54 protein-coding genes and 1 pseudogene (1 of these 55 only partly in view) are annotated in these 56,514 nt (G+C 60.8%); 38 read left to right on the top strand and 17 right to left on the bottom strand.

Annotation, left to right across the window (positions count from 1 at the left end; translation table 11 throughout):
- Together AC630_RS13285 and AC630_RS13280 are read right to left on the bottom strand one after the other, a co-directional pair.
- Positions 1-950 carry the 5' end (the start) of an acyl-[ACP]--phospholipid O-acyltransferase gene (locus tag AC630_RS13285; RefSeq protein ID WP_074118971.1) on the bottom strand. The gene continues 2,455 nt to the left of window position 1, outside the view, so the window shows 950 of its 3,405 coding nt (coding positions 1-950); its start codon is at positions 948-950; its stop codon lies beyond the left edge, outside the window.
- Positions 951-1,301: 351 nt separating this feature from the next.
- Positions 1,302-1,568 carry a hypothetical protein gene (locus AC630_RS13280; RefSeq protein WP_074118970.1) on the bottom strand — a complete coding sequence of 89 codons (267 nt, stop codon included), beginning with the start codon at positions 1,566-1,568 and terminating at the stop codon, positions 1,302-1,304.
- Positions 1,569-1,620: 52 nt separating this feature from the next.
- Here AC630_RS13280 and AC630_RS13275 point away from each other — a divergent pair, with 52 nt between their 5' ends.
- Entirely contained in the window at positions 1,621-2,241 is a 621-nt protein-coding gene (locus AC630_RS13275; protein ID WP_083636244.1) for a TetR/AcrR family transcriptional regulator, read from the top strand.
- Positions 2,242-2,305: 64 nt separating this feature from the next.
- On the opposite strand, the gene pncB is transcribed toward AC630_RS13275, so the two are convergent.
- Positions 2,306-3,610 carry a nicotinate phosphoribosyltransferase gene (gene pncB / locus AC630_RS13270; protein WP_074118969.1) on the bottom strand — a complete coding sequence of 435 codons (1,305 nt, stop codon included), beginning with the start codon at positions 3,608-3,610 and terminating at the stop codon, positions 2,306-2,308.
- Between the two features lie 171 nt (positions 3,611-3,781).
- A complete protein-coding gene (locus tag AC630_RS13265) occupies positions 3,782-4,702 on the bottom strand; it encodes a LysR family transcriptional regulator (protein ID WP_074118968.1) in 921 nt (306 codons plus the stop codon).
- 103 nt (positions 4,703-4,805) lie between these two features.
- On the opposite strand from AC630_RS13265, the gene pcaH reads away from it, so the two are divergent.
- The 3 genes from pcaH (at position 4,806) to AC630_RS13250 (ending at position 6,757) form a co-directional block, all read left to right on the top strand.
- Positions 4,806-5,594: a protocatechuate 3,4-dioxygenase subunit beta gene (gene pcaH, locus AC630_RS13260; RefSeq protein ID WP_074118967.1), complete on the top strand. Its 789-nt coding sequence runs from the start codon at positions 4,806-4,808 to the stop codon at positions 5,592-5,594.
- A gap of 4 nt (positions 5,595-5,598) precedes the next feature.
- The gene (gene pcaG / locus AC630_RS13255; RefSeq protein WP_074118966.1) at positions 5,599-6,225 is read left to right on the top strand and encodes a protocatechuate 3,4-dioxygenase subunit alpha; all 627 of its coding nucleotides are present in this window, start codon (positions 5,599-5,601) and stop codon (positions 6,223-6,225) included.
- Positions 6,226-6,367: 142 nt separating this feature from the next.
- Positions 6,368-6,757, top strand: coding sequence for an SPW repeat protein (locus AC630_RS13250; RefSeq protein ID WP_074118965.1), 390 nt, complete (start codon positions 6,368-6,370; stop codon positions 6,755-6,757).
- A 28-nt stretch (positions 6,758-6,785) separates the two neighbouring features.
- On the opposite strand, the gene AC630_RS13245 is transcribed toward AC630_RS13250, so the two are convergent.
- Positions 6,786-7,691 carry a helix-turn-helix domain-containing protein gene (locus AC630_RS13245; protein WP_074118964.1) on the bottom strand — a complete coding sequence of 302 codons (906 nt, stop codon included), beginning with the start codon at positions 7,689-7,691 and terminating at the stop codon, positions 6,786-6,788.
- A gap of 50 nt (positions 7,692-7,741) precedes the next feature.
- Here AC630_RS13245 and pobA point away from each other — a divergent pair, with 50 nt between their 5' ends.
- Positions 7,742-8,914, top strand: a complete 1,173-nt coding sequence (gene pobA, locus AC630_RS13240; RefSeq protein WP_074118963.1) for a 4-hydroxybenzoate 3-monooxygenase — start codon at positions 7,742-7,744, stop codon at positions 8,912-8,914.
- A gap of 617 nt (positions 8,915-9,531) precedes the next feature.
- Here pobA and AC630_RS13235 read toward each other — a convergent pair.
- The 3 genes from AC630_RS13235 to AC630_RS13225 form a co-directional block, all read right to left on the bottom strand.
- Complete coding sequence (locus AC630_RS13235) at positions 9,532-11,682, bottom strand: adenylate/guanylate cyclase domain-containing protein (RefSeq protein WP_074118962.1); 2,151 nt, start codon at positions 11,680-11,682, stop codon at positions 9,532-9,534.
- 18 nt (positions 11,683-11,700) lie between these two features.
- On the bottom strand, positions 11,701-12,369 hold the full coding sequence (locus AC630_RS13230; protein WP_074118961.1) for a hypothetical protein: 669 nt from the start codon (positions 12,367-12,369) through the stop codon (positions 11,701-11,703).
- Positions 12,370-12,556: 187 nt separating this feature from the next.
- Positions 12,557-13,696, bottom strand: coding sequence for a response regulator (locus AC630_RS13225; RefSeq protein ID WP_074118960.1), 1,140 nt, complete (start codon positions 13,694-13,696; stop codon positions 12,557-12,559).
- Between the two features lie 283 nt (positions 13,697-13,979).
- On the opposite strand from AC630_RS13225, the gene AC630_RS13220 reads away from it, so the two are divergent.
- The 12 genes from AC630_RS13220 (at position 13,980) to AC630_RS13165 (ending at position 27,012) form a co-directional block, all read left to right on the top strand.
- Positions 13,980-14,303, top strand: coding sequence for an STAS domain-containing protein (locus AC630_RS13220; RefSeq protein WP_074118959.1), 324 nt, complete (start codon positions 13,980-13,982; stop codon positions 14,301-14,303).
- Entirely contained in the window at positions 14,303-14,668 is a 366-nt protein-coding gene (locus AC630_RS13215) for a response regulator (protein WP_027562191.1), read from the top strand. The genes AC630_RS13220 and AC630_RS13215 overlap by 1 nt, the downstream gene beginning before the upstream one ends.
- Entirely contained in the window at positions 14,665-16,785 is a 2,121-nt protein-coding gene (locus AC630_RS13210; RefSeq protein WP_074118958.1) for a chemotaxis protein CheA, read from the top strand. The genes AC630_RS13215 and AC630_RS13210 overlap by 4 nt, the downstream gene beginning before the upstream one ends.
- Positions 16,785-17,246, top strand: a complete 462-nt coding sequence (locus AC630_RS13205; protein WP_167561202.1) for a chemotaxis protein CheW — start codon at positions 16,785-16,787, stop codon at positions 17,244-17,246. The genes AC630_RS13210 and AC630_RS13205 overlap by 1 nt, the downstream gene beginning before the upstream one ends.
- 42 nt (positions 17,247-17,288) lie before the next feature.
- Positions 17,289-18,980 carry a methyl-accepting chemotaxis protein gene (locus AC630_RS13200; RefSeq protein ID WP_074118956.1) on the top strand — a complete coding sequence of 564 codons (1,692 nt, stop codon included), beginning with the start codon at positions 17,289-17,291 and terminating at the stop codon, positions 18,978-18,980.
- Between the two features lie 60 nt (positions 18,981-19,040).
- Positions 19,041-19,529 carry a chemotaxis protein CheW gene (locus AC630_RS13195; RefSeq protein ID WP_074118955.1) on the top strand — a complete coding sequence of 163 codons (489 nt, stop codon included), beginning with the start codon at positions 19,041-19,043 and terminating at the stop codon, positions 19,527-19,529.
- 65 nt (positions 19,530-19,594) lie between these two features.
- Positions 19,595-21,790, top strand: a complete 2,196-nt coding sequence (locus AC630_RS13190) for a HAMP domain-containing methyl-accepting chemotaxis protein (protein ID WP_074118954.1) — start codon at positions 19,595-19,597, stop codon at positions 21,788-21,790.
- Positions 21,791-21,926: 136 nt separating this feature from the next.
- Entirely contained in the window at positions 21,927-22,781 is an 855-nt protein-coding gene (locus AC630_RS13185) for a CheR family methyltransferase (protein WP_074118953.1), read from the top strand.
- Between the two features lie 15 nt (positions 22,782-22,796).
- Positions 22,797-23,888 carry a protein-glutamate methylesterase/protein-glutamine glutaminase gene (locus AC630_RS13180; protein WP_074118952.1) on the top strand — a complete coding sequence of 364 codons (1,092 nt, stop codon included), beginning with the start codon at positions 22,797-22,799 and terminating at the stop codon, positions 23,886-23,888.
- A gap of 5 nt (positions 23,889-23,893) precedes the next feature.
- Positions 23,894-25,621, top strand: a complete 1,728-nt coding sequence (locus tag AC630_RS13175; RefSeq protein WP_143198017.1) for a chemotaxis protein — start codon at positions 23,894-23,896, stop codon at positions 25,619-25,621.
- A 148-nt stretch (positions 25,622-25,769) separates the two neighbouring features.
- Positions 25,770-26,228 (top strand): hypothetical protein, encoded by a 459-nt coding sequence (locus AC630_RS13170; protein ID WP_074118951.1) that lies wholly within the window; start codon positions 25,770-25,772, stop codon positions 26,226-26,228.
- A 502-nt stretch (positions 26,229-26,730) separates the two neighbouring features.
- Positions 26,731-27,012 carry a hypothetical protein gene (locus AC630_RS13165; protein WP_074119023.1) on the top strand — a complete coding sequence of 94 codons (282 nt, stop codon included), beginning with the start codon at positions 26,731-26,733 and terminating at the stop codon, positions 27,010-27,012.
- 560 nt (positions 27,013-27,572) lie between these two features.
- On the opposite strand, the gene AC630_RS13160 is transcribed toward AC630_RS13165, so the two are convergent.
- Positions 27,573-27,938 (bottom strand): VanZ family protein, encoded by a 366-nt coding sequence (locus AC630_RS13160; protein ID WP_074118950.1) that lies wholly within the window; start codon positions 27,936-27,938, stop codon positions 27,573-27,575.
- Positions 27,939-28,720: 782 nt separating this feature from the next.
- Here AC630_RS13160 and AC630_RS13155 point away from each other — a divergent pair.
- On the top strand, positions 28,721-28,972 hold the full coding sequence (locus AC630_RS13155) for a hypothetical protein (RefSeq protein WP_074118949.1): 252 nt from the start codon (positions 28,721-28,723) through the stop codon (positions 28,970-28,972).
- 200 nt (positions 28,973-29,172) lie between these two features.
- On the top strand, positions 29,173-29,436 hold the full coding sequence (locus AC630_RS13150) for a hypothetical protein (RefSeq protein WP_245330368.1): 264 nt from the start codon (positions 29,173-29,175) through the stop codon (positions 29,434-29,436).
- Between the two features lie 654 nt (positions 29,437-30,090).
- Here the strand turns inward: AC630_RS13150 and AC630_RS45400 are convergent.
- The 4 genes from AC630_RS45400 to AC630_RS13130 form a co-directional block, all read right to left on the bottom strand.
- Positions 30,091-30,255: a hypothetical protein gene (locus AC630_RS45400; protein ID WP_167561201.1), complete on the bottom strand. Its 165-nt coding sequence runs from the start codon at positions 30,253-30,255 to the stop codon at positions 30,091-30,093.
- Between the two features lie 634 nt (positions 30,256-30,889).
- Positions 30,890-32,380, bottom strand: coding sequence for a glycosyl transferase family protein (locus tag AC630_RS13140; protein WP_074118947.1), 1,491 nt, complete (start codon positions 32,378-32,380; stop codon positions 30,890-30,892).
- Between the two features lie 3 nt (positions 32,381-32,383).
- The gene (wecB, locus tag AC630_RS13135) at positions 32,384-33,571 is read right to left on the bottom strand and encodes a non-hydrolyzing UDP-N-acetylglucosamine 2-epimerase (protein ID WP_074118946.1); all 1,188 of its coding nucleotides are present in this window, start codon (positions 33,569-33,571) and stop codon (positions 32,384-32,386) included.
- 254 nt (positions 33,572-33,825) lie between these two features.
- Complete coding sequence (locus AC630_RS13130; RefSeq protein WP_143198016.1) at positions 33,826-34,845, bottom strand: adenylate/guanylate cyclase domain-containing protein; 1,020 nt, start codon at positions 34,843-34,845, stop codon at positions 33,826-33,828.
- 606 nt (positions 34,846-35,451) lie between these two features.
- On the opposite strand from AC630_RS13130, the gene AC630_RS13125 reads away from it, so the two are divergent.
- The 4 genes from AC630_RS13125 to AC630_RS13105 all read left to right on the top strand — a co-directional run bounded on the left by AC630_RS13125 (position 35,452) and on the right by AC630_RS13105 (position 40,755).
- Positions 35,452-36,915: an undecaprenyl-phosphate glucose phosphotransferase gene (locus tag AC630_RS13125; RefSeq protein ID WP_083636243.1), complete on the top strand. Its 1,464-nt coding sequence runs from the start codon at positions 35,452-35,454 to the stop codon at positions 36,913-36,915.
- A 226-nt stretch (positions 36,916-37,141) separates the two neighbouring features.
- Positions 37,142-37,471, top strand: a complete 330-nt coding sequence (locus tag AC630_RS13120) for an H-NS histone family protein (protein ID WP_074118944.1) — start codon at positions 37,142-37,144, stop codon at positions 37,469-37,471.
- A gap of 849 nt (positions 37,472-38,320) precedes the next feature.
- Entirely contained in the window at positions 38,321-40,327 is a 2,007-nt protein-coding gene (gene gspD, locus AC630_RS13110; protein ID WP_167561200.1) for a type II secretion system secretin GspD, read from the top strand.
- 86 nt (positions 40,328-40,413) lie between these two features.
- Positions 40,414-40,755, top strand: a complete 342-nt coding sequence (locus AC630_RS13105; RefSeq protein WP_143198014.1) for a hypothetical protein — start codon at positions 40,414-40,416, stop codon at positions 40,753-40,755.
- 18 nt (positions 40,756-40,773) lie between these two features.
- Here AC630_RS13105 and AC630_RS13100 read toward each other — a convergent pair whose 3' ends face one another.
- Positions 40,774-41,676, bottom strand: a complete 903-nt coding sequence (locus AC630_RS13100; protein ID WP_167561199.1) for a helix-hairpin-helix domain-containing protein — start codon at positions 41,674-41,676, stop codon at positions 40,774-40,776.
- 146 nt (positions 41,677-41,822) lie between these two features.
- Between AC630_RS13100 and AC630_RS43765 the strand changes: the two genes are divergently transcribed.
- The 10 genes from AC630_RS43765 to AC630_RS42850 all read left to right on the top strand — a co-directional run bounded on the left by AC630_RS43765 (position 41,823) and on the right by AC630_RS42850 (position 49,441).
- The gene (locus tag AC630_RS43765) at positions 41,823-42,917 is read left to right on the top strand and encodes a GspE/PulE family protein (protein WP_167561198.1); all 1,095 of its coding nucleotides are present in this window, start codon (positions 41,823-41,825) and stop codon (positions 42,915-42,917) included.
- Positions 42,829-43,605: a GspE/PulE family protein gene (locus AC630_RS43760; protein ID WP_245330370.1), complete on the top strand. Its 777-nt coding sequence runs from the start codon at positions 42,829-42,831 to the stop codon at positions 43,603-43,605. Before AC630_RS43765 ends, AC630_RS43760 begins: the two co-directional genes overlap by 89 nt.
- 11 nt (positions 43,606-43,616) lie before the next feature.
- Positions 43,617-44,864, top strand: coding sequence for a type II secretion system F family protein (locus tag AC630_RS13090; protein ID WP_074118939.1), 1,248 nt, complete (start codon positions 43,617-43,619; stop codon positions 44,862-44,864).
- Positions 44,861-45,298 (top strand): GspH/FimT family pseudopilin, encoded by a 438-nt coding sequence (locus tag AC630_RS13085; RefSeq protein ID WP_074118938.1) that lies wholly within the window; start codon positions 44,861-44,863, stop codon positions 45,296-45,298. Before AC630_RS13090 ends, AC630_RS13085 begins: the two co-directional genes overlap by 4 nt.
- Positions 45,298-45,744 carry a type IV pilus modification PilV family protein gene (locus tag AC630_RS13080; RefSeq protein ID WP_083636242.1) on the top strand — a complete coding sequence of 149 codons (447 nt, stop codon included), beginning with the start codon at positions 45,298-45,300 and terminating at the stop codon, positions 45,742-45,744. Before AC630_RS13085 ends, AC630_RS13080 begins: the two co-directional genes overlap by 1 nt.
- On the top strand, positions 45,660-46,388 hold the full coding sequence (locus tag AC630_RS13075; RefSeq protein ID WP_283808420.1) for a type II secretion system protein GspJ: 729 nt from the start codon (positions 45,660-45,662) through the stop codon (positions 46,386-46,388). Before AC630_RS13080 ends, AC630_RS13075 begins: the two co-directional genes overlap by 85 nt.
- Positions 46,389-46,471: 83 nt before the next feature.
- Entirely contained in the window at positions 46,472-47,593 is a 1,122-nt protein-coding gene (locus AC630_RS13070; RefSeq protein ID WP_074118935.1) for a PilN domain-containing protein, read from the top strand.
- On the top strand, positions 47,590-48,192 hold the full coding sequence (gspM, locus tag AC630_RS13065; RefSeq protein WP_074118934.1) for a type II secretion system protein GspM: 603 nt from the start codon (positions 47,590-47,592) through the stop codon (positions 48,190-48,192). Before AC630_RS13070 ends, gspM begins: the two co-directional genes overlap by 4 nt.
- On the top strand, positions 48,189-48,815 hold the full coding sequence (locus AC630_RS43755) for a hypothetical protein (RefSeq protein ID WP_143198010.1): 627 nt from the start codon (positions 48,189-48,191) through the stop codon (positions 48,813-48,815). Before gspM ends, AC630_RS43755 begins: the two co-directional genes overlap by 4 nt.
- Positions 48,812-49,441 carry a prepilin peptidase gene (locus tag AC630_RS42850; RefSeq protein ID WP_167561194.1) on the top strand — a complete coding sequence of 210 codons (630 nt, stop codon included), beginning with the start codon at positions 48,812-48,814 and terminating at the stop codon, positions 49,439-49,441. The genes AC630_RS43755 and AC630_RS42850 overlap by 4 nt, the downstream gene beginning before the upstream one ends.
- Positions 49,442-49,472: 31 nt before the next feature.
- On the opposite strand, the gene AC630_RS13050 is transcribed toward AC630_RS42850, so the two are convergent.
- Positions 49,473-49,874: a VanZ family protein gene (locus tag AC630_RS13050; RefSeq protein WP_074118932.1), complete on the bottom strand. Its 402-nt coding sequence runs from the start codon at positions 49,872-49,874 to the stop codon at positions 49,473-49,475.
- A 227-nt stretch (positions 49,875-50,101) separates the two neighbouring features.
- Between AC630_RS13050 and AC630_RS13045 the strand changes: the two genes are divergently transcribed.
- Positions 50,102-50,470: a hypothetical protein gene (locus tag AC630_RS13045; protein WP_143198009.1), complete on the top strand. Its 369-nt coding sequence runs from the start codon at positions 50,102-50,104 to the stop codon at positions 50,468-50,470.
- An 87-nt stretch (positions 50,471-50,557) separates the two neighbouring features.
- Here the strand turns inward: AC630_RS13045 and AC630_RS13040 are convergent, their stop codons facing one another.
- Complete coding sequence (locus tag AC630_RS13040; protein ID WP_143198008.1) at positions 50,558-50,758, bottom strand: hypothetical protein; 201 nt, start codon at positions 50,756-50,758, stop codon at positions 50,558-50,560.
- Between the two features lie 305 nt (positions 50,759-51,063).
- On the opposite strand from AC630_RS13040, the gene gspG reads away from it, so the two are divergent.
- Positions 51,064-51,555 (top strand): type II secretion system major pseudopilin GspG, encoded by a 492-nt coding sequence (gspG, locus tag AC630_RS13035; RefSeq protein WP_074119020.1) that lies wholly within the window; start codon positions 51,064-51,066, stop codon positions 51,553-51,555.
- Positions 51,556-52,322: 767 nt separating this feature from the next.
- Positions 52,323-52,724: a hypothetical protein gene (locus AC630_RS13030; RefSeq protein ID WP_143198007.1), complete on the top strand. Its 402-nt coding sequence runs from the start codon at positions 52,323-52,325 to the stop codon at positions 52,722-52,724.
- A gap of 453 nt (positions 52,725-53,177) precedes the next feature.
- Here the strand turns inward: AC630_RS13030 and AC630_RS45395 are convergent, their stop codons facing one another.
- Complete coding sequence (locus AC630_RS45395) at positions 53,178-53,369, bottom strand: hypothetical protein (protein ID WP_167561193.1); 192 nt, start codon at positions 53,367-53,369, stop codon at positions 53,178-53,180.
- A gap of 1,606 nt (positions 53,370-54,975) precedes the next feature.
- On the opposite strand from AC630_RS45395, the pseudogene AC630_RS48295 reads away from it, so the two are divergent.
- Positions 54,976-55,089 (top strand): annotated as a pseudogene (locus AC630_RS48295) (PEPxxWA-CTERM sorting domain-containing protein); the annotation flags it as partial.
- A 213-nt stretch (positions 55,090-55,302) separates the two neighbouring features.
- The gene (locus tag AC630_RS13015; RefSeq protein WP_245330367.1) at positions 55,303-56,478 is read left to right on the top strand and encodes an IS4 family transposase; all 1,176 of its coding nucleotides are present in this window, start codon (positions 55,303-55,305) and stop codon (positions 56,476-56,478) included.
- The last annotated feature ends 36 nt before the right edge of the window (positions 56,479-56,514 follow it).

Genomic DNA, 56,514 nt, shown 5'->3' with positions numbered 1-56,514 from the left:
ATCTCATGCCCCCTCGTGGTCACGCTGATGGCCCAGGCGAGGTCGATGCCGGCCAATCCCATCATGATGGCGCCGATCGGCACCAGCGCAAGGTTCGGGCGAACGTGGCTCAGGCTGGCGGCGAACAGCGAACCGATGGCAATGCCGATCGCGAAGATCGCCAGACACAGCGTGACCACGCCTTCGGTGCCGCCGACGACCTCCTTGACCAGCGCCGGCAGCAGCGACAGCACGATGGCGCCGACCAGCCAGAACCAGGAGACGATCACGGTGCCGTCCCATAGCCGCCGGTCCGCGTAGAGCGTCTTCAACAGATCGAGCGTCGAGGTCCAGGGATTAGTGGTGACGGGCAGATCAGGCGCAGACGGCGTGGTCGCCGGGATGCGGGAGGCGAAGGCCCAGGACAGCAGGGCCAGCACGACCACGGCCGATGCGACCCAGCCCATATGCGCGGACCCGGCCACGAACTGGCCGCCCGCGACGGTGCCGAGGAGGATGGCCATGAAGGTGGCGCCTTCGACCAGCGCGTTGCCGGTCGCGAGCTCTCCGAGCTCGAGCTGATCCGGCAGCATGGAGTATTTCACGGGGCCGAACAGGGCGGCGATGATGCCGAACAGCGCGAGCGCTGCGAACAGCAAGGGCACCGAGTGCAGAAAGAAGCCGGTCGCAGCAAAGCCGGCGGCGAAGATCTCTGCGAATTTGAGCCGCCTTGCGACGACGGACTTGACGTATTTGTCGGCGAGCTGGCCGCCGAGCCCGGACAGGATGAAATAGGGGAAGATGAAGACGGCGCCGGCGACAGTCACCAGGGCATCACCGTGGCCGGTTGCCGCGCTGTAAAGCAGAATGATGACGAGAGCGTTCTTGAGCACGTTGTCATTGAGCGCCGAGAAGAATTGCGCCCAGAACAGCGGCGCGAAACGGCGTGACGACATCAATTCCCTGATCATGACTAGTCCTGTTTTGGTAAGGCAGCCTGAGGTTGTTTTATTGTCGGTGAGGCGTCACGACCGTAAGGTAGAGACGGATGATTGCAGGTTGGCGACGGCCGCCTGCTCTGTCCCCTCCGGGCCTCCGATCCTGTTGGTCTCCAACCGATCTCGTTAGGTTCGCAGATTTCTGGTCACGGCCAGACTCGGGAAGGGCCGCGCTGATCGGGATATCGCGCCGGGCGGTGACGAAAAGCTGAACCGCATCGCAGAGAGACACAGCATCGGACGCGAATGTGGGGACATGATGAGTCCTTTGTTGCAACCGCTTCTTGCATTCGGGCCGACCCGACCGTGCCGGGTGTGGTCGTCTCAGGTGAGATGGGAGAGGTGGCGAAAGGGCGAGAGGCGGCCGAGCAAGCCGGACCTGCGGCCTTCGTGACGGGCACGGGCGCGGCTGGCCCGCCACATCCGGAAGGTCGCGCGGCGCTCAGTGAGCACGCCGGCAATGTCGCAGGCATTCGCAATGCGATCGATCGGCGCCATCGCCAGCCTCAGGGCGGCCCGGCCAAGGCCGGTCACAAGAGCCGCGGCGTCATCGACAAAGGTGGTGGCAATATCAACAGCGAGGGTTTGCATTTTGCAGGTCTCCGAGTTAGTTTGAACAATGTTCAATATGAGTAGCTTGAAAATGAACAATGTTCAAGATGAATCGCTGCGCGACCAGAAAAAAATTAGGCGACGGCTCCAGATCCTGGAGATCGCCCGCGCCATAATTGCAACTAAAGGATTGAGATCATTGAAGGTTCGGGACGTTGCCGAGGCCGCCGGCTGTTCGGTCGGCAGCGTCTATAACGAGTTCGGCGACTTCGACGGGGTGATCCTGACCGTTAATCGGGAGACCGTTCAGGCGCTCACGTTGCGGCTTGCCGGAGTTCCGAGCGAGGATCCCGTTCGCCAGCTCTACGGGCTTGCCGAGACCTATCTCGCATTCTTTGCCGAGCACGCCAATCTGCTGCGTTCGCTGTTCGAGCACCGGATGGAGGACGACCGTCCTTATCCGGACGACATCCTGCAGATGGTGATGGACGCCTTCGCGCTGATGTATCCGCCCCTGGTGCGGCTATTGCCGAAGGCGGATGACGTGAAGATCGCGCTTCTGTCGCGCACTCTGTTCTCCGCGGTGCACGGGATCATCTCGCTCGGCCTCGAAGAGCGCATGGTGGCCGTGCCGCCACAGATGCTGCGCCAGCAGGTCGACCAATTTCTCGACGCGCATCTCGCTGGCCTCGGGATTCTGCCCGTCCGGTGACAGCGGCGCGCAGCTTGTGCACGTTCGCGCGCAACTCACGCCATGGAGAAAGTCCGGTCTGGTGCTAGACCAATACCGGTTGGCGCACGCGGCCGGCGTCGCCGAACACGCGCAGGTAACGATCGATCTCGGAGGGAAGGCCGGTCGCCTTCTCCGGATTGTCGGAGAGTTTGACGGCGGGACGTCCATCGACCGACGACACCTTGCAGACCAGCGAGATCGGATCGAGGTTGAACGAGCCGTCGGGCGTGCAGCCGACGAAGTCGTTGGTGAGGTTGGTGCCCCAGCCGAAGGAGAGCCGGACGCGCCCGGCGAAGTGGTGATAGGTCTCCTCGATCGAGCCGACGTCCATCGCGTCGGAAAAGACCAGCAGCTTGTCCTTGGGGTTACGACCCTTCTTCCGCCACCAGGCGACGATCTCCTCGCCGGCCTGGATCGGCGGCGCGCTGTCGGGGCGGAAGCCGGTCCAGTCGGCGACCCATTCCGGCGCGTCGCGCAGGAAGGCTTTGGTGCCGAAGGCATCGGGCAGCGCGACCAGGAGATTGCCGCCATAGGTCTGGCGCCACTGGTCCAGAATGCGATAGGGCGCCCAGCGCAATTCCTCGTCGTCCTTGGCGAGAGCTGCCGCGACCATCGGCAGCTCATGCGCGTTGGTGCCGATGGCTTCGAGATCATTGTCCATCGCGAGCAGCACATTGGACGTGCCGATGAAGGACGGGCCCAGGCCTTCCTTCACGGCCTCGACGCACCAGCGCTGCCAGAGGAAACCGTGGCGACGCCGGGTGCCGAAGTCGGAGAGGCGCAAATTTTCGAGCTTGCGCAGCCGCTCGACCTTGGTCCACAGCTTGGCCTTGGCCCGGGCATAGAGCACGTCGAGCTCGAAGCGGCCGCGGCCCTTGATGGCCGCGCGCGAGCGCAGCTCGTTGAGGATCGCGAGCGCCGGAATCTCCCACATCGTGGTGTGGGTCCAGGGCCCATGGAAATGCAGCTCGTACTGGCCCTCGACCTTGCGCAGCTCGTATTCGGGCAAGCGGAATTCGGCCAGCCAGCGGATGAAGTCCGCCGAGAACATGTGGGTCTTGCCGTAGAACGTGTTACCGGCAAGCCAGATCAGCTCCTTCTTGGTGAAGCGGATGGTGCGGGCATGGTCGAGCTGGGCGCGCAGCTCACCCTCGTCGATGATCTCGGCGAGCCGCACATGGCGTGACCGGTTGATGACCGAGAAGGTCACCTGCTGACTCGGGTAAGATTCCCGAATCATTTGCAACATCAATAGCTTATAAAAGTCGGTATCAAGCAGGCTGCGGATGATGGGATCCAGCCGCCAGCTGTGATTGTAGGTCCGGCTCGCAATGTCGGTCACTGTCATGGCTGAAATTCTAGCGTGCCAGCCTTGGCGCAACCAGTGGGTTTGGCGAGGGGCTGGCCCCCGCGCGGGTCGGCCCCGTCAGCGGCGGTGAGATAATTCCCTGGTCCAGCGGAGCGGCGCGGTCACCCGCGCAGTGTGGCCGATGGGCCGCAGGTGGGGCCGAATCTTTGTTCAGCCGCCCGCGGCCGTCGCCGCGACGATCTCGAGCTGGTTCCTGATCCAGCGATGGGCCGGGTCTTTCTGGTAGCGCTGGTGCCAGACCATGAACATCGGCAGCTCGGCCAGCGTGCGCGTGCGCGAGGCCAGTGGAATGCGCGTTTGCGCGAAGCCGCGCATCACGCCGGATGCAAGCAGGCTCGGCATGCTCGCGAGCATCTGCGAGCCGCGCAGGAATGAGGGCACGCCGGAGAAGCTCGGCACCGAGATTGCGATGTCGCGGTGGAAGCCGTTGGCCGCAAGCCGCCGGTCGAAGTCGAGGCGCTCATTGTCGGTATAGACCACGGTGACGTGGCGTGCGGCGAGATAGGCGCCGCGGCCGATTGGTGCGGCGCGCGCCCTGGGATCGAAGTAGCAGACGTAGTGGTCCCTCAGCAGTCGCTTCTGCACGATGTCGACGCCGGACGGTGGCAGCGGCGTGATCAGGAGATCGCAGCGGTTTTCGCGCAGCATCGCAGGCGAGGGCGACTGCGAGGGGATCACGCGCAGGTTCAGGCTCTTCACCTGTCCCGCCAGATGATCGAAGAAACGCGGCAGCAGCAGGTCGCGCTGAAAGTCGTTGGCGGCAATCGTCAGCGAGAGCTGCGCGCGCGCGGGCTCGAAGCTGACGCCGCCGGCAAAGCTCCGCATTTCGTCGATCAGCGCGCGCGCCTTTGCGGCCAGCGCCTGCGCATGGGAGGTGGCGACGATGCCGCGGCCGGATTTTGCGAACAGCGGATCGCCGGCGATCCGTCGCAGCTTGTTCAGCCCGTGGCTGACCGCGGACTGGGTCAGGCCGAGCCGCGTTGCGGCTGCTGTGACCGAGCCTTCCTCCAGCACGGCGAGGAACAGTTCGAGCGCGTGGCCGTCGAGGGCCAAATGATCGATTTCTTTCATGCAATATATTATAATCGATCTATTTATCTTGAGAATAGACCGGCTCATGATCTCCCGATAAGCCGCGCGCCCGGACCGGGCGCCCCAGGGAGAGACAACGCCGATGAATGTCCAGGCGCCAGCCTTGCAGGATCCCCGCCTCAACCGCCCGGAGCCATTCGCGCCGCCGCACGGCGATGGTGGCTTCTTCCAGCGCGACCGTTCCATGCATCCGCCTGCGCATGCGCCCGGCTACAAATCCTCGGTGCTGCGTTCGCCGCGCCAGGCGTTGCTGTCGCTGGAGAACACAGTCTCGGAGATTACAGGGCCGGTGTTCGGTCACAACGATCTCGGTCCGCTCGACAATGATCTGATCCGCAACTACGCCAAGGACGGCGATCCCGTCGGCGAGCGCATCATCGTCCACGGCCGCGTGCTGGATGAGACCGGCCGGGGCGTGCCGAACACGCTGGTCGAGTTCTGGCAGGCCAATGCCGGCGGCCGCTACCGGCACAAGAAGGACACGTATCTGGCGCCGATCGATCCGAATTTCGGCGGCTGCGGCCGCGCGCTGACGGACGATACCGGCTACTACTATTTCCGCACGGTGAAGCCGGGCCCCTATCCCTGGCGCAATTACGTCAACAGCTGGCGTCCCGCGCACATCCATTTCTCGGTGTTCGGCTCGGGCTTCGCGCAGCGACTGATCACGCAGATGTATTTCGAGGGCGATCCCCTGATCCCGGTCTGCCCGATCCTGACGACGATCCCGGACAAGGACGCGCTCGATCGCCTCGTCGCGCCGCTCGACCTCAACGCCTCGACGCCGTTCGATTCGCTCGCCTACCGCTTCGACATCGTGCTGCGTGGCCAGCGCTCCACCTATTTTGAAAATCGCACCGAGGGAAACTGAGTCCATGCCGCAGCCGCTCAACTACCTCAAGGAAACCGCCTCGCAGACCGCCGGGCCCTACGTTCATATCGGCCTGATCCCGGCCATGGCCGGTTTCGACATCTTCGAGAAGAATTTCTCGAACATGCTGGCGACGCCAAACTCGCAAGGCGAGCGCATCGTCCTGGAAGGCAAGGTGCTCGACGGCACCGGCTCGCCGCTGCGCGATGTGCTGCTCGAAATCTGGCAGGCCAATGCCGCCGGCCGCTACAATCATCCGGCCGACCGCTCGGCCGGTGCGCTGGAAGAGGAGTTTCGTGGCTGGGGCCGCGCCGGCTCCGACTTCGACAGCGGCCTCGTCACCTTCGAGACCATCAAGCCGGGCGCCATCACCGACAAGACGGGGCGCAAATGCGCGCCGCACGTCAACGTCTGGATCGTCGCGCGCGGCATCAACATCGGTCTCAACACGCGGCTCTATTTCTCCGATGAAGAGGCCTCCAATGCCGCCGATCCCGTGCTCAACCTGGTCGAACCGGCAGTGCGTCGCAAAACGTTGATCGCTACGCGCAGCGAGCGCGCGGGCAAGGTCGTGTATTCCTTCACGATCAATCTGCAGGGGCCGGAAGAGACGGTGTTCTTCGACGTCTGATCGTCGCGATGCAACCAACCCGGTCAGCCGGGTTGGCTGCAACTTGACCCGAGACCAAAGTCTACCCGAGGTAGGCCCGGCCGAGAGGAACCAAATCGCGTCCCGGCGATTCGTTCGACATATCCTCTTGGAGAGCTGTGTCATGAACAGGCTGCAAAAGCCCGAAACTGTCCCTGACGTCTACAATCTGTTTCTCGCTTCTGTACTCTTCATATCACCGTGGCTGTTCAGGCTGACCAACAGCCAGGGCAAGATCGATCTCTGGGTCACGAGCGCGATCATCGTCGTGCTGTCGCTGGCGGCCATAATCGCTTACCGGGACTGGGAGGAATGGCTCAACGTCCTCATGGGCGTTTGGCTCATCGCCTCCCCCTGGCTGCTCGGGTTCCCGCATACGCGGGCGATGCATCTCAGCATCGGCTTTGGCGTCTTCATCGTGCTGTTGGCCCTGCTCGATCTCTTCCTTCACTATGAGGAGAGGCATCCGGACGAAATGTCCATGGAATCCGGGCAGGAGAGGGCGCATCGGTAGCGGCCGGTGCGCCGGTGCGGCGGGCGCGTCAATTGTCCCCGCCGTGGAGCTGCGCGCGAAAGGCGCGTGGCGATAGTCCCGTGGCGGCCGCGTAGACGCGGCTGAAATAGGCGGGATCCTCGAAGCCAAGCGTGTAGGCGATCGTCGAGACCGGACGGTTGGTGTAGACGAGGTTGCGTCGTGCCTCGCGGATCAGCCGGTTGAGGATCAGGTGCGAGGCGGTATCGCCGGTCGCCGCGCGCGTCACCCGGTTGAGATGGGTCGGCGTGATCGACAGCGCGTCGGCGTAGTCGGCGACACTCCAGCGCTCCAGATGATGCTGCTCCAGCAGCACCTCGAAGCGGCGGAACAGGCCGGATTCGGCCGTGCCAGTGCCGCCGCTCTGGCTCGTGAGCGCGCGGGCCACCAGCCCGATCATCGCTGCCGACAGTGCGCGCAGCACATGCGCGCGGCCGAAATCGCGCGCGGCGTGTTCGGCGAAGATCTGCTTCATGGTGGCGCGGATCTGCGGCGTGCCGCGCACCACGGCCGAGCGCGACAGCGCGCCGCGCAGGCCTTCGGATGCGAGCAGCGTCTCGTCCAGGATTTCCGCGGCGATCGTCAGCACCCAGCCTAGGGTCTCAGGCATGAAGCGGAAGCCGTGGACGTGGCCGACCGGCACGTTGACGATCTGCATCGGCCTCAAGGGCACCACGCGCCCGTCGAGCGTCGCCTCACCGCCACCGCGCTCGATCAGCAGCACCTGGTGCAGCCGGGCATGACGGTGCACGGCCAAGGTCCAGTCGTGCAGCACCGAGCGGGACGCGAGCGTCTCGCAATGCACGACGTCGGGAAGGTCGCCGGACTCGCCGAAGAGGTTGTAGACCCGGATCGCCGGGGCGGGGGCTGCGGTTCTCATGTTCGAATAGTACAAGACAAAGGCGAAACCCTCCATCGATTTGCAGCGCCTTGTCTGCAAAAAAGTGCCGACGGGAGGACGTAAAAATGAAGGTTCAGGTCTGTATCATCGGCGGTGGGCCGTCCGGGTTGCTGCTGTCCCAACTGCTGCACTTGAAGGGCATCGACACGGTCGTGCTGGAGAAGTACAGCCGCGACCACGTGCTGGCCCGCATCCGCGCCGGCGTGCTCGAGCACGGCTTCGCAAAGCTGATGCGCGAGGCGCAATGCGGCGAGCGGATGGACCGCGAGGGCGAGATCCACGGGGGATTCGAGATCGCCCATGACGGCGTACTCTCCCACATCGACCTGCACAGGCATTCCGGCGGCAATTCGGTGCTGGTCTATGGCCAGACCGAGCTGACGCGCGACCTTTACGAAGCGAGCGACCGCCTCGGCGGCAAGGTTGAGCACAACGCCGAGGAGGTGACGCCGTTCGATCTTGCGTCGGACCGGCCGTACGTGACTTACCGTTCGGGCGGCGAGACCATCCGCGTCGATTGCGATTACATCGTCGGGGCCGACGGCTTTCACGGCGTCAGCCGCAAGTCGATCCCGAAGGATGTGCTGCGCGAATATGAGAAGGTCTATCCGTTCGGATGGCTTGGCGTGCTGTCGCGGACGAAACCGGTGTCGCCTGAGCTGATCTATGTGAAGCACGAGCGCGGCTTTGCGCTCTGTTCTCTGCGCTCACAAGTGCTGAGCCGTTACTACATCCAGGTGCCATTGACCGACAAGGTGGAGGACTGGAGCGACGATGCGTTCTGGGCCGAGCTGAAGCGTCGCCTGCCGGAGGAGGTCGCTGGCCGCTTGACCACGGGACCGTCGATCGAGAAAAGCATCGCGCCCCTGCGCAGCTTCGTCGCCGAGCCGATGAGCTATGGCCGCCTGTTCCTCGCGGGCGATGCCGCCCACATTGTGCCGCCGACCGGTGCGCGCGGGCTGAACAGCGCCGCCTCCGACATCTATTATCTCTACCACGCCATGCTCGCGCATTATCAGAACGGCGACGATTCCGGCCTCAAGGGCTACTCCGCCAAGGCGCTCGCGCGGATCTGGAAAGCGCAGCGCTTCTCGTGGTGGATGACGATGCTGTTGCACCGCTTCCCCGACCGTCTCGACTACGAGGATCGTCTTCAGCAGACGGAGCTGGAATATCTGCTCTCGTCCGAGACCGCGCAGCGCCTTCTCGCGGAGAATTATGTCGGGCTGCCGTTTTAGGTAGACCGGCAGCAATGACTCAGCATATCTGCCCATTGTCGCCCCAGTCGCAAATGTGACCGGGCCAGCCCCGGACCGACGGACCGAACCATATTGGAATGCCGTCCCAGAAAATCCAGCGGCCATCCGGTTCAAGCGGAAGCTTGTAGAACCTGCCGGCGGTGGCGGAATGGCCCATATAGAAGGGCGCGCGTACTATGACGCGTCGTTTCTCGCGAGCCACGGCGGACGTTGTGAGCATGGCGATCGCGATCAATCCAATCGACAAGAGCTTGATTGGGGACATCGAACTGGCCTTTTAGCCCTTGATGGCGCTGCAACCTTAGCCCGTTTCTTCAACCTTGGGCAGGCGAACCTGCCCGAGCTGTCATGGCGTATTTGCGCCAGTTGAAAAACGCACCGGGCCACGACGGCAAAAAGCGGTTCCCGCCCGCTACCCCGCGCCAGCCGCTTCAATTCGGCGAGCGCCTGCACATGCGGCGCAGAGACCTCTCACCAGTCTCGCCGCCGCACCATAGCCGATGCGAAGCATCGGCGTTCTGAGAACGGCGGCCGAGCGCCGCCTATGCCCCCCTCTCCCACAAGGGGAGAGGGGAGGCCTGGGCGCGGCTTAGCGGCTACTTCCCTTCCAGCGTGTTGACCGGTATCCAATCCGGCGGCAGTGGATTTGCGGTGAGCGCCCTCGCGCGTTTGGCAAACAGAGATGATGGCGCATCTATCTTAGCTACGCCGTCGAACGCGTCAGCCGCCTTCGCGAACTCCTGCGCTCGCCAGCAGGCCAGCCCTTCCGCATACGCGGCGGCCACCTTTGTCTGCTCCGCGCTCTCCGCGCCCTTGTCGGCCAGCGGTTCGAACACCTTGATCGCCTCGCCGCGGCCCAGCACCCTGATCGCATCGAGCTCGCGCCAGGCGAATGTGTCGCCAGTCTGCGCCATCGTCGTTTCCGATGCCATGATCGCCGTGCCGTAATATTTGTTGGCACCTTCGAGCCGCGAGGCGACGTTCACGGTGTCGCTCATGACAGTGTAGTTGAAGCGGCGGCGGGAGCCGATATTGCCGACCACGGCTTCACCGCTGTTGAGCCCGATGCGATGCGACAGGCCGTGGCCGGCGAAGGCGGGATTATTGGCATTGAGCTCCGCCAGCTTCTCGTGGCAGTTCAGCGCGGCGCGGACGGCATTGCGCGCATGGGCGGGATCGTCGGCTGGCGCCCCGAACATCGCGACGATGGAGTCACCGATATATTTGTCGACATAGCCGCCATGGCTTTCGATGATGTCCGTCATGGCGGACAAATATTCGTTCATCAGCGTCACCAGCTCGGCCGGCGTCATTGTCTCCGCGATGGAGGAGAAGCCGCTGAGGTCGGAGAAGAACATGGTAATGTTGCGTATCTCGCCGCCGAGCGCCGGCATCTTGCCGGAGGCCACCATGGTGTTGATGACTTCGGGGGCGAGGTAGAAGGCGAAGCTCTTGCGCAGGAAGCGTTCGTCACGATCGGCGAGCACGAAGCGGTAGCCGATCATCATCGCAAGCGCGGCAAGGCTCGCGAGTGCTGGCTCCGCAAGTGGCAGCGCCAAGGCGTGTACGAATGCGCCGACAGCCATGGCTGCGTAAGCGGCGGTGAGGACGAGCCAGGCGATCAATGCGCCACCCGGAGCGAACACGCACGCCGCGCAGGCGATGATCGCCGCGAACACGATCGTGAGAATGCTCCGCAGCGGAAAGCCGAGCTCGGTCACGGCATCGCGCTCGATCAGATTTCGGACGGCGGTGGCATGCACGAAGACGCCGGCGACTGCGTTGTGGGCCTTCTGCGCGGCCTGTGCCGGGGCAGGCAGGGCGCATCGCGCGGCCGGCGTCCCGTCATAACCGCCCGACAAGCGCATCGAGGTGAGTTTGCGATCATCGAAGGTGAGGATGCTGCCGAGCAGCACGACCTTGCCGTCGAAGGCGCGGCGGAAGAAATCGCGGTCGCCCTTCTCGACGCAGGCGCGCAGATCGGCGAAAGAGAAGGTCGGGACGTCGCGGCCCAACCCTCGAAAGTTGAGTGTGAGTGTGTTCGGCGCCGCACTCGGGATTGCATAGCCGGACAATTCGGTCGCACCGGACGGCGCAATCTCGGGCTTTCCCCCGAGCGCGCGCGCGGCGAGCTCGACGGCCATGGCGGGTACCGGCTTGCCGTCGATGGAGAAGCTCAGCGGCATCCGCCGAATGATGTCGTCGGTGTCGGTGTGGACGTTGAGGGCGCGGACATTGTTTTTCGCCGCCAGTCGCTGCGCGGCGTACGGCGCGTCCGGATGGTCGTTGCTCAGGATCTCGCCGAGCACCAGCTTGCCGCTTTCGGAGATCTGCCGCAGCGCGATCAGGTAATCGCGGTCAAACCCCTTCATGCGCGCGCCGAGCGGCGCCTCGCCGAAAGGAATCTCCGACTGCTCGATCGAGCTCGGAAAAATGACGTCGAAGCCGATCACCTTGGCGCCGCCGTCGGCGATGCTCCCGAGCACCCGGCCGATCTCGCGCGTCCAGGTCTGCGTCGGCGATCCCTTGAAGGGCGGTGCGTCGTAGGTCTCCCCGTCGATCGCCACGACGACAACCGGCGACGTGGCGGGATCGCGCCGGTCGCCGACGATCCTGCCGCGCAGCGCCGTGAGGATGTCGAGCGAGAGGCCTTGCAGCGTCTGGAGCGGCGGAGACGTGAAGACCGCGCCCGCAAGGAGCGCAATCAGGATCGCCGCAACGATGTCCCGTCTGCCGATCCGCCGCATCGCCCCGTCGCTAGCCGCCTATTCGAGCCGCAGCAGGCGGCCGACGATCGGCGTCGGCGACGACGTGGCGCCGGCGTCGACCTGGAAGGCGTAGCGTTTGGCGCCGAGGATGGCGAGATAGCTGCCGCCGGGCGTCAGCGACTTCCCAGCCTTGGCAAAGTCATAGAACTTGCCGCCAATCATGATGTCATTCCTGAGCGGCACGCTGATCGTGGGCTCCTTGCCGTCGGTGCGCTCGATGACCAGCGTGCTGCCGCTCTTGGCCTGGACCAGCGGAGAGACGCCATAGATCGTGGGAATCTTGGACGGCGCGCTCTTCGTGTCGGACCGCATGGTGCGGAAGGTGGTTGCGGCGCTTTGGTTCGCCTCGCGTTCGGACAGCCGTACCGCATTGGTGTCGCAGGGCACCTTTTCCCGCTGTACCTCGCCGAGCTGCACGGTGCTCTGCTCGGCGCCGACCAGAACGAACCCTTCGCTGATGGTCTCGCGCAGGCAGGATTTGAGATAGCTGAGCGTGATGCTCGCCTTCGGCCCGAGCTTGATGATCTTGCCGGGCGCCACGTAGTCCATGAACGCGATGCCGTCGACCTTGCCCTGGACGTCCTCGACGATCGCGGCCGGTGTCTCCGCCAGGGCGGGGGCCGCAAGACAGAACGCGCCGACAACGGCGCCGATCAGGCTTCTCATGGGTATTCTCATCCAATTCGACCGATGCTTTGCCGGTCCCTGTCCTGGTCCGATGCGTAGCAGCGGAGCGCCCAGGCAAGTGTGACCAGAATCACTCTTAGATATTGAGTGCACTTTATCAGGAAGAGGTTCAAACCGGCGACCGGAGAAAGCGGAGCCGCGGCAAGCTGACGTCCCGACAGCAATGTCAGGCGGCGGGGACCGTCCCGGGCGCGCGGGCCTCGACCAGACAACTTTCAGCCACTCTCTCTACTATAGGGACGAGCGGGGTCTCGGTCTTCTGAAATGGCGTCGCCCGCTGCCCGGCGGCGATCTCCACGACCTCGCCCCAGCGCGACAGGAAGGCCTCGACGCAGGCGGGATCGAACTGCCGTCCCTTGTTCTCGACCAGGTAATTGCGGGCCACTTCGAGCGGCATCGGCTCTTTATATGGCCGCCGCGTCGTCAGCGCGTCGAATACGTCGGCGACCGCGACCACGCGTGCGGCGACCGGGATCTTGTCCGCCCTGAGGCCGTTGGGATAGCCCGCGCCGTCCCAGCGCTCGTGATGGCCTGCGGCAATTTGCGCACCGAGCTGGATCAGCTCGCAGCTGGAGCCCGCCAGGATTTTCTCGCCGATCGTCGCATGGGTCCGGATCACCGCCATCTCCTCGTCGGTGAGCTTGCCGGGCTTGAGAAGAATGTTGTCGGGAATGGCGACTTTGCCGACGTCGTGCAGGGGAGCGGCAAGATAGATGTCGCGGCAGAGCCGGGCCGGCAGGCCGAGCTGCTCGGCGATGATGCGGCTGTATCGGGCGACGCGCAGCGTGTGCTCGCCGGTGTCGTTGTCGCGGTATTCGACCGCGAGCGCGAGCCGCAGGATGATCTCCTCCTCGCGCTCGCCGAGCTTCTGGGTCGCGGCCGCCACCGCGCTCGCCAGATCCGCGGCGCGGTCGTTCTGCCTGCGTACGGCTGCACCGAGCCGCACCAAATTGCGCAGGCGCACCGTCATCTCGACGCTCTGCGGCTGCTTGGGGAGGAAATCGGTTGCACCAGCCTGCAGCGCTTCCATCTTGACGTCATCGGTCTGCCGCGAAGTGATCATCGCGATCGGGATGTCTGCGCAGCCGGGCAAGGTGCGGAACGTGCGGATGAAGGCGATGCCGTCCATATGGGGCATCTCGTAATCGACCAGCACGAGGTCGAACACACGTTCGCGCGCGCAGGCGAGCGCCTCGACGGGATCGAGGAAGGTGGTGGCCTCGATCAGGCCTTCGGCTTCGATATGATGTTTCAGGAAATTGAGGACGGAGCGGCTGTCATCAATCAGAAGCGCTTGGGTCAGCATCGGCGGCCGGGCTCGTTCGGATGGCGAGGCATGACCTCAACGAATAGCCTTTGCGATTTAACGCGAAGCAAACATCAAGCCCGCGGCAAACTGCTCATGACTGCGCGCAGCGCATGAAATTTGAGCGGGCCATGCGCGTCTGCGTGCATACGCGAAGTCCTCCGGATTGTGACCCGTAGTTGTACGGTGATGTCCATTAGGGGTTTGCACACTCTCCGACACGAATAGTCGTTGTGCGGGATTCGCGCGATGCGCAGCGAATCCGGGGAAATTTGGGGGACGAATGTCGTCTGATGTCACCGAGCCGAAGTGGTCCCTGCGGCTGCCGGCGGATTGCAGCATCGCTGCGATCCGTAACGTCTATGACCTGATCCGCGAAGCTTTCGGCCGGCAGGACCGGCTCGAGATCGATTGTTCGAGCGTCGACAAGGCCGACGTGACCTCGATCCAGCTTCTGCTGTCGACCGCCAAGACCGGTGAGGCCCAGGGCCGCCCGGTGGTCCTCACATCATTCTCCCAGTCTTTGCGCAACACTCTTCGCCGCGCCGGCTTCGCCAGCGAGGCCATGATCGATCAGCACTTCCCGCAAAAGAAAGATGGCACCTAATGGCCACGATTCTCACGGTCGACGATTCCCCCAGCATTCGGCAGATGATCAAGGTCGTGCTCGAGCCGGCCGGTCACAACGTGATCGAGGCCGGCGACGGCGCGCAAGGGCTCGCCAAGGCGCAGGCCGGCAAGCTCGATCTCGTCATCACCGACCTCAATATGCCTGTCATGAACGGGCTCGAGCTGATCCGGGCGCTGCGCAAGCTGCCGAGCGCGGTCGGCATGCCCATCGTGTTCCTGACCACCGAATCCAACGACGCGGTGAAGCAGGAAGCCAAGAGCGCCGGCGCCACCGGCTGGATCACGAAGCCGTTCAAGCCCGAGCAGCTGCTCGCCGTCGTCGGCAAGTTGGTGCGCGCATGAGCGCGATGGACCCGACCGAGGTTTTTCGCCAGGAAGCCAGCGAGCTGTTCGAGGTCCTGGAAGGGGCCTTGCTCGACCTCGGCCAGCGTCCCGACGACCGCGAGCTGGTCGATTCCGCCTTCCGCGCCCTGCACACGATCAAGGGTTCGGGCGCCATGTTCGGCTTCGACAAGGTCGCCTCCTTCACCCACGAATTCGAGACCGCCTTCGATCGTGTCCGCAAGGGCGAGATCAAGCCGACGCAGGAGCTGATCTCGGTCGCGCTCGCGGCCAAGGATTATATCCGCGCGCTGATCGAGGATCCGCAATCGACCGACGACATCATCGGCGAAGCCATCCTCGATGATCTCAAGCGCTTCGTGTCGGCCGACCAGCCTGCCGCTCCGGTCGCCGAGATCATCGAGGCGCCGCCGCGGGCTCCAGCTGAGAGCAAGCAAGCCGGCTGGCACCTGTATCTGGAATTTGAATCCCACATCCTGCGCAACGGTTCGAATCCGCTCGACCTGTTGGAAGACCTCAGCAAGCTTGGTCCCTGCTTCGTCGTGCCGATCACTGAGGGAATCCCGTTCCTCGACGAGATGGAGCCGGAAGACTGCTATCTGAAATGGGACGTCAAGCTGCACGCGGCTTGCGACAAGGACGCGATCGACGACGTCTTCATGTTCGTCCAGGACGAGATGAAGCTCACGCTCTCACCATTGGAGCATGTCGAAGCGCCCGCGCCGGCACCGCTGTTCCAGCTTCTCGACGAGGAGCCGGGCCCGGCGGCCGAGATGCCCGCGCCTGTGATTGAGGTTGCTGCTGCGCCGGCCGCCGAGCAGCCCCTCGCGAAGGCGGAGCCCACATCCGAAGCCAGGTGCGATGCCAGGTCCGAAACGAAGCCCGAGATCAAGCGTGAGACGGCGCCCGCGCGTCGCGAGGAAGCCAAGCAAGAGCGCGGCATCGCCACCGTCCGTGTGCAGGCCGAACGTCTCGATGAATTGATGGACCGGGTTGGCGAACTCGTCATCGCCCAGGCGCGGTTGACCCAGCTCGCCGCGTCCGGTTCCGATCTCTCGATCAAGATGATCGCCGAGGAAATCGAGCGCCTCGCCTCGTCCTTGCGCGACACCACGATGGGCGCGCGCATGGTGCCGATCGGATCGCTGTTCGGCCGCTTCCGCCGCCTGGTGCATGACCTGTCGCGGGACCTGTCGAAGCCGGTCGAGTTCGTCACCACGGGCGAGGATACCGAGCTCGACAAGACCATGATCGAGTGCCTTGCCGATCCGCTGGTGCACCTGATCCGCAATGCCATCGACCACGGCATCGAGGACACCGCGACGCGCGCTGCCAATGGCAAGACCGCGCAGGGCCGGATTGAGCTCGCCGCCGTTCATTCCGGCGCGCAGGTGCTCGTCACCGTGAAGGACAATGGCGGCGGCCTCAACACCGCACGCGTTCGAGCGAAAGCGGAAGAGCAGGGGCTGATTGCTGCCGGCGCCGTGCTCACCGATCACGAGATCCACCAGTTCCTGTTCCATCCGGGCTTCTCGACCGCGCAGACCATCTCGGCGCTGTCCGGCCGCGGCGTCGGAATGGACGTGGTCAAGCGCACCATCGAGAACATGCGCGGGTCGATCGACCTGTCCACCAGGCCGGGCGAAGGCACCACCGTGACACTGCGTCTGCCGCTGACGCTCGCGATCATCGAAGGCCTCCTGATCCGCGTCGGCGAAGGCCGCTACATCATTCCGCTTTCGGTGGTGGAGGAATGCGTCGAGCTGACGGCCGAGGACGAACGCTCGCGAGGCCGCAATTTCCTCAACGTGCGCGGCAACCTCGTCCCCTTCCTGCGCCTGCGTGACATCATGTCCTCGTCGGGTTCGCCCGACCGGCACCAGAAGACGATCATCATCTCAACCGGCGAGACCCGCGTTGGCCTCGTCGCCGACCAGATCATCGGCAACCACCAGACCGTGATCAAGTCGCTCTCCAAGCTGCATTCCGACGTCACGATCTTCTCCGGCGCGACGATCCTGGGTGACGGCACGGCGGCGCTGATCCTCGACGTCGCGCAGCTCGTCACGTTGGCGCAGTCGAAGGTCGAGAAGCAGCATATCAGCGAGGCGGCGTGATGAACGATGGTTTGGCCGGCGAGCATCAGGCCGACGCGATGCAGGTCGTGATGATCGGCCTCGGCGACGAGAAATTCGCGCTCGACGCGGGCCTTGTGCGCGAGATCATCGATCCGGTGCCGCTGACCAAGGTTGCGGGCGCGCGCTCCTTCGTTCCCAGCGTGATCAACGTGCGCGGCAACGTCATTCCGCTTGCGGACCTGCGCATTCGCTTCGGCATGCCGCAGCTCGACAACTCTGCCGACACGCGCATCGTCGTCATCGAGCTCCAGCTCGACGGCGAGCCGGTTCTGGTCGGCGTTACCGCCGACAAGGTCTACGAGGTCACGGAGATATCGCAGTCTGACGTGCAGCAGACACCGCGCGTCGGCATGCACTGGAAGCCGGAGTTCATTCGCTTCATCGCCAAGTGGCGTGAAGAGTTCGTCATCGTTCCCAACATGGAACGCATCCTGAATTGAAATCGTGGTCCCACGGGCGGGACTCTGGGGTAGGGGCTGAAGATGAGGTTTACGGTCAAGGCGAAGCTGGCCAGCGCGTTCGGCCTGGTCATCATCCTGTCCATGGTGGCGGGCGGCGTGGCTTACACGAAGCTCGGCGACATGATGGCGACCGCCGATAGCATGGTCCTGCGTGCCAAGCGCATGGAAAGGGCGACCGAGATCGAGAAGACGATCCTGTTGCAGTTGCGGGCAGAGAAGAACGCCATTCTCGGAACCGAAGTCGAAGCGGAACAGTTCGCCGCCGATGCCGCCAAGCGGCGCGAAGACGCGATGAAGATCCGTGATGAGGTTTATGCGCTGGCGAGCGAAGCCGGCAGGAAGCTGCTCGACGGCTTCGCGGCCGCCTATGCGAAGATGAACGCCTACCAGGAAGAAACGATCCGCCTCGCGAAGACCGACAAGGCGAAAGCGACCGATCGCTCGATGAACGAAGGCCGCAAGGTCGTCGCCGATGCGCTGGAGTCGATGGGCGCCTATGTGCAGAATACCAAGAAGCAGATGGCCGACCAGGCCGCCCAATCGAAAGAAGAAGGACACCAGGCGCAGTTCCTGCTGATGACGCTCATCGGCATTTCGCTGCTCGTTGCGATCGGCGCGGCTCTGTGGATCTCGATCTCGATCAGCCGTTCGCTTGGCCGCGCAGTCAGCCTTGCCGGAGCGGTGGCTGACGGCGATCTCAACCAGACTATTCCCTCCGCCAGCAATGACGAGATCGGCGATCTCATCAAGTCTCTGAACACGATGGTCGAGAAGCTCCGTCAGATTGTCTCCGAGGCGCTGACGGCCGCGCAGAATGTCTCCGCCGGCAGCCAGGAGCTCTCCGCCAGCGCCGAGCAGCTCTCGCAGGGCGCCACCGAGCAGGCCTCGTCCGCTGAGGAAGCTTCCTCCTCGATGGAAGAGATGGCCTCGAACGTGAAGCAGAACGCCGACAATGCCAACCAGACCGAGAAGATCGCCGCGCGGTCGGCCCAGGACGCCGAAGCCAGCGGCGTCGCCGTAGGCCGCGCCGTCCATGCGATGCAGACCATCGCCGAGAAGATCACGATCGTGCAGGAGATCGCGCGCCAGACCGACCTGCTCGCGCTCAACGCGGCGGTCGAAGCCGCGCGCGCCGGTGAGCATGGTAAGGGCTTTGCCGTGGTCGCCTCCGAAGTGCGCAAGCTCGCCGAGCGCAGCCAGGCGGCTGCGGCCGACATCGGAACGCTGTCGACGGAAACGGTGAAAGTCGCCCAGGAAGCCGGCGACATGCTGTCCAAGCTGGTGCCCGACATCAAGAAGACCGCGGAGCTGGTCCAGGAGATCACCGCGGCCTGCCGCGAGCAGGACGTGGGTTCGGCCCAGATCAACCAGGCGATCCAGCAACTCGACAAGGTCGGTCAGCAGAACGCTAGCGCCTCCGAGCAGGTCTCCTCGACCTCTGAAGAACTCGCCTCGCAGGCCGAGCAGCTGCAGTCGACGATCTCGTTCTTCCGCATCGAGCAGGGCGGACGCGGCGGGCGCGCGACGGCTGCGCCGATCGACCATGCCGTCAGTCAGCTCCGTGCCAAGGCTGCGCACATGGCGGCCGCTGACCGTGACGGAAAGAAGCCTCAGGTCAAGCCGGTGCGCGCACTCAAGGTCGCTGGCGGCGGCGGATTTGCCTTCGACATGCAGGATCGCGAGGACGATCGCGACGCCGAGTTTCAACGCTGACGGATGGCCTGGCCTTACGCCGGACCGCGCATTCAAACCTTCTGACCCTGGACTGCAATCATGGCCGTGACCTCGCAATATCTGACGCTCGGGCTCGCCGGCGAGACGTTCGGCATCAGCATCCGCAATGTCCGCGAAATCCTGGACATGCGACCAATCTCGCGCCTGCCGCACGCGCCGGACTTCCTGCTCGGAATGATCGACGTGCGCGGCAGCGGCTATCCGATCGTTGACCTCCGTATCAAGCTTGGCTTGCCGAGTGTAGCGGCGACCGAGGCCACCCGGATCATCATTCTCGACGTGCCGATGCAAGATCGCCTGGTCGGCGTCGGCTTTGTCGCGGATTGCGTCTTCGAGGTGACCGATATCGACGAGAGTACTCTCGAACCGGTTCCAGCCGTCGGCGGCCGCTGGCAGTCGGACTACATCGCCGGCATCGGACGAAAGGGCGACAGGTTCGTGATCATCTTCGACCTGGCGCGCTTGATGGCAGGAGCGGACATGCCGGCGCAGCCCGATGCCGCTTCCAAACCTCCAGTCGCGGCTTAGGACCGCGCCTTTCGCAGAGTCGGTATTGCGTCAGTTCAAGAGACAACGAATTCGAGGAATGAGAGATGAGACTTACGGTTAAAGCCAAACTGGCGAGCGCCTTTGGCACGGTGATTATCCTGTCGGCGATCACCGGTGGGCTCGCTTATGTCAAGCTGAGCCAACTTGCGGACACATCGGAGTTGCTGGTCCAGCGGTCGGGACGGATGGAGCGGGCCGGCGAGCTCCAGAATTTCGTCCTGACCCAGGCTCGCGCCGAGCGCGACATCATCATCGCCTCGACCGAATCTGAGATGCAGGCGATCTCGGACGAGATCAAGCTGGGACGAAAGGAGGCGACCCGCCTCCGCGATGAAATCTATGCGGGCACGTCCGAGGCCGGAAAGCGCCTGATCGAGAAGTTTTCGGCTGCGTACGACAAGATGAATGCGACCGAAGATTCCGTCATGAAGTTCGCTTTCTTGAACTCGAACAACCGAGGTGCTCAGCTCTGGGCGTCCGAGGGGCAACCCATTCTGAAGGAGTGGAACGACTCCATCGATGCGCTTTTCGCGGAAACCAGCCGCGCGGCAAGCTCGACCGAGCGAGCTAACGTCCTGATGGCACTCCAGACAATCAGGCTGGAGGGCGCACGAGCCCAGCGGCAGGTCGCGCTGACCTTTTCGGCGACCAGCATGGATGAGCTGAATGCGTCGATGAAAGTGATGGACGACCGCCTGACTGCGCTTCGGGACTCCGTGCAGCAGAGCTTCGCTCCGCTGACGGTCGCCGGACAGTCGTCGACCACCCTCGCGGCACAGACGGAACGGGTTCTGAAGATCATTGCCAAGGTGACGGACATCGTGAGGGAAGGCGGCAATATCCGCGCCGCAGCGCTGGCCGCGACCGAGGGAAAAGCGAACGCCGCGGAAGCGATCACGACATCGGCGAACTACATCTCCTATCAGAAGAAGGTGATGAGAGAGCAGGCGGCTGAAGCCGCAGCCGACGCGAGCCAGGCCAAGATCATCTTGATCAGCATCATCATCGCGTCGCTTCTGGTGGCTGTCGGGTCAGCCGTCTGGATCGCGATCAACATCAGCCGCGGTCTCTCCCGAGCCGTCGGTCTCGCCGATGCGGTCGCGCTCGGCGATCTCAGTCAGAAGATCGATGTATCGAGCGATGACGAGATCGGCGATCTGATCAAGGCTCTGAACGTGATGACAGTGAACCTGAACGCGACGGCCGGGATCGCCAACGAGATTGCGCATGGCAACCTCACCGTTGAGGCGAGGCCGCTCTCGGACAAGGATACGCTCGGGCTGGCCCTGGAGCGTATGGTCGAGAAGCTTCGCCAGATCGTGTCCGAGGCTCTGACCGCGGCGCAGAACGTGTCCGCGGGCAGCCAGGAGCTTTCGGCCAGCGCAGAGCAGCTCTCGCAGGGGGCGACCGAGCAGGCGTCCTCCGCAGAAGAGGCGTCCTCCTCGATGGAGGAGATGGCGGCGAACGTGAAGCAGAACGCCGACAATGCCAACCAGACCGAAAAGATCGCGGCGCAATCGGCCAAGGACGCCGAGGCCAGCGGTGCCGCCGTGGGCCGTGCGGTGGAAGCGATGCAGACGATCGCGGAGAAGATCACCATTGTTCAGGAGATTGCACGGCAGACAGATCTGCTCGCCCTGAACGCGGCAGTCGAAGCCGCACGTGCCGGCGAGCATGGCAAGGGCTTTGCCGTGGTGGCCTCAGAGGTGCGGAAACTTGCCGAGCGTAGCCAGGCGGCGGCGGCCGAGATCGGTTCTCTCTCGAGTGAGACCGTGAAGGTCGCGCAGGATGCCGGGAATATGCTCGCCAAACTGGTGCCCGATATCAAGAAGACGGCCGAACTGGTTGAAGAAATCACGTCGGCCTGCCGCGAGCAGGATGTCGGCTCCTCGCAGATCAACCAGGCGATTCAGCAGCTCGACAAGGTCGGCCAGCAGAATGCCAGCGCCTCCGAAGAGGTCTCCTCGACCTCGGAGGAGCTCGCCTCGCAGGCCGAGCAGTTGCAGTCGACGATCGCCTATTTCCGCATCGAGCAGGGCGCCAAGGTCCAGGCGGCGGCGCCGATCGACCGTGCAGTTAATCAGTTGCGTGCGAAGGCTGCCGCCATGGCGGCGGCGGAGCGGCCGGCCAGGAAGCCGCTGGCCAAGCCGGCGCGTGCCATGAAGGCCGCGAACGGCGGCGGGTTCGCCTTCGACATGAATGACGGTGAGGACGATCGGGACGCCGATTTCCAACGCTAGGATATCCCGGAAGCCGGTCCATCCTCGTGGTGGACCGGTTCGTGCTCAATGATCGCGTAAACGCGTAAGGTTTCGAGATGGCGCCTATTGCCCGACATTCTGTGCATGCGGCCATCGCTCGCCGGAGCAGACGGCCATGATGCCGGCCGTGCAGCATACGGCCGTGCATCTGTCGGACCGCCACTTCCGGGCCATTGCCGAGCTGATCGAAGGCCAGGTCGGCATCAAGCTGCCGCCAGGCAAACGGCTGATGCTGGAAGGCCGATTGCATAAGCGTGTGCGCGCGCTGAATTATTCCGATCTCAACGAGTATGTCGACAATCTGTTCGAGGCGGATCATTTCGAAACTGAGCTGACCCATCTCATCGATGTCGTCACCACCAACAAGACCGACTTCTTCCGCGAGCCCCAGCACTTCACGTTCATACGGGAGGTCGCTGTTCCGGCTCTGCTCAAGCTACGCGGACGCAGGAACGCGAACCTGAAGATCTGGAGCTCGGCGAGCTCCACCGGCATGGAGGCTTATACGACTGCGATGGTGCTGGACGACGTGGCGCGGAGCGGATCGCGGTTCCAGTATCGCATCCTCGGGACCGACATTTCGACCGCCGTGCTGCGCCTTGCCAAGGCCGCAATCTACGCCCGTGACGCGATCGGGCCGGTGCCTGAGCAATTCGTGAAGCGATATTTCCTGTCGTCGCGGGACAAGTCGCGCGGTGAGGTGCGGGTGGTGCCGGAATTGCGCCGCATGACGCATTTCATGCGGATGAACCTCATGGATGCGTCCTATCCCGTCGACCGCGACGTCGACATCATCTTCTGCCGCAACGTCCTGATCTATTTCGAGCGCGAGACGCAGCGCAAGGTGATCGAGCAATTGTGCAACCATTTGCGGCCGGGCGGCTACCTGCTGGTCGGACATTCGGAATCGATGATTCACAGCGCCGTGCCTGGTTTGAAGCAGGTGCAGCCCACCATTTTCCAGGTCTAGCCGGAGCGCAACTAAATGCCGAGGGAGAAGGTTCGCGTACTGATCGTGGACGATTCGGCGTCGGTGCGCCAAATTATGCAAACGATCCTCAACGGTGATCCCGACATCGAGGTGATGGGCACGGCCTCGGATCCGTTCGCAGCGGCCCGGCGCCTTCAGAACGAGATCCCCGACGTCATCATCCTCGACATCGAGATGCCGCGGATGGACGGCATGACGTTTCTGCGCAAGATCATGGCGCAGCGTCCGATCCCGGTGATCATCTGCTCGTCGCTTACCGGCGAGGGCTCGAACGTGATGTTCGAGGCGTTCGAGGCGGGCGCCGTCGACATCGTGCCCAAGCCGAAGATCGACACGCGGCAGGCGCTGCTCGAATGCTCTACGCGGCTTCGCGAGGCCGTGAAGTCGGCGGCGCGCGCGCGCGTGCGCCCACGGTCGGAGCGGCGGGTGGTCGAGAAGAAGCTGACCGCTGACGCCATCATCCCGCCGCCAGTGCAAAGCAAGGTCCGGCCGACGACGGAACGCATCGTGTGCATCGGTTCATCGACCGGTGGCACCGAGGCGCTCAACGACGTGCTCGAGATGCTGCCGCCGCACTGTCCTCCCATCGTCATTGTCCAGCACATGCCGGCAGGATTCACCGCGGCCTTTGCCAAACGTCTCGACAGCATCTGCCAGATCCGGGTCAAGGAAGCCGAGGACGGCGAGCCGGTTCTGCCGGGCTGCGCCTACATCGCGCCGGGCGCCCGTCACATGCTGCTTCAGCGCATCGGCCTGCGCTATCAGATCGCGATCAAGGACGGCCCGCCGGTGTCGCGGCATCGTCCGTCCGTCGACGTGCTGTTCCGCTCGGCGGCACAGCACGCAGGTGCCAATGCGCTCGGCGTCATCATGACCGGCATGGGCGACGACGGCGCGCGCGGGATGCTGGAGATGCGCAAGCTCGGAGCCTCGACGCGAGCGCAGGATGAGGAAAGCTGCGTGGTGTTCGGCATGCCCAAGGAAGCCATTGCCCATGGTGGCGTCGAGAAGGTCGTCTCGCTGAACCAAATCCCGCGCGAGATCATGCTCTGGTATCAGGCCGGGCACGCGGCGCTGACAGGTTGATTGCAATGTCCGCCATTCCGGCCAATACGCTCACTGAGGCGCTCGTTGCGATCGAGGACGTCTCGTCGCGCATCGAGGACGTCTTTGCGCGCGTCGGCCACGAGCTCGGTCGTGGTCACATCATCTTCAAGGAGCTCAATCAGGGCCTCGCGACGCTCTCGGAGGAACTCTCCGGCGCCGAGATCGAGGGTGCCGCGACCGCCTTGCAGGAGATCGCTGCGCGGCTCAGTGAGCTGGCGCAGGCGCTGCCGGCCGAAAGCGCCCTGCTTGCGACAATCGGCACGAGCACCGCGGAGGCGTCTTCGCTGCTCAAGCCGCTGTTCAAGCACATCCAGATGATCACCATCATCGCGCGCAGCGCACGGATCGAAGCGGCTTCCCTCGACGGCGATCGCGAGGGCTTTCTCGCCTTCACGCAGGAAGCATACGATCTCGGCAAGGCCGTGCAGCGCTCGATCGAAGGCTGCGCACGGGACCAGCAGCGCCTGTCCGAGGCGGTTGCCACCGCGTCCGGCCGGCAGCAGGAATTCGAGAGCCGCTACCGGAATCAGCTGGTGTCGGAAAGCGCCGAGCTCGGCGATGCCTATTCCGGATTGCGCGACCAGCGCAGCAAGAGCAGCCAACTCGCCGATCTGGCGAGCGCCAGCACCAGGAAGATCGCCGAGGCGGTCGGCAGTTCGATCATTTCCCTGCAGGCCGGCGACAGCACGCGACAGCGGCTCGAGCATGTTTGTCATGGCCTCGGTCTTGCGTCGGGGTCTGGCCCGAGCCTGGTTCCGGGGCCGGTCGCGAGCGAGGACGGCGCGCGCGCGATCTGCCAGTTGCAGGCGGCCCTGCTCAGGGACGCCCAGCGCGAGTTCGGCGGCGACATCGGCCAGATCGTGCGCGCGCTGACCGCGATCTTGCACGATGCGAGCGGCGTCGTTGGTCACGGCCGTACGCTGTTTGGCGGCGGGGATGGTGGCGAGTCGTCGTTCCTCGCACGCATCAAGCAGACGCTGGCGCACGCCTCGACCCTGATCGCGACTTGCGAGAGCGCCGGCCGCTCCGTCGACGATGCGCTCGCGATCGTCGAGGACACGCTGGCGAAGTTTCGCCAGGCGATCGCCGGGCTCGCCGAGGCAACCGTCGACATCACGCTGATCGGCATGAATGCGGGCCTCAAGGCCAGCCATCTCGGCAGCCGCGGCAGCGCTTTCGTCGTCATCGCCAACGAGCTCAAGGCGACCGCCGACCAGGTCTCGGCGGGCGCGGGGCGGCTGCGCCCGGTGCTCGATGACATCGAGCGCTCGGCCAAAGAGCTGAAGGAGCTTCGCGTGCAGGGCAATCCCACCCAGCTCGCCAAGCTGGAGCCGCAAATCCTCCAGGCGCTGCGCGAAGTGGAGGCGGGCAACGAACGGCTCGGCAAGCTGATGAGCCGGCTCGTCAGTGAAGGTGCGGAATTCGAAGGCCTGATGAATTCAGCGCAATACCTGATGAGCTCGCTCGGCGATAGCTCCGCGGCCTTGCCTGCGGTCGCCGCGCGCCTCGAGACCGCGAGCGCGGGCACGCAGCGGCCAGAGCCCGGCGCGCAGGATCAGGCGATGCTCGACGATTTCTTCGCGCGTTACACGATGGAACGCGAGCGGGACGTTCACCGGGAATTTCTGCAAACGCTTGGGCTTGCGTCGATCGCTGCCACGCGGCGCGTCGAGGCAGTCGAGAGCGCGGATGATGGCATAGAATTGTTTTGACGGCGCCGCCGGCGTCGTGCGTCGGTGTCAATTCGATGGATTGGGTTTGCGGGGCGTTAACTCTGCCGAAAGAGCCGCCAGTTCGGTCATTGTCGCGCCCCGGAATTGATCGCAAATACGAGTCAATTTTCACGCCGGGAAATTTCCCATGCTGAGAGACGGTAGATACGCTGCCTGGTTCAGGACCCCACGCGGCCAGGGCACCGGCCTTGTGGATCTGACCGAGGGCCGCATCTCGGGCAGCGACAGCTTCTTTACTTATGGAGGCTCCTACCGCGTCGACGAGGAGCGCTTCTCGGCCGTCCTGACCGTGAACCGGCACGCTGACGGCCCGCCGAGCGTGTTCGGGCCGGACGAGGTCGAGGTCAATCTCCTGGGGGTGTGCAACGGCCTGGTGGCGACCTGTTCGGGAACGGCCAGGGAAGTGCCCGACGTGAAGTTCGAGGCGACACTGATCTACAGCCAGGAAGACGCGCCGGCAGCCGACGCCCGACGAGCGGTCGTGAAGCTCAATGCCGACAAGCTGCCCAAGGGCCTCGACAGCCGCTCCCGGCAGCGCCATCCGTTCACGCCGGGATCCGTTAGGTCAGAGCCCGATCGACAATAAGCCAAGCTACTGTCGCCAGAAGGAAATCCGCGGCGATCACGAGGAGAGCGAGAGCAAGCCAATCCGGAAATTTACGGCGCAAGCGAGCGATTCGTCGCTGCGCCAAGGCCGTCGCGGTGAAAAAAAAATGAAGGATACGCACGCTGTATCCCCGAAGCGGCGACGTTACTCAGCTGGAGCGATGCCAAGGAAATCTCTTTCAAATATTATTGCTCAGAATGACTGCCATCATAGGTTTTTCGCTCTCGTGTGCAATAGGTAGCAAACGACCGGATTTTTTTAATTTACCGAAATTGCAGCCTTGGCCGGATACACTCTAGGGCGTCTCGTTCCAAGGCAGGCGCGGGCTCTTCCCCTTATAGCCTTCTGTGCCACCGTCACTTTCACATTTTAGCGTCGTGTTGACGCTGTTCTAGCGAAAACATGGTGGGACCGCACTGCGGCAACTGTGCCTTTAAAGATGAAATCTAAGTTGGGCCCCATAACAAGGGACGAACAGGGCATGCCTCAGATCTGGATGACGTATCACGAGCTTGGGACACTTTGCGGCTTTAGTGCTGCCGAGGCCAGATTGCAGGCGCAGCATCTATTGCTCGATCGGCGCAAGAGCCGCGACGGAAATACCCGCGTCAAGCTAAATGCCGCGTTGATGGCGCGGTTCTTAGAGACGATTCGCGAAGCCGAGTCTGACCTCGACGATGCAATCGCGGCGTTGCGTGACACCCATCGGAAAATGTCGGGCGTCTTCAGGACACGGACGAGCTTCGGACGCGGAGTCGCCTAGCTCGCCGCTCCGGCTCCCTTCGAATCAGGCTCAATCGTATTCGGAGCTTGGCGCGATTGCCGGTGTTTCACGCAAGCAGAAGGGCCAACATCGCCATGGCTGAGAAGGCGTCAAGCCTCGGCCGAGCGGGTGCATTGGTTGTTCTCCAGTCTCGCGGCGGCCGTCACCGCGGTAGGGGTCAAATTGCCACGGAGATCAAGGGCCGCAACGAAGTGCCGCCCAATGCAAGCGTCAATTCAGGCACAGTGGAAGCGATATTCAATGCGGACACGAAGGATCTGACCTGCACGGTCGCCTATCCCGATTGTAGCAGGCCTGCGCTGGGGATGCATTCCCAGCCGGTGAGAGATCCGGTATCACGCTTTCGTTCAACTCGGTGCGAGGCTCGATCCAGGCGAGGCTCTCATCGGGACGCAAGCTCGGGCTCTCTTGGCCGGTAAGCGGTACGCGAACATCCACGTGGTGACCAATCCCGGTGGCGAGTGGCGCAGGCAGACGCTAGGACTCCGTTTCGTTCCGACGGGGCGCGACGTCTGGCCGGTCCAGACAGGCTGACGGCGCTAAGCCGGCGGCCGGGGTAGGAAAGCCAAGATAGTCTGAGCGAGGAAGACGCCTACGATACCGCCGGCCGCCTTCTGCATCATGTCGGTGAATACGGTATTGCGATCAGGAATTAACGTTTGAACGAGCTCGATCCCGGTCACGACGACTACGGCGAGGATACAGGCCACAGCAACGCGCCCGGGGAGCAGGAAGGATAGGAGAAAGCCAAGCAGGCCATAGGCGCTGAAGCGCTCTATGACGATGACCCAGTAGGCCTCTGCATGGCCCACAAGCACAGGCCTCCCCGCCAGCCGAGCCAGCGCAGCGTAGACGATGAGCGCGAGACAGATGCCCGCGGCTGCAATGAGACGGTTATGGCGCATGTGACCAGCATAGCCAGTCGGCGAGTTGGTTGCTCTAGAAAGCCGAGAGCATCGTTAAGGTCCTTTCACTCCGGAGCGGAGACTTCACCTTAGTCGTTTGGGGACAGGCTCGGGCGAGGCAATTCGGCGACCTATCCGATTGGGCTGGCAGGCACGGTCAGGGCACGAGAGCCTTGCTGTGCGATCGCAATCCTCGCGCGCCGCGAGCCGACCAGCTCGCCGAACCTGGCGAAGGGGGCGCCCGCGACGAGATGGCCCTGGTTTTTCTTCGACACTGCACGAGATCAGCGCGCGGACCTGCTCTTCGGTTTCGACGGCCTCAGCGATCACCATCAAGCGGAAGTCTCTGGCGACCGATAACAAAGCCGCCAAGCGGACCCTGTTCGCTCGGCGGCTTTGCTTGGGCGGGGCCAGGCCTTGGGGAAGCCCGGTGTGGAGATGGATAGGGGATTCTGAAAACTTCGCAACAAACTACGGGTGTTAAGCTAACTGCTCAACCTTACCGTATGGGTGTTGTGCGTGCGCACCGATCCCTAACCTTTGCACGGCGCCCTGCGATTGGTCGCTGCTTTGGCTCGGCGCCTTAACGTTGCTACGAGATCCAAATTGCGCGTGCGCCAGTGGGGGGCTAGTTTTTAAGTGGCGCAGCTGCGTAGCCATCATCTTTGTGTTGCTCGCATGAGCCGATTTGGAATTCAAGGGATTGTCTGATTTTGAATTTGCACGCGGGTGCGGCACACAATCACCCGCGTTACCTTTGGATACTAGGCGCAGGATTCAGTATGATTGCTCCAAGCGGCGCGGCTCCTCGAAGGTATTTTGTTGATGCAATTGGTCGGCGCGTTCTGATCGGCCTGACGATCGAGGAGACAGAGGAATTCGAAGGTTTGGATCGGGCGCAGGCCGAGCCGCAGAGCGTGAGCGTGGTGGGGGAAGCCGCCGTTGGTTCCTCCGGACTGGGTGAACAGAGATGGCTGGTGCTTTACGAGAAGCATGAAAGCGCCTGGCGGAGCTGGATGGTTCACGCGGTCTAATTGTAGCTGGTAGATCTTCGTTAACCACAGGAGAGCGATCTTCTGTGAACGCTGACCGCGAACGAGAATTCCGTCCATGTTCCAACTGTTCCTGAGGGCTCGCAGCCAGAATTTCCTTCGCTGCGACGGCCTATCCGAATTCCGAGTGCGCTCGGCCGACCGGGATGTCGAAAACCGACCGACATCGCGTGGGAGCCATCATGACTGCCATCGAGGACGCTCTGCAGGCGGGAGTGCGTGAGCGGGCAGGTCTCGGCCGCCGGGTCGACGATGTTTTGGCAAGGGCAGCCGTTGCTCTTGGCAACGGGGACGACGAGTATTTGCATCGCGAACCGCGCGATAGCCATCATCACGATCTGTTCGATGTTGAGATCGTATGCGGGCAAAAGCGGTTACAAAGAGCTGGGGACTCCCGCACTATCGGCCTCAGTCTGATCCGAGCGAGCACCAGTAGGGCGCCGTAGTCCACCCTGCAGGAAGAGGTTGATCTCAATGCGATCGGGCGCGGCTGAGTTCACCCGGGACGTTGGCGGTAACTCCGCTGCTGGTGGCAAATCTCAAGAGTGCGCCAGCGACATAGCTTATCTGCAGCAGAACGGCAAAGGTCAGGACTGAAGTCCACGCTTGCCAAAGCGGTTGCGGCGAGACCGCGCTGATTGCGAGCGCTCCAACAAGTATGGCTGGTAGGAGAATGAACACTCGGTACCGCAGACCGAGGACGAGCCCCGTCGATATACTACCGGCTATCAACAACATCGCTTAGGGACTCCAGAAAGATCCCCAAGAAGCTAGTTCCGGCGCTCTAAAATTGGTTTAAGGCAAGAGTTCAATTTGTCTGCAATGCGAATTTTACGCGACCTCACGCCGTCCGTTTACTGCGCTCGAACGTAGCGATCATCCCATCGTCGAGCCACACTCATCGAGTTTTCTTGAAAAGAAGCGTGCAACTTTGTGACCTTCCTGCAGCTTTGCTATTCTAGCCAGAATAGATTGGCGAGCAAATGTTTGCCGCACCATCGACCTGTTTGAGACATGATCCAGGTCGGCCTCGCATGACGATGTTGTTTAGACGCTCATGACACCAAGCGCTTCAACAGCGGGGCTCCGGAAGAACCGAACTAGATGGAGCGGAAGTTTTGAAGTGCACCGCTGGCCCGACGTTTGGCCGGGCAACGCATGGTGCGTTCGATATTGCGGTTGTGGTTGTATTTAATGTAACCGGAGCGAGCAGTGTGCGGGGCCGCATCGAGTTCCGTTGGTGGGCAGGCAAGTTTTTCTTTCAAGACTCTTGATCTTAGTCATTCAAACGTCGAAGTTGTCGTAAACAGTAAGAACGCGCGGAACGAGTTTGCAACCTCGGCGTTTAATCTTTGTGCTGTTTGACGCAGTCGCGAGGCAGGGAGGTGAGAATCGAGTGAAGTAAAGGCCGTTAACTAAGCATTATTCATGTCGGTCGAAGCGTCGCGACGGCCGTGTGGAACCGGTGAGGTCCATAAAACTCTATTGTTTGGTTTGAGCTGCACGAAATAGCTCGAGTGTCAAAAACCCCCACGTAGCCCGCAAGAGGCTGACGACGGGGGCGTTAATGTCTACTGCGAACTATAGATTTTCGTCTGACTTTGCCGCGGCTCCGAGCCGGGACGCTGTCGATGGTCTTGCGGCAATCGCCTCGGCGCTTGACCAAGGACTGGGCGCGGCGCCCAATCCGCGCGGTCGCCGGTTTCTCGACGCTTGTGCAATCGCAATGGGTTGGGCCGCGCTCGTCGCGGTTGTCCTTCACCCTGAACTGCAGCTTGCCGCCATTGGGCTCGGCATTGGCATCTTTGCCCTTCGCTCGATGTGGCGGTATTTGCTCGGATCTGGCGAGCGGAATTATCCGCGCCGACTTGCGGCCGAAAGTTCCATTCTCCAGTTTGGCTAGGTGGCGCGCCCCGGAATCTGGCCGTCCGAAGCAGGGAGTTCTAGCTCGCCCATCTGGATCGGATAAGAGTGCGATGTCTTATCCCACACCAATGGTTTGCCGGAAATGCGGTGGCTCGTATAGATGCGAACCGCGCGCCACGTGGCAAAAAAGTTGACGAAATTCCCGACGATGAGCCGCGGCGCCGACATGAATGCGTGGCGCAGATTGTAGATCATGCCGGTGAAGATCATCCGATTTAACAGGCGCCAAACGAGGAATCCGAAGGTCACCCAGAATAGCGTCCTCGCCCAGTCTGAGGACAAGAGCTTGTAAGTGAATTCCATATCGGGGTCGAGGTACCGGCGGAGCGCCTCGAACAGGATCAGATTTGCCATGGCAAAATATGCGAGCATGACAGCTGGACTGGTGATCACGCCTTTTCGGTCGCGCGCCAGAAAGTACTTCGTGCCGAATTTCCCCTTCCAGCCGATTTCCTCGGTTCCCTGGAAGACGATTCCCAGCAACCATCGTGCGCGTTGTCGATAGGCCCCCTCCAGTCCGGAGGGAAAGAATTCACGCGTTGCGATCGGCAGCCCCCGGTAGAGAATGCCGGGATTGCCTGTATCGATATCGATATCGATGGCGTACTTCGCAGGATACGCAATGAAGGCTGACTTGAAGCCAAGCTCGGAAACGCGAAAGGCGATGTCGTAGTCTTCGGTAAAGGATGCGACGCGGAACGCTTCGCCCTGGTTCTGGTCAATGAGGTGAAGCATCGCTTCGCGGCTGAAGCAGGCGGAAACACCAGCACAGGGGATTACGCCGGAGATGCGTTGCCGGACTTCGAGATCCTTGGTGTGCATTTCGGCAAACTCGTCCATGTAGATGCCGCCGATCAAAGACTGAACGGGGCGAGAGAACGAATAGACCGGCAGCTGAACGAAGTCGTAGAGCTCGACGAGCTTGTTGAAGAGTTTCAACTCGAGGGGATGAATGAGATCCTCGGAGTCGTGCATGACGACGCCGGCGAATTGAATCGAGTGTTCCGCCTCGAACATGAAAATGTCCGAGGTAATCTGGTTCAGGCAGTCCGCCTTGCTGGTCGGACCGTCCCGCGGCACCAGAACCATATGAATGTTCGGATACAGGCTCTGTGCCTTTCGTATCTCATCCTGGGTCTGGGGATCGTTGAGATAGACCCCGACGAAATAGTGCGCCAGCCGATAACGAAGAAGCCGGGAGTTCGAAGACAGCATCGAAAAGATCACGTCGTGCTCTTTCCAGCACGGGATCATTATCGCAATGGGGCGTTCCGGTAGTTGCTCGAGAAGTTCGACGTCGGGCAGATCCTTCGTTCTCGTGATGCCGAAGAGCCTGCCGGTCCAATACAGCATGTCCACTACGAGATCGTCGAAGCTGGATATGGCAATGATGATGCCCGCCACGAGCATCATAATCTCGACCGAATAGAGATACCCGGAGAGGAAGGCAGTCAGATTAGTCATCGGTCAGAGTGCATGTTGGAGAGGGGTGATCATCGCTAGTCTCGAGTCTTGACCGGTCGCGAAATGCCGATAGAGCACGTCTACGATTCGGCGACTGGCGTGTCCGTCGCCGTATGGAAACACGGGGCGCGCCATCCTGGCATATTTTGCCGGTTTCTTATGAAGCTCGTAGAGCGACTTGAAGACAGCTTCGCGGGATGTACCCACGAGTTCTACAACGCCGGACGCTACCGCCTCCGGACGCTCGGTGACTTCCCTCAGAACCAGAACTGGCTTGGCGAGTGCCGGGGCCTCTTCCTGCAACCCGCCGCTATCCGTCACCACGCACCAGGCATTCTGAATTGCCGCGACCATGTCCCGGTAGCTGAGTGGTTCTACAAGATGAATTCTGGGGTGACCGGAGAGAACCTCCACGGCCGCCTCGCGGGCATTCGGATTGGGGTGAACGGGGAAATAGACGCCAACATCCGGAGTGAGGTCGACAAATGCTCTCACCGCAGTGAGAGCGTCCCTCAATCTGTTGCCGAAATTCTCTCTACGGTGCGCAGTCAGCAATATCGTTCGCCCCGATTGAAATTCGGGCGGAGGGGGCGGCTTGGTCGCCGCGATCTCCAGCAGCGAGTCAATCACCGTGTTGCCTGACACGAATACTCTGTCTTTCGACACGTTTTCGTTGATCAGGTTCTGAGCTGCAGCTGACGTGGGGGCGAAATGTAGCGCCGTCGAAACGGCGATCGCCCGACGGTGGAATTCTTCAGGGAAGGGGGCGTCGAGCTCGGGCGTCCGCAACCCGGCCTCGATGTGAACGAAAGCGATCTTCCGGTAAAAGGCAGCAACCGAGGCTGCATATGCCGTGGTCGTGTCTCCCTGCGCCACGACGCAGTCCGGCTTTTCGTTTTCGAGGATGCGATCCAGTCTGCCGAGGAGACGGCTGGCGGTCTGTGCCGGGCTATGGGAGGTCCCACGATGTCGGATTGCAATATCGGGCGTAAGGCCGAATTCGGTCAGCGTCTGGTCAAGTAGATCGCTCTGTTGGCCGCTGGTTGCGATCTTGACGTTGGCCCAGCCCGTGCCGCGCAGGCGGCGAATGAGGGGCGCAAGCTTGATGACCTCTGGACGAGTACCGATGACGATGAGAAACGTTTGAACAGGAATAGAACACGTAAACTCATCCCTATGCGGGTGGTGCATGTACGAAGCCCCAAATCGACTCGCCAGTGCGGTCGATGTGCCGCGCAAGGCCGAATTACTTGTCAATATTCAGAGAGCCAATTTAAACGGGGCCCACGCTCCAGACAAATGATGTTTAAGCAATATTGTGGGAAATCCAAAGCATTGGCAATACAGGGTAAATGTTCCCGGCCGAAAACCGGCCTTTGCCCGGCCAGACGAAGCCTCGAGCGGAGGGGGCGAGGGGGAGTGCATCTGGGCGGCGGAGCCAGGCTCTACGAGGTTTCCGGATCGCGCCATACACTGGCCTCGTAGCCATCGATGATCTGGCTCGTGTGGGTGAATTCTTCCAGTTGGCGCAGCGGCTCGATTACTTTTCTGGCGATGAGGACGGTATTGGGCTCGGCATGCTTTTGCATATGGCCGGCTACATCAATGACCCTGTCGGAGATGGTCTCCAGGGGGGTCGCATCGTCAAAATAGACAAGGCCGGCATTGACGCCACATCGCACTGCAAAGTCGGCCTTCGAAATCTTCACGTCGCGGTTAAATACCTTCAGGCTCTTGATGACATCTTTTCCTGCCTGGCAGGCATCCTCGACATGAGCAAAGCAGGCCATGACCCCGTCGGGCGTCCAGGCTGACTTCAATACCCCGCGCGCGCGAAATATCCGCTCCACCAGCTTTCGGTACTCGGCAAAGTCATACTGAACCGACGCTGGATCTTCGCCGGCCTTCATTTGAGTCGATCCAACGACGTCAATCGCAAGAAACGCAACTTCGCGTCCGAACGAATCTAGCTTTTTCTTCGTTTCGGCGAACACGCGCAAAAGATCCTGTCGGTTTACCGCGTTATCGCTCTCCGCGACCCTCAGTGTGGTCTCCAATTGCTTGTCGAGGGCAGAGCCGGGCTTGACACCCTCCTTCTTGCGCCACTCCTGCGCAGACACTCTGAGGAGGCGTCGGTTGAGCGACTTTTGGCTCTCCTGGGCCAGAGATCCAACCACGAAGGTGATCAGGATCGCGAGCCCGATCAGAATCCAGTCTGAGCGATCTGCCCCAGCAATATGAGTGGGAATGTAACGATGGAGAATTGGGGTGGACTTCTTGAGGATGACGTCGCGTGCGTCGAGCAAGGTTGCTGAAAAACTGGCGCTCTTCGGATTGTCAAAAAGCACGAAAAGCTTAGGGGTAAGCAATGCAAGTGCGAGGACGAAAGTCGCAATTCCGAGTAATCGCCTTGCTGTGAAAAGAAAACTCACAATGAACGAATTCGGAGCTTCCCGATAAACCACGAAATCATCTCCAGAACGACCCGACGCAAAACGGGTTCCGCCGGACTATAATCTGTGCGTGACAGCGGGCGCAATTGCTTGCGCGTATTCAAATTTGGACGACGCCCGAATGCTCAATTAAAGTTCGCGGCAAGGTTTTTGGCGGGCAGCGTATCCGGCCACTCAAGCCTGCTTCGACGGCTTGAAATTTATCTTCTCGAAGCCTGGGCGGGCGGGGAGAAAGTCATCAATCCTAGGATGTAGTTGGCGCGGCAGAGGTTAAGGTATTCTTGGCCGGCCTGACCAATCCCTCCCACACGCTTTGTCCCCGCCCAAGCGGCCGAGTTCCAACAGCGCAAGACCGATGGAGGTCGTCGGGATCGGACCAGGGCGTTGAGGTGGACCCTGCAAAATGCGAGCGCACAGGCTCCAAATGCAGCATTGCGGCGCCCTTCTCTTAACTATAGTCCCAACACAAATGCCGGCGCCCATAATCTTATTGCGCCGCAAATTTAATGAGCCTAAGTTTAAAATTGCTAACGAAAAGTTATTGGGACGTTTGTCAAAAGCCGAATTGTGTGATTGGTCCCCCGGGTTAATTTGCCGTTAGAGATTTGGTGACGTTCGATGTCGTTAGGGTCGGATATTCGCGAGAAAACGCGCCAGGTCGACCAGGCGCATGGCCAAAGGGGAACATTTTGGTCATCGGACCTAATTCCCTATGTGCTATCGACCTCGGATGCCCTTGTCATCATTTTGGCGAGTATCGGCGGCGGCATAGCCTATCATTTTGTGGCGGGCAGCCCCGTACCGAGCCTGCTGCCGTGCTGTGCGGTAGGTCTATTGGCTGCCTTCATCTACATCCTGCGCATGAGCGGGATCGGGTACTACGATCTACCGGACAGTGCCAAGCCAGGGGTCGAGATCAAGGAAATCCTTGTCTGCTGGTTCAGCACTGGCATCTTGTTGGCATTCTTTGCATTTCTCCTCAAGATCGGCGGCGATTATTCGCGCGGCGCCTTCTTCGCCTTTTATGTCGTGACCCCGATTGGGCTCTTGGCCGTCCGTAAGGCGACGAAGGCGAACTTGGCTTCCGCTGTTGCCAGAGGCGGGATCAGACGCAGGGATGCGGTCCTTGTCGGAGATCAGAACGAGCTTGTCGCCCTCGCCCCGAGGGATCGCCTCGCGTTGTTTGGGGCAACGGACGTCAAGGAATTTCGACTGGGCAGCGAGGTAGATCCGGAGCAACGCTTGGCTTCCGACGAGAGTGTGTTTGACCAGATCGGGGCGTTCGTTCGTCGCAACAACTGCCGGGAGGTGCTCTTGGTGCTCCCCTGGAACGATGATGCGCGAATTGAATTTGTCCGCGAAAAGGTCAAGAACCTCCCAGTTTCGTCGCGGCTGCTGCCTGATCTGCACGTCCGATCGCTGTCGAACTTCGTGTCATCGGCACGGCAACGGGTGCTCGCGATCGAAATTCAGCGCGCGCCCCTGAGCGCGGTCGAACGGGTTGTCAAGCGTGCCATGGATATTCTGGTCGCTGGACCGGCCTTGGCGGTATTGCTTCCAATTTTTATTCTCACTGCGATTGCGATCAAGCTGGACAGCGAAGGACCAGTTGTTTTCCGCCAGCGTCGAAAAGGCTTCAACGGCAAAGAATTCGTAATGCTGAAATTCCGCACCATGAGGGTGCAGGAGGACGGGCCCGTGGTGGTGCAAGCGACGCGGGAGGATCCGCGCGTGACATCGATCGGGCGCTTCCTGCGTGCGGCCAGCATCGACGAACTGCCGCAATTGCTCAACGTTCTAAGCGGTGAGATGTCGCTGATCGGCCCGCGACCGCACGCCCTTGCCCATGACAGTTATTTCGAGAAGATCCTCGAAGACTACGCGTTCCGGCACCATGTAAAACCTGGACTGACCGGTTGGGCGCAGTGCAATGGCTCCCGAGGCGCCACGCCCACTGTGGAAGCCATCGCTGAGCGCGTGAAACTGGACCTCTGGTACGTCAATAACTGGAGCCTTTGGCTCGACGTCCAGATTTTGATCAAGACCTTTTTTGAGGTCGCGCGAAAGCGAAACGCCTACTAGGGCGGGATTGAAGTGGCGATTGCCCGAATGGGTTGAAGCTAGATCGTACCGACCTCCTGATCAAAAACTCTTAATTCTTAGTTATTTAGTTGGCGATGCGTATGTTGCAGACGGCGCTCTGTGCAACCAAAAATAAATCGCGCTTGGAAAAAACACAAAATGGAACATTATTCAGCATACCGAATCATGATGTGGGCAGGTGGGGCTGCGACGCTGTGACGAACGGATGAAGAAACTCAATCTAGAAAGCATGTCGCTGGATGAGCTCTGGCAACTACACGAGGAGCTCAATCAGCTGTTGTCGGATCGGTTGAACGCCGAGAAGCGAGCCCTTGAGAAGCGGTTGGCGCAGCTCCGCCGTGAGAACGAAGCGGCCAGTGTGCCCGCGGCGCCCGCGGAGCGCCAGCGACGGCCTTATCCTCAGGTTCACCCCAAGTACCGCAATCTGAAAGCGCCTTACGAGACATGGTCGGGTCGGGGAAAGCAGCCGAAATGGCTCACTGCCGCACTGCGGACCGGCCGCTCTATCGACGACTTCCTGATCGCAGGCGGCTAATTGGTCTGGCACTGCCCAGCTATAAGCGGCAGTGCCGGCAAAGCACTGCATTCAAAAACAAGGCGGGAGGCTCTCGTGAGAATTGTCTTGGCCCTGATCGTCGGCCTCACTTTGCCCCAGCTTGCGCAAGCATCGACTGAAAATTTCAGCCGCGCGAAGCTCCGGCTCGCCGACGCAACAAGTCAAGCCTGCATAGCTAATTGCGATAACCAGAACGCGGCATGCAAGCGAGTCTGTCCGACTACGCTTGCGACCCCATGCTTCTCGTCCTGTGACAGCCAGGCGCAGGTCTGCCGTCAGAGCTGCCAGCCCAGGTAAGAGCGGCCAGTATTGGCTGGCTGTCCGGAACAGCGGGGCGCGCGCTACCTGACCGCGGACCTACGCCCCGGCTCCTGGCCGTTCTTTTTAGCCATGCCCTCCGACTAATCGCGCAAAGAGGCCGGAGTGGGAGAGTGATCGGCGCCGGCTCGGCTGGTATTCGGCCGCCCGCGTGTAGCCTGCCCCGCGCGAAGTTCCGTCCCCGGAACGGTCTTTACGATGGGTTAACCATGATGACTTACCCATTCTTAACGCTCGAATTCCCGTGCGTGCGCCTTTTCCTGCTCGGAGCCCTCCTTGCCGTCGTCTCGTGGTCCTCTCACGGGTTCTATGGTTTGCCTGCTTGCAAGCCTTGTCGCCGGCTGCGGTGCCCCGGGACTTGTTAGCCCAACGCTGAACGTTCAACCCAAACTGTCCGGCCAGCCTGTATCCCTGGAGGCGAACGCTCAAGATTTGATGCCGACGGGCGCCATAGCGCTTCCAACACCCTCATCCAAGGCAGTTGCGAGCGTTGAGGGAGGCGACGGTCGAATGATCGGGGCCGCCACGGCGAAGTCGAGCGCCGCGGCCAATGGAAATGTGGTCCTCAATCTTGCCAACGTCCCCCTGCAACAGGCCGCCAAGACGGTTCTGGGCGATCTGATCGGGGTCAATTATGTGGTCGACCCCCGGGTGGACGGGGTCGTTTCTGTCCAGACCAGCAGTCCAGTCTCCAAAGCGGACGCCCTCGAGCTCTTCCAGACTGCGATTGCACCTATCGGCGCAGTGTTGGTGCAGAACCGAGGCATTTATCGGATCGCTCCGGCGGACCAGGCCGCGACGGGAGCGGTAAGCACCGTCCGCGACGCTACGAACAGTTCGGTCACGGGAAGCGGTGTTCGCATCGTGCAGCTCAAATACGTGGCCGCCACCGAAGTGGCGCGTGTGCTTGAGCCGATGGTGCCGAAGGGAGCCATCGTGCAAGCCGACGATGCACGCAACATCATCGCGCTGAAGGGTTCGCAAGCCGAAATCGACAGCATGCTCGACTCGGTTTCGATCTTCGATGTTGATGTCATGAAGGGCATGTCTTTCGCAGTTGTGCCCGTCAAGGCTGCCCAGCCCGAGAAGATGGTCGATGAACTAAAAGCGGTATTCGCTTCCGACAAGGAAGGCCCTCTGAAGGGGAGAGTGCGCTTCATCGCCAATACGAGGCTTGGTGCAATTCTTGTCGTCACGTCCAATCCAAGCTATCTGCCACGCGCGCAATCCTGGATCAGACGCCTCGATGCCCGCGCGGCCGGCACAGAGCCGCAACTGCACGTCTATCAAGTCCAGAACCGAACGGCGGCCGAACTTGCCGGTATCCTACAGTCCATGTTTGCGCAAGAGATGAAGGTCGTGCGCTCGACGAGCCGGAATGTCTCGCCAAAGACGAAGCAAGTCTCCTTCGGAAGCGAGTCGACGAAATCTCCGACAAACGGCTTTGGCGCTACGGACCCCGGCATCCAGGCCGGGTTGGGGAAGACTGCAGATCCGCTGGGTGCACCACGTTCTCCAAACAATGATCTCGACGGCACGGCGGCGGATATGGTCGACAGCAGCAATGCATCGAACCCCGGTGCTGAGCCGATGATGAAGATCGTTGCCGATGACACCAAGAACTCATTGTTGATTATGGCAAACGATCGCGATTACCAGCGCGTGCTGCGTGTCGTGCAGGGTCTCGACGTAGTCGCCAGCCAGGTTTTGATTGAGGCCGTGATCGCCGAGGTATCTCTCAACGACAATCTCCAGTTCGGACTGCAGTGGCAGTTTGCCAAGAACGGCACCCCGACTGCCACATTCTCCAACGCTCTGACGGGAGGCGTGGCAGCCGCGTTCCCCGGATTCAACTATGCCGTCAACACTGCAAACATCGCTGCGACCCTCAGCGCGCTGAACGCTCTGACGCACGTCAACATTATCTCGACGCCGTCACTGATGGTGCTCGACAACAAGACGGCGCGCCTTCAGATTGGCGACCAGGTTCCGATTACGACGCAGACTGCGACGAGCACTGTCACCGCCCAGACGGCAATCGTGAACTCCATCACGATGCAAGATACGGGCGTGATTCTCTCGGTGACCCCGCGCATCAACGAGAGTGGACGCGTGCAGCTCGATATCGAGCAGGAAGTCAGCAGTGTCGTAAAGACTACAACCTCGAACATCGATTCTCCCACCATTCAGCAGCGAAAGGTCAAGACGACGGTTGTTGTGAGTGATGGTGAGGTCCTGGCACTTGGCGGAATGATCCAGGACAGCGCCAACAAGAGCAGCAACCAGTTACCTATCCTCGGAGACATTCCCGGCATCGGAGCGGTGTTCGCGAACAGGAAGGATTCGGTTCAGAAGACCGAGCTCGTCATCCTGATTACGCCGAAGGTGGTTCGGGATGGCACGGAAAGCAGGCTGATCACTGAAGAGTATCGGCGCAAGATGAACGTCTATATGCCGCACACTTCGACACGTCAGCGGACGCCATTCAATACCGCTCAGCGCCTGGTGACGCCGTGATGCGACGTGTTTTCACAGCCTCCTGGTTGGGTAGCATTTGTGCGTTGCCGCTTCTGTTGGCTGGTTGCGTGACGGAGCAGCCATACGTGATCGATCCGCCGCCACCCTATATGCTTCTGCCCGTCGACGAATCCATGTCCTGCAATGCGATTGCCGCGTCGTTCCGCTTTTCGGTCAAGCGCGCCGCTCGCCTCGAATATTGGCTCGCGGCCGGATCCTTGGCAGGCTACGATTCCGATCGATTTCCGCTCGATGCGCCTAAGCAGTTAATGGACGAACGTCGACGACTGGATGCTCTGACGGATCTTCAGCGTACGAAGGGATGTACAGTGCTCGAGCCGGGTCCGGCCGTCGTCGAGGAAAGGGAGCGATTGGAAGAGTCGGCGAGAAATTCGAGGCCTCAGACCGTTCTTCGATCAAAGGGGTGATAGGCCTCCCACCCGGCCCTATAGCTTGAAGCAAGCCTGTGCCGGGTCGCCGGTCGGGGGTGAGTTTGCGGAACTGCCAACGATGTCGCCACGACGCCACTCGCGGATAGTATAGGGTAGTCCGGAGGATGCTCCAAATGACACGAGAGCTTCCCGAATATATCGTGAGCCGTCGGTCGCGCGGACGTCGGCCCGGATAGTGAAGTGCCCCGGCAGGGTCGGACGCCTGCGCTCTCCTCGGCCCGGATCGAGGCCCATCAGCAGACGCAAGGTCGGCGTCATTGCCTCCGGTGCGGGCTCGACCCGACCTGAGAGTGTGGTCGTGTAGCGGATTGCGGAGCGCAGCAACGCAGGCGATATCCCCTCGACCTGGTCCAGCTCCAGGATAGTCGAAAAGCCGGAAATCTTGATTTCGTTCGCCGCATTCGTTGGTGCCGTCTGATTACTGTTCTCTCGGCGCTGCAGCGGCTTTCGGAAATTGACGACGTTCTGCGCGATCTTGCTTCCGAGCGGCTTGTCTTGTGCGAGCCCGGCGAAGAAGCGCTCAAGAGTGGCAAGATTTGCGGCGTTGATGTCAATCTTGCCGACCTCCTCCTCAACGACGATTTCTGCCTGTTCGCCTCCAGGCATTCGGCAGCGCTTTGGAAAGCTCGTATTCTGCGTTGGCGAGAGGATGGTTGCGATAGCCAAATTGACCGCGCTTTCCGCAGCGGCAGCCGATGAAAGCACCAAGCCGTCCGCCAGCGCGGATCTGGCGCGATAGCGAGCGCCCACGATCACGGCTGCGCCGAGCAACGTGAGCAGGCCAAGTCCCCAGATCACTGTAATCAATGCGAAGCCGCGCCGACCATGGGAGCCGAGTAGAGGCCTATCCGAGTTACTGCGAGCTCCCATGCGGCGGCGTGCAGGCGCAATCGACATGGATCGTGCTTGCAAGGGTTGGCCTCATTCGCCGTATCGTTTGCCAGTTGGTAAACGAAAATGGCAAATAAATTATGAAAAGCCTTAATTAATAAAATCGTCCTAGTATGACGGTCCTCATTCGATGTCAGGACCTTCGAAAGCCGATGCTCGCCAATGCACAGACGTTGACACGCGAGGAACCGCCGACGGCGGCCATGGCCAAGGTCGTGACGCCGAAGGAGGAGGGGTTTGCCGATGCGTTCTCCGGGCTTCTGGTGAGCGAAGGCCTCGTCGATCTTGGAGCGGTTGCCAGGGCCAGGCGTGCCTCGGAAGCCGCCGGCGAGCGCCTGGACACCGTCATGGTGAAGCTGGGGCTGCTTTCGGAAGCGGATCTTTGCGGCGCCTATGCCGCTTATTGTGGGCTCAAGGTCATACGGCCGTCCGACGTTCCGCCGCAGCCCGTGTTGGCTGATCGGCTGAAGCTACCCTTCCTTAAAGCCAGTCGTACACTGCCGATATCGACGTCCGACAGATCTCTGCTGCTTGCAACCGTGGATCCTTTCGACGAGGAGGCGCACAAGGCGATCGGCTATATGCTTGGCTGGCCTGTCGAGCTCGCGGTGATTGCCCCTGCCGACATCGAGCGTGCCTTTCGCAAGCTTTACCAGGATACGGGTCATCATGCTGGCGGTGACGATCAGGGCGCGATTGCAGTTGGTGTGGCCGATGGAAATGAAATCGACGTCGAGCGCCTGCGCGATATCGCCAATGAAGCGCCGATCATACGCTTGGTGAACCAGATCATCGCGGGTGCGGTCGAGCGTGGCGCGTCTGACGTTCACATAGAGCCGGGGCGCGACACAGTTCTGGTCCGATTCAGGCTTGATGGATTTCTACAGCAGGAGCGCGTCGTGCCCTCGACGCTCAAGGCTGCGCTGACGACGCGCATCAAGATCATGGCCAAGCTGGATATAGCCGAGCGTCGCCTGCCGCAAGACGGGCGCATCAAGACGGCCGTCCGCGGGACCGAAATAGATGTGCGCGTGTCGACGCTGCCGACCGCATTCGGCGAGAGCCTTGTCCTGAGAATTCTCGATCGCTCCAGGGTCGAACTCGATTTTTTCAAAGCTCGGTCTCGATCGAGAAATCCAGGCTGGACTGCGTCGGTTGATGTCGTTGCCGAGCGGCATCATTCTGGTTACCGGCCCAACGGGAAGTGGCAAGACAACGACACTATACACCGCGCTGAAGGAGCTTAACCGCCCTGAACTGAAGCTCTTTACCGTTGAAGATCCAATCGAATACCAGCTCGGTGGCATCAACCAGATCCAGGTGCAGCCACAGATTGGTTTGGACTTCCCAGCGGCGCTTCGTTCGATCCTGCGTCAGGATCCGGACATCATCATGGTCGGTGAGATTCGCGATCTGGAGACGGCGCGCATCGCTGTTCAGGCCTCGCTAACGGGGCATCTGGTCTTCTCGACGCTCCACACCAACAGCGCCGTCGCCGCAATCACACGCCTGATTGACATTGGTATCGAGCGTTACCTGCTTGCCTCGACGCTTACTGGTGTGATGGCCCAGCGTCTTGTGCGTAGACTATGTCCGCACTGCGCGCGTCCGGCTGCCTATCGCGCCGAGGCGACGTCGCGACTGCGATGGCCCGTTCCAGACGGCCTTGCGATCGATTGGTCGGGGGCTCGAGAGGCGGCTGGTTGCGACGCCTGTCATGGCACCGGTTATCTCGGACGGACCAGTATTGCCGAACTTCTCGTCATCGATGACGACATGCGGGAGGTAGTTGGCAGGCGAAGTGACGACCAGCGGACCATGATCTCGCTCGCGCGAGATGCGGGCTTCCACACTCTCTATGAGGCCGGCCTCATCAAAGTCTCGATGGGTGAGACGACGATTGAGGAGGTGCTCAGAGTCGCGCGATCGAGCTAAGGGAGCATCGTGTGTCCACGTTCCAGTATCGCGCTTATACCAAGCAAGGCGTCGTGACTTCGGGCACGATCGTTGCCGAAGAGCTCGATGGGGCAATTGAGGCACTCTATGGCTCCGGCCTTACGCCGGTGGAGACCGTACTCTGCTCCGAGAGCAACGCGCTGTCGGTCGCGCGCCCGGCCGAGCGGAGCGTGCGTGGCTTACGTTGGTCGGGGTCAGCGCGCGTCGGGCTGAAGGAGCTGTCTGCGTTTACGACCGAACTTGCCTCGCTCGTCAGCTCTGGCGTTCCCGTCGACGCGTCGTTTCGAGTGCTCGCCGGCGCCGGCGCGTCACCCAGGCGGATCGCTCTTGCGAATGGACTGCTCAAGGATATTCTGGCCGGCCTGCAGCTCTCTGAGGCCATGGCCCGGAGACCCAACATCTTCCCGGCCGATTACGTTGCGATCCTAGCCGGCGGGGAAGCTGGAGGCCAGACCGCGCAGGCGCTTATTCAGATTGGGGAGATGCTGGCCCGGCGGGTCGAGATCAGAAACAAAATTCGTGGATCTCTCGTCTATCCCGCCATTCTACTGATGATGTCGTTGATGTCGATTGGCGTCATCGTCTTCGTGCTCATCCCAAATCTTACGCCGATTTTTTCCGATGCAGGCCTGCCTCTACCCGGCATTCTGGCGGCGCTTGCTGATCTGCCGGATAGCTGGCCCAGGATGCTGCTTTGGAGCGTCATCGTACTGGTCGTTGGTGTGATTGCCTATCGCAGGATAGCGAGCGACGAAGCAACGATGAAGAAGCTCGATCATCTCAAATGTCGCCTACCCGTCATTGGGGCTCTCGTTCAGCGCCGCGAGGCGAGCCAGTTTGCTCGCTCGGCAGGAAGCCTTGTCGAGGCCAGAGTACCGCTCATGGTCGCGCTGCAAACGGCTCGCTCTTTGGTGGGGAATCGATATTTGAGGTCTCGCTACAGCGAGGCAATCAGCCGGGTGCCAGAGGGCAGGGCGCTGAGCCAAGTGCTCGAAGGCATGAGCTTGCTTCCGCCGGCGATGATACGACTTATTGCGGTGGGCGAGGAGACCGGACAGCTTGCAAAGATGCTGGTTCGGGTCGCCTCTAATCTGGAAAACGAGGTTCAGGGCAGGATCGAGCAGCTCGTCGGGCTTCTCACCCCACTTCTTACGGTCGGGATCGGGGGACTTGTTGGCGCCTTGATTCTTCAGGTGATGAGCGCGGTCCTGTCCATCAACAATTTGGCCTATCAATGAGACGGCGCGCTTCCAAGTCGGCGGGCTTCTCGTTGATCGAAACACTCGTCGTGCTTTCGATCATGGCGCTGGTCTCGGCGGCTGTCCTGGCAGCCAAGCCAAGAACGGCGGCCGCGCGGGTCAATGCCGAGGCAAGATCGATTGCAGCAAGTCTCCAGCTGGCGCGCAGTCGCGCTCGCGCTCGCAATGCTGAAATTGTGGTCGGCGTGGATACGCAGAACGGGCGCTTTGGCGTCGCCAACGCGATGCGTGAATTGCCGGATGGCATGGAGGTATCCCTGACTGTTGCGGCAGCTGAGCGGCGCGGCGAAGTTGGCGGCGTACGGTTCTACCCGGATGGTCGCTCTAGCGGTGGAGAAATCCTGCTCACTTATCGCGGTCGCAAGGAGCGTATCGTGGTCAATTGGTTCACTGGCGAACCGAGGATAGAGTGATGCCGGCTAGCGATTTGCCGAACAGATCGTCTGCTCGCGGTAGCCGCGTTGTGGCTCAGCGCGGCTTCACCTTGATCGAAGTGCTTATCGCCTTTGTGGTGCTTGCCGTCGGTCTCGGCACCTTGGCGGTGGGAATTGCGACGGCTTTGCGTGCCGACGCCAAGGTGCACAACAAGCACGCTCTCGACCATATTGCCGAATCCAGGCTCGAAGCAGCTGGCCGGGGCGGCCCGTTGAAGACCGGCAGTCGCGAGGGACGTATCGGGCGATACCGATGGCGGGAGACAGTGACGTCCGTCGAACTCGGAAAGAGCAGGCCGCAGGATGGAGCGGCTCCGCAAGGTGCATCGCTCGTGCCGTCGTGGGTAGAGGTCGTCGTGCAGGACGATGCGGGGTTGGAGACGAGGCTGGCCGCTCTCAAGCTCGTCCGAGGAGCCGCGCAGTGACCAAACATCGGCCGCGTCGCAGGCTTCGCAGACCCTCTGGTCGCAAGTGCGAGCACGGGCTCACCTTGATCGAGCTTCTGGTTTCGCTGGCCATTTTGACAATTCTGACAAGCTTTATCGTTGGGGGACTGTCTACCGCTATTCGCGCATTTGACGCGGATCGGCGAAACAGTCGAGAAATGGAGACCAACGCTGCCGTGGAGAGCCTCCGCGGCTTCATCGCTTCTGCCATGCCCGTGACCAGTGCACAGCAGGCCGGGGGGCTTCTGTTTGAAGGACAACGTGAAGAATTGCGCTTTGTGGCGCTCAGCGAAGGTCGCACATTGCAAGGCGGCCTGCAGGATGTCCGCATTCGTCGTCGGAATGATGACTTGATTGTCGAGGTCTTTGGATCGTTGAAAGAGGTTGGCGGCCGGAAATCGCCGGCTTCTTCGACCGCCGTGCTGAGAGGCTTGCGTGACGTTCGCTTCCGATACTTTGGGGTCTCCGGCGCGAAGGGTGAACAGATATGGCGCAACGACTGGATCAAGTCGGAGCGGCTACCGACCTTGGTCGAGGTGAGCTTCAATTTCGAGGATGCGGGGCGGAATGGTCCGGCGATGACCGTGGCGCTTCGTAACGAAGGATCGTCCGGAGGCTCGTGAGCCGCAGCCCGCGTTACGTCCCTTAAACAATTAGTAAATATGATTGCTGGATCGATGTTCGGATTTGCAGGGAAAACAGGCCGATGACCGACGTCTCGGTGACAAGGTTTCAGAGCCCGCGCGCGCTCGCGCAAGCGTGGCGACAATTCTCTCGTTGGTGGGTGAACGAACTGCGTGAGTGTTCGCCGAAAGCTTGGCGTCATGTACTGCAGGCTCGAAGCGAAACACGCCTCTTCATCTGGAACGACAACGATACCGTGGTTTGTCATCTGACGGCTCCCTCAGGCGTGCAGGAGCGCCGCTTTGAGGCGGGTCGTGTTGGCCTGACGCAGATTGCTGATTGGTTCGCGCAGACGGGTTGCGAGCGTGATGCCGTGCGGATCGGTGTTGCATTGGAGGCAGATCTCTTTCTTCAGCGCGAGTTCAAGCTGCCTCGATCGGAATTGGATGCGCTAAAGCGAATTCTCGCGCAGGAGGTCGTTCACCGCACTCCATTCCAGCTTTCCGATATTTGGCATGGCGTGACGCCGCTAGGACCACCGTCGAATGGGGAGGTGGTGGACTTTCGGCACTGGATCATCCCGAAGGATCGGGCCGAGACGGAAATCGCCCGGTTGGGCTTGCAGACGTCAGAAATCGACTTCATTGCGGCAAAGCCGACGACTGGTGCGCCAATCGTTGTTGTTCCGCTTGGCGAAAGCCAGCACGATGAGCCCCCCTGGGTCTTGCGCACGACCCGCATCCTTGCAGTCGCTCTATTAACCGCCACCATCATGGGGCTGCTTGGGTTCGAGTGGTGGCAGTCAAGTCGAGCGGCCGGACTTGAGGACGAGCTCTACGAAGCAAAGCAGGGCGTTCAAATCGGGCGGCAGGGAGCAGGATCTGCCCTTCGTCTCGCCGCGCTCAAGGCCGGGCCAGGCAGCCTCGCGGTTTGGGATGAGCTGTCTCGGGTCATTCCGGACCACACGTTCTTGACGGAAGTTCGGATCGCCGCGGGGACTGTCACTATGTCCGGGTTGTCGACCGATGCCGCCCGACTCGTGCGGGTTCTGGACGGCTCCCGCCTCTTTACCGGTGCTACTCTTGTCGGGCCGATCACACCCGACGCCAACGAGCGAAGAGACCGGTTCCGCATCAGCCTGAAGCTTCGGAAGGCAAGCGTGGGCGGTCATGTTGCGAAATTGGCGGGAAGGCCGCAATCATGAGTGGCCATGGACTTCTCAGACGGAGACTGATTTTCCTTGGGCTGAACGGCGCAATCGCACTTGCGGTCTGCTTTGCGGTCCTGGAGCCAGTCATCTCTCATTTCGGCGAGCGCAACGACGACATATTGGATAACGCAGCGCAATTGGCGCAGATCCGGCATGTAGCGGAGGAGGCGGCCAAACCGGCCAAGGCGTCCACGCCGGACGTTGATCCCTATCTGCCAGGGACCGAGGAACGGGTCGCGAGCGCTGACCTTCAAGCGAACCTCCAGGCCTTGGCGAGCGCCAAGGGGGTGGCAGTCCAGGCCGTCCGCGGGCTGCCGGGCAGGCAGGCGGCGCAATGGCGAGCGGTTCCGGTTGGGCTGGAGGTAGAAGGTACAGCCGGTGCCGTTCGGGAGCTGGTAGCTGCGATCGAAACGCAGACGCCGTTCCTGTTCATCACGGATCTGTCACTGCGAACGCTCTCAGACGGGGACGATGGGCGCATGCGGGTGAGCTTGACGGTAGAGGGAGCGCTGCGCGGCCCGACTGTCCCGTCCGCCGGGCCGTTGTTGAGCGAGAACCGGCCCGGTGGCGATGCGAGGGCAACCAACCGATGACTGAGCTGGCATCCCAAAACGGTCGGCGGCAGCTTTGGCGGGCGATCTCGACGTCACGCCTCGAGCTTATGTTCGCGAGCCTTCATCAGGTTCTGCGCGCCCATATTCCAAACCGTCGAGAGCTGAACTCTGTGGCGCCGCTCAGGCGGGGATTGTTGCTCGGCCTTGCCGCACTGACTGGGCTGGCCGTCGCCGCGCCGATCATAGCCATCATCTCGCTGGAGGTTGCGATTGCGAGCCAGTCCTCATTGGGAAGTAGTGGTGGCCGAATTCCAGCCGGTCGAGAGAACCGTGCCAGCGGGTCTTACGAGAACATTTTACAGCGGCCGCTCTTTTCACGAAACCGCCAGGTCCTGACAATCGCGGCGCCTCCTGTAATCGTCGATGCGCCCGCGCCGCCAGCCAGAGCGATGCTCGACCCCAGCGTCGCGCTTAGAGGCGTTTTCATGAATGGCGAGCGAGCCAAGGCGTTCTTCACCTCATCGGACAATCCCGTGGGAGTTTGGGTCGCGGTGAACGAGCAATGGTCGGGCTGGCGGCTCTCCGAGGTCAAGCCGGGCGAGGTGGTGCTCGAGGCCGACGGCGAGCGACAGACATTACAGCTCAATGTCCTGACGAAATGATCGCGGAACTGCACAAGACGGCGATACGGACTGGCCGCTACCTGACGCGCTCCCTGGTCCGTCGCGATCCCTATCGAGACCAGGTTCTCGTCGTCTGGCTCCTGGTGGTCGGCTTGTGCTGGATTGTTCTGAGCGGCCCGACAGGCCAGAAGTGGATCACCTATCTTGTGCTGAGCGTTGGCCTCGTCACTCTGCTGGTGGCCATCTGTGCGATTGATGCCCGTTTTGGCATCATCCCTGACACGCTGGTCGGAGCGATGGCCATCTGCGGCATAGCGGCAGTGTGGCTTCTGGATCCGAACGAGATAATGTTTCGCCTCGCGGAGGTCGTCATCGTGGCGATTGCGATCGCAGCTTTTCGCTCGATTTATCGTTGGGGGCGTGGCTATGATGGCCTTGGCTTTGGTGATGTAAAATTCCTTGCTGCCGCGACATTCTGGATCGGCCTTCGCTCGCTACCAGCCTTGCTTTTGATCGCCGTTATCTCGGCTCTCGCCAGCGCGTTATTGCTCAAGTCAGAGCGCTATGAGGTCGATGGCAGGCACGCAATTCCGTTTGGGCCTCATCTCGCCGTCGGGCTTTGGCTGGCGTGGGTGTTCGATCCGATGGGCTTCCTGCTGGAGTAGGTACGCAATCTCTTTGTTGCGCATTCGAGCTTCACGCTTCTTTCCTGGTAGATCGGACGAATTGAACGAGCCTGACCACGGCAATGCCCGCGCAGCCCGCCACGATCTTCTCGGATGCGTCGAACAAGGTGCCATGCCGGTCGGGGGTGAGCGTCTGAAGAAACTCGAAGACGATGGCGCTTCCAATTACGATCAGGCAGACCATGAGTGTGTGTCGAGGATAGGCCAGCGCGAAGAGGCTACCCAGCGCTAGGAAAGCGATTGCGTGCTCCAAATGTGCCCATGTCCCGATGTCCACTCCAAACAGGAATGGTTTGATCTTGCCGTAGACCAGGTAGATGAATTGCACCTTGGTCAGCGTAGCATAGCCAATCAGGCAAATCATACCCCAGGCGGCAATTGTAAGCGTTGTTGTGACAATCGACTTGTTCATGCCTCGCTTATGCAGGGCAAAGCGCTAAGCGTCCATATCTTTTGCGGCCAGCCCAACCTCGTTCCCTGTCGGGTAGCCGAATAACTTGCTGTCGCGCTCGTTTCTTAACCACCATCTCGCTCGAAAGCTTAACCACGTCTGTTGCGAGCAGTACTTGCCTCGGTCGAGAGTAGGATAGAATGATCTTCGACGCGGGAGCGAAGGGGAGCGAACGAGCGAGTATATCCATGAAAGTCTCGACACTTACAGTAACCACTGTCGCGATCCTGGTGTCACTCGGACCTTCCATGGTTGAGGCGGGCGACAGGACGGGGCTCTATCGCAAGCCTCATTGGCGTAGTGCGTACGGATACAATGCGCGCTTCGCGCGGATCGGGCCTCCCGTTGTGACCGTCGTGACGCCAGATCTCTCTTACCCCGTCGCGGGCTACACATATAACAGGCTCGATGACGGGTATGATTATCCCTTCGGTTATGGCGAATACGCGATCTATGGAAAATGGGCGTTCGATGCCTATGGCCGCCCCGACGTGGTGCGTTGCCGACTGGTGTGGTTCGACGGCCCGCGCGTGCGCAGTCTCAATCGCTGCAATTGATTGGATCGGAGTGCTGAGGGAGCGATCAGTGCGATCAATGAGTGATCGCGAAATGTGACCGAGAACAATGCGAGCGATCTGTATCGGTCAAACGGTGCGTGAACGCAAAGTTCGCTTGACGTGAACAGGCACCCGGTTGGTACCGTTTCGCTTGGGCTTCTTCGTCGCCAAGGTCGAGCTTTCCTTCCGCACGGCTTCGCGAAGCGCGAGAACTTCTGCATAGCGCAGGCACAGCGATTTTTCGATCGGGTCGAGCGTAACGTTCTTGGAAACAATGATGCGCTGCAAGTTGAGTTCTCCCGCAACCATTTCGACTAATTTCTGATTTCGCGATCTATGACGTGGATTATATGGACCGCTCGATTTTGAGACAAATGAACTCGCCGGTTAAGCTTGACGACTAATCCGGCCCTTCTACGAATACCCTTTACTTGCCGGAAAGCTTAACGGGTGCCTTTCGCGCGGCCGGGCATTCTTGCCGGTTTACTATCCCCCTATTCAGACTGGCTCGAAGTTCTCGGTTCCGTTAACCCGGTAAACACGAGGCGCGCTGAGGATACCCCGAAATGCAAGGGTACTTGTTTGGGGGCATCATGACCGTCGACACGAGTAAGTCTTCAGCGTCTCAGCGCTTCAAAAAGCCTGGTCATAGCAAGCGACGGCCCGGGGAGGCCGGCTACACGCTGCTCGAGTTGCTCGTCGTGATGGGCATTCTCGCGGCGTTGACGGCTATGGCGACGCCGCAGGTGATGGGCTATTTCGGAAAGGCCAAGACCCAATCTGTCCAGCTTCAGATCGAGAACATCAACACCGCACTCGAGATGTACTACGTGGAGAACGGTTCTTATCCGAGTGCGAGCGCCGGGCTGAAGGCTCTCGTCGAAGCAACGCCCGAAGCGCCTCGCTGGAACGGTCCTTATTTGAAGAATGCCAGGACTCTGCTCGATCCGTGGGGACGGCCCTATCAGTATTCCGTTACGGACCAGGGCGAATACAATGTCTACTCGCTGGGGCCGAGCGGGAAGGGTATGAAAAAGCCTACGTCTGCAGCGAGCGCAAATCGGTCTTGGGCTGACAATGGGTAAGACTGACGGGCTTGGTTGAAGCATCTTCGTTCCCGGAACGAGAGCTCACGGGAACGTCTCAGATAGTGGTCGCTCAACACGCAATTGCAATTCGCGGAGTGCCGAGAAATATCTCCGGAACCAGTGGGCTGGAATTCTTTGTCAGGGGAGCGACAGTTGCGCGGATCATCGACCGCTGTCGACGTGGTCTACGTTCGCTGGGAAGAAGCTGGTAAGACGGGCGTGACCGCAGTGGTTGCAGCGCAACCTTGATTGTTCGCCATCTGGATGTCTCGAATATCCCGTCGCGGCTGGGGCAATTAGAGCTCCCGGGGATCAAGATTGACCGGTTCATATAGCCCCTCTTCATGAGCCAGACTGAATTGACGGCTGCGGCAAAGCCGCTACACTCTGCTTTTTATGCGTGAGATACCCCCGATGTCCTTTTTGCGTTCTGGTGGTGTGCGCCTCAAGCCTAAACTGACCCTCAGGTCCCTCTCGGAGCTTTCGAGACTTCGGGCGCCGGCAAGCGAAGAGAAAGTGGCTAACGGGAACGCGCCCGATCGTGCTGTCCTCGCCCAGAAAATTGTCTGTGCGATGAGATGGGGTGACGACAACGACGCATGGCATAGGCGCGACTGACCTACGCTCGCTTTCCAGCGGTCGACGCTGCAGTTCGCAGTCGCGAACAGCTTGCGCGATCTATATCGAATGTCTTGTTGGATCACTGCCCAGCAAGCGGCAGCCATGGTGTGCGCCTCGTGTGAGTTGCGCCAGGGAGCGTTTTTTTGACGCGACTGCCGTTCCGAGAGCCATCCAGCGTCTTCCCGCGGATGCTGTTTTTGAGCAAGTCTGCTGAAGCGGACGAACCGGAGCCTTATGCTGCCGAGCCTCTCAAGTCCTATTCCGATGCGCTTTCCAGGGGGGCGGCGCTGCTGCGTGTGTCGCCAACATTGTTTGTACCTCAAGTGGACCGCGTGGATGTACCCACCGTGAGTAACCAGCTGGAGCTCGGTCACCACGATGTCGTTTCCCGTACGCAGGGCGGTATCTTCATAAGCCAATCATTTGGGGCGCGTCAGGTCGTCGCGCCGCTGAGCTTCGATGGCGTCCGCCCGAGCTTGCTCCGCTTCGACTTCCTGCCTCAGCTTGAGCACTTCGTCCCGAATACGGCTGAGCGTTACGGATGATGACTGACCGTCTGAAGGCGTGGATCTCTTCTTGCCCATAAGTAGAGCAATAGCGCGGCCCTCGGCCCGCGCAACGGGACTTGGGATTTAACCTAACTGGTCAACCTTACTGCGTGGCTGAGCGAAGGGCGGCAGGTCCCACGAAGGCAGGAGACGATATCTTGGTTCGCGAGGGACCGATCAGTTCCAATGGGCTTCTGCAACGCGCCGGCTAAACCCCAAGTCCCTCCAGCTCGACTCAGGTCAAGGCAGTCGTCTCGGCCGATTTGACGATGTTTGGGGACCCAAATCATTAACCCTATCGCGGGCAGCTGTTACCTCGCTGCGATGCAAAATTTGCATCTTCTTCCGAGGCATTGATCACATCGATCGAGGAAGCGCCTCCCTGCGTCTTAAGGATTTAGGGCAGGCCCGCAGTGGCTCTTTGACAAACTTAAAAATTGAACAGACGTTTCAACGCGCTTTCAGCAGATCTGGCTTAAAGTTGAGCAGCTTAGCAACGGAGAGATCGAGATGCATTATCCACCCGATCATGGCTTGCCACTTATTCAATTGAAGGAACGCCGACGAGAACTGGTCGTCGCGCTGAGGAATCGCATGGGCCCGATTGGAGACGATGAACTGAAGCAGATTGCCGTCCTCCAACAGACTATTTCCGCGTTCGAAGATGTCATTGCAGACTTGGACTGCGAGCAAAACGAAGCAACCAACGATAACTCTGATCAAGCAGTTCGTTCATTCCCGGCGTTCGGACGACGAAGCATCGCTCACTCGCCGGCGTAGGTAACATATTGAAAGGTCAAAACTGGAGCGTCGTCCTGTTGATCAAACGAAGCACCTGCAGATATTCGACGCCGCTCGACATGGCAAAAGATCTCTTCCGAAATGGGCAAGCTCAAATGCGGAAAATTATGCAGCGATTCCGGGAAACAGGAATCGGGAACTTTGGGTTAAACCCTGCTGGCTACCCTCTGTAACTGCTCCTGCCTGGCAGGGTTGACAAATTGTTGCACCCGTTAATAATCTTCGATTTAAAATCGGTTTTATCAGGATTATTAATGGGGAGCTTAAAATGCGTTCGATGCTTTGCGCCGCCGCCGCAATAGTCCTAGGCCCTTCGATCGTATGGGCCGATACGATAGTACAAAACACCAACACGCCAGGGTTTGCCGGCACTTTCAATTACATCGGGTACAATTCATCAAACGTGGCGTTCGGACAGCCAGTTGCCTCGGAGTTTTTGGCGTTCGGTGGACGCTTCCATCCGGCCTCAAATTCCAACGAGCAGGCCTTTGCTTCGCAAACAACCGTCACGGCCACGCAAGACGGTCAAACGTTTAACGTCCCATACTACAATGCCATCCCGGACCCGAACCTCTTCTTCAGAACAATTGCGTACAATCCGAATCTAACCGGGTCTTGGCAGCTCACTGTCAGCAATCCAAACTACAACACGGTTGTATTCAATACCTCAGCTATTCCTTCCAATCTTCCTGCACCACCCTTCATCACAGGATTGACGGTAAGCGGAACATCACAAACTGTGACCACTCCAACAGTCTCATGGAATGTACCGGCTTACACAGCCCCTAACGGCTATAGCCAAGCAACAAGGGTTTTCATCTTCGATTTAAGTCAGAGTACAAAGCAGGAAATTTACAGGATCGACTTGGCTCCCGGGCAGACTAGCTTCACCGTACCTACTAGCATAGCGGGTTACGGGGCACTGTTGGCCTCCGGCCATTACGGCGTTGTTGTACGAAATGATTACCGCACCCAAAGCAACGCCACGAACGGGGCAAGTTCCCAAAGCTATTTCGATTTTCACCCCAACGCTATCTCGCAATTCAACGGCCCGGTGGTCGTACCCGTCTCATCGGTCAATTCAGTCGGTCAGACCGTCTACAGCTTCAACATCGATGTTAGTCATGGACAGTCTGTTAACTTGGATCCGGCCGCCGCGCTTGGTTACATTTTTTCAACGGGCGCAGGTGACCCCAATTTTGCGAGCGTTACGCTTCCCAATCTAGGGCTTGCTCATCCCTATGAACTCTATATCTGGAACGGCACATCATTCGTCTTTGCTCAACAACTTGCTGCAAACACGCTGTTTGACTTCGGTCTAGGCGGAGTAAGCCGGTTCGAGGTACTTGGAATCGACGCAAGCCTCGGCCTCGATCCAAACAATTCCACGGCCTTCGTCACCCAGGTTACCTTCACCGGCGATGGTACATTCACCGGAACGATGACAGCGATCACCGCCGTTCCAGAACCTGCGACATGGGCGATGCTTATTCTGGGCTTTGCTGGCATGGGTTTCATGACCTATCGCCGCCGCAACAACGGGACACTTAGCGCAGCCTAATCTCCGCACTTGTCAGCAGCGTTACGGAGACCGCCCTTTGGGCGGTCTTTTGTTTGCGAGACAGATTGACTCAACGTATCCGTCCGGTGAAGCTTTCAATTACCCACAAGTGCCTGATTCAATTGCGGGAGGAGCCGATCGAAGAATCTTGAATCGGATGAATCGCTTGTGATTCATTGTTGAGCACCTGAATCGCGAGGGTGAGGTGCCACCATGTGTTCGAGCGGTACGACATCTCGTCGGTCGGCGGGGCCGGATGGTCCCCAGGATGATCCTGATGAAAGCGCCGTCGAACACTGGACTGAGCGCGAGATCGACAAGACGGCATTCAAAGACGCCCGGCTTGGTCAACGATTTGGCGAGCTGTTGAGGCAAATCGGTGATGGCATGGGCGGGAGCATACCGTTCGCGTGCCAGGACTGGGCGAGCACGAAGGCGGCCTACCGCTTCTTCGCCAACGAACGCGTGGAGGAGACCGACATTCTCAGTGGCCACTTCGCCGCCACGCGCACGCGTTACGATGATTGCACAGGCCCAATTCTCCTCATCCAGGACACGACGGAATTCTCCTATCAACGCGCGAACACGAGCGCCATCGGCCTGACCAAAAGCGTCAATAGCGGCCGTGACAAAGGCGGCCGTTGGCGCCATCACACGGTCTGCGGAATGCTGATGCATTCCAGCCTCGCAGTGACCGTCGAGGGCCTACCGCTGGGATTGGCGGCGGTGAAATTCTGGACACGGAAAAAGTTCAAAGGCACGGCCCAGCTCAAGAAGAAGATCAACCCGACCCGCGTTCCCATCGAGAAGAAGGAGAGCGTTCGTTGGCTGGACAATCTCAGGCAATCGATCGAACGGCTCGGGCAGCCGGAGCGTTGCATTCATATCGGCGACCGCGAAAGCGACATCTACGAATTGTATTGCCTGACGCAAGACCTTGGCGCTCACTTCCTTGTCCGCGCCTGCGTCGACCGGCTGGCAGGTGATGGCGGCCATACGATTGCGACCGAGATGGCAGAGACCAACGTCAAGGGCCTGCATTACATCGACATGCGGGACGACAAAGGCGAGATGACGAAAGTCGCACTGGAGATCAAGTTCAAGCGGATCGCAGTGTTGCCTCCGATCGGAAAGCAGAACCGTTATCCCGCCCTCGACCTGACGATAATCCACGCCACCGAGCGTGGTGCGCCAAAGGGCCGTAAACCGATTGAGTGGAAGCTCATCACGGACCTACCCGTCCGCGGACGCTCCGAGGCAATTGAGAAGATCAGCTGGTACGCCATGCGGTGGAAAATTGAGGTGTTCCACAAGATCCTGAAATGTAAGCGCTGTTCAGCGGCCACCTACCGGATGATGGGGCGATCTGCGAGTCTGCGGTTTGTTTGAACCGTTAGGCTTAGAATGGACACAGTGCATAGTGCT

The sequence above is a fragment of the Bradyrhizobium sp. AS23.2 genome, assembly GCF_001908185.1.
Taxonomy (GTDB): domain Bacteria; phylum Pseudomonadota; class Alphaproteobacteria; order Rhizobiales; family Xanthobacteraceae; genus Bradyrhizobium.
This window is presented reverse-complemented; position numbering and strand designations above follow the sequence as displayed.

Excerpts from the sequence above, each read along its gene's own strand:
- AC630_RS13150 (WP_245330368.1), top strand. The coding sequence starts at position 29,173 with ATGACTGCCATCGAGGACGCTCTGCAGGCGGGAGTGCGTGAGCGGGCA.
- AC630_RS13155 (WP_074118949.1), top strand. The coding sequence starts at position 28,721 with ATGATTGCTCCAAGCGGCGCGGCTCCTCGAAGGTATTTTGTTGATGCA.
- AC630_RS13180 (WP_074118952.1), top strand. The coding sequence starts at position 22,797 with ATGCCGAGGGAGAAGGTTCGCGTACTGATCGTGGACGATTCGGCGTCG.
- AC630_RS13170 (WP_074118951.1), top strand. The coding sequence starts at position 25,770 with ATGCTGAGAGACGGTAGATACGCTGCCTGGTTCAGGACCCCACGCGGC.
- AC630_RS13015 (WP_245330367.1), top strand. The coding sequence starts at position 55,303 with ATGTGTTCGAGCGGTACGACATCTCGTCGGTCGGCGGGGCCGGATGGT.
- AC630_RS13265 (WP_074118968.1), bottom strand. The coding sequence starts at position 4,702 with ATGAAAGAAATCGATCATTTGGCCCTCGACGGCCACGCGCTCGAACTG.
- pcaH (WP_074118967.1), top strand. The coding sequence starts at position 4,806 with ATGAATGTCCAGGCGCCAGCCTTGCAGGATCCCCGCCTCAACCGCCCG.
- AC630_RS13210 (WP_074118958.1), top strand. The coding sequence starts at position 14,665 with ATGAGCGCGATGGACCCGACCGAGGTTTTTCGCCAGGAAGCCAGCGAG.
- AC630_RS13220 (WP_074118959.1), top strand. The coding sequence starts at position 13,980 with ATGTCGTCTGATGTCACCGAGCCGAAGTGGTCCCTGCGGCTGCCGGCG.
- AC630_RS13195 (WP_074118955.1), top strand. The coding sequence starts at position 19,041 with ATGGCCGTGACCTCGCAATATCTGACGCTCGGGCTCGCCGGCGAGACG.
- gspG (WP_074119020.1), top strand. The coding sequence starts at position 51,064 with ATGACCGTCGACACGAGTAAGTCTTCAGCGTCTCAGCGCTTCAAAAAG.
- wecB (WP_074118946.1), bottom strand. The coding sequence starts at position 33,571 with ATGCACCACCCGCATAGGGATGAGTTTACGTGTTCTATTCCTGTTCAA.
- AC630_RS13230 (WP_074118961.1), bottom strand. The coding sequence starts at position 12,369 with ATGAGAAGCCTGATCGGCGCCGTTGTCGGCGCGTTCTGTCTTGCGGCC.
- AC630_RS13070 (WP_074118935.1), top strand. The coding sequence starts at position 46,472 with ATGACCGACGTCTCGGTGACAAGGTTTCAGAGCCCGCGCGCGCTCGCG.
- AC630_RS13085 (WP_074118938.1), top strand. The coding sequence starts at position 44,861 with ATGAGACGGCGCGCTTCCAAGTCGGCGGGCTTCTCGTTGATCGAAACA.
- AC630_RS43755 (WP_143198010.1), top strand. The coding sequence starts at position 48,189 with ATGACTGAGCTGGCATCCCAAAACGGTCGGCGGCAGCTTTGGCGGGCG.
- AC630_RS13160 (WP_074118950.1), bottom strand. The coding sequence starts at position 27,938 with ATGCGCCATAACCGTCTCATTGCAGCCGCGGGCATCTGTCTCGCGCTC.
- AC630_RS13275 (WP_083636244.1), top strand. The coding sequence starts at position 1,621 with ATGAACAATGTTCAAGATGAATCGCTGCGCGACCAGAAAAAAATTAGG.
- AC630_RS13185 (WP_074118953.1), top strand. The coding sequence starts at position 21,927 with ATGATGCCGGCCGTGCAGCATACGGCCGTGCATCTGTCGGACCGCCAC.
- AC630_RS13250 (WP_074118965.1), top strand. The coding sequence starts at position 6,368 with ATGAACAGGCTGCAAAAGCCCGAAACTGTCCCTGACGTCTACAATCTG.
- AC630_RS13045 (WP_143198009.1), top strand. The coding sequence starts at position 50,102 with ATGAAAGTCTCGACACTTACAGTAACCACTGTCGCGATCCTGGTGTCA.
- gspD (WP_167561200.1), top strand. The coding sequence starts at position 38,321 with ATGATCGGGGCCGCCACGGCGAAGTCGAGCGCCGCGGCCAATGGAAAT.
- pobA (WP_074118963.1), top strand. The coding sequence starts at position 7,742 with ATGAAGGTTCAGGTCTGTATCATCGGCGGTGGGCCGTCCGGGTTGCTG.
- AC630_RS13245 (WP_074118964.1), bottom strand. The coding sequence starts at position 7,691 with ATGGAGGGTTTCGCCTTTGTCTTGTACTATTCGAACATGAGAACCGCA.
- AC630_RS13100 (WP_167561199.1), bottom strand. The coding sequence starts at position 41,676 with ATGTCGATTGCGCCTGCACGCCGCCGCATGGGAGCTCGCAGTAACTCG.
- AC630_RS13050 (WP_074118932.1), bottom strand. The coding sequence starts at position 49,874 with ATGAACAAGTCGATTGTCACAACAACGCTTACAATTGCCGCCTGGGGT.
- AC630_RS43760 (WP_245330370.1), top strand. The coding sequence starts at position 42,829 with ATGTCGTTGCCGAGCGGCATCATTCTGGTTACCGGCCCAACGGGAAGT.
- AC630_RS42850 (WP_167561194.1), top strand. The coding sequence starts at position 48,812 with ATGATCGCGGAACTGCACAAGACGGCGATACGGACTGGCCGCTACCTG.
- AC630_RS13080 (WP_083636242.1), top strand. The coding sequence starts at position 45,298 with ATGCCGGCTAGCGATTTGCCGAACAGATCGTCTGCTCGCGGTAGCCGC.
- AC630_RS13165 (WP_074119023.1), top strand. The coding sequence starts at position 26,731 with ATGCCTCAGATCTGGATGACGTATCACGAGCTTGGGACACTTTGCGGC.
- AC630_RS13120 (WP_074118944.1), top strand. The coding sequence starts at position 37,142 with ATGAAGAAACTCAATCTAGAAAGCATGTCGCTGGATGAGCTCTGGCAA.
- gspM (WP_074118934.1), top strand. The coding sequence starts at position 47,590 with ATGAGTGGCCATGGACTTCTCAGACGGAGACTGATTTTCCTTGGGCTG.
- AC630_RS13200 (WP_074118956.1), top strand. The coding sequence starts at position 17,289 with ATGAGGTTTACGGTCAAGGCGAAGCTGGCCAGCGCGTTCGGCCTGGTC.
- AC630_RS13215 (WP_027562191.1), top strand. The coding sequence starts at position 14,303 with ATGGCCACGATTCTCACGGTCGACGATTCCCCCAGCATTCGGCAGATG.
- AC630_RS13125 (WP_083636243.1), top strand. The coding sequence starts at position 35,452 with ATGTCGTTAGGGTCGGATATTCGCGAGAAAACGCGCCAGGTCGACCAG.
- AC630_RS13190 (WP_074118954.1), top strand. The coding sequence starts at position 19,595 with ATGAGACTTACGGTTAAAGCCAAACTGGCGAGCGCCTTTGGCACGGTG.
- AC630_RS13140 (WP_074118947.1), bottom strand. The coding sequence starts at position 32,380 with ATGACTAATCTGACTGCCTTCCTCTCCGGGTATCTCTATTCGGTCGAG.
- AC630_RS13175 (WP_143198017.1), top strand. The coding sequence starts at position 23,894 with ATGTCCGCCATTCCGGCCAATACGCTCACTGAGGCGCTCGTTGCGATC.
- AC630_RS13225 (WP_074118960.1), bottom strand. The coding sequence starts at position 13,696 with ATGCTGACCCAAGCGCTTCTGATTGATGACAGCCGCTCCGTCCTCAAT.
- pcaG (WP_074118966.1), top strand. The coding sequence starts at position 5,599 with ATGCCGCAGCCGCTCAACTACCTCAAGGAAACCGCCTCGCAGACCGCC.
- pncB (WP_074118969.1), bottom strand. The coding sequence starts at position 3,610 with ATGACAGTGACCGACATTGCGAGCCGGACCTACAATCACAGCTGGCGG.
- AC630_RS13280 (WP_074118970.1), bottom strand. The coding sequence starts at position 1,568 with ATGCAAACCCTCGCTGTTGATATTGCCACCACCTTTGTCGATGACGCC.
- AC630_RS13205 (WP_167561202.1), top strand. The coding sequence starts at position 16,785 with ATGAACGATGGTTTGGCCGGCGAGCATCAGGCCGACGCGATGCAGGTC.
- AC630_RS13235 (WP_074118962.1), bottom strand. The coding sequence starts at position 11,682 with ATGCGGCGGATCGGCAGACGGGACATCGTTGCGGCGATCCTGATTGCG.
- AC630_RS43765 (WP_167561198.1), top strand. The coding sequence starts at position 41,823 with ATGCTCGCCAATGCACAGACGTTGACACGCGAGGAACCGCCGACGGCG.